The sequence below is a fragment of the Foetidibacter luteolus genome, from assembly GCF_009650435.1.
Classification (GTDB): Bacteria; Bacteroidota; Bacteroidia; order Chitinophagales; family Chitinophagaceae; genus Foetidibacter; species Foetidibacter luteolus.
This window is the reverse complement of sequence record NZ_VVIP01000016.1, coordinates 1-57671: the sequence shown is the minus strand read 5'-3', so window position 1 is coordinate 57671 and position 57671 is coordinate 1. Positions and strand designations below refer to the sequence as shown.

Genomic DNA, 57671 nt, shown 5'->3' with positions numbered 1-57671 from the left:
CCTTTTAAAGCGGCGCTGTAAGGCACATCGCCCCACCTGTCTGTCACGGTCCAAAAAATATAGGCTTTCAGGATACGGGCAACAGCGCTTTGGTTATTGTTGTTTTGCAAAGTGATATTTTGCAAATCATACAATATACCCGCGTACTCACCTGTAAAGTTTATCTGCTGCAAACTGTATAGCGACGCATCAGAATATTGTGTTTCTGAAAAATACTGACAATAATAGCCAGGCGTAGTTTGTACCTGGTAAGTGCTCAGGCTTGCTTCGGCGTTAGTAAGCAATGCTGCTATGTTAGGTTCAGCGACACCGTTAGGATTGGTGTTTGTATCACCAAAATCCTTTAATTTATTGCAACTCATTACCGAAATCGAAAACAGTAATAAGGCTGATAATATTTTGCTTTTATACATTTCTAATTATTTTATTTTTTGATTACCTCTTTTCTAAAAACTTACCCTGAGATTGAATCCCCAGCCCCTTGTTCCAGGAAACTGTCCAGATTCACCCGTTTCCGCACTGATTTCAGCAGGATCGAAGTCTTTAGTTTTTGCATATATCAACCAAGGGTTACGTGCCACCAGCGAGAATACTGCTTTGTTTACAACTTTATCAAAGCCTATCTTTTTAACGGGAATATCATAACCAAAGGATACTTCTCTAAGTTTTAAGAAAGTCAGATCGTAGATGTAAGGATCAAAAGTTTTGTTATTATACAACCCATGAAAATAATCCTGCGCTTCCACATAAACATCTTTTGGTTTGCCATCTGCATCAACACCAAAAACATGCACCCCACCGCCATCTGCTACCGCATCGCGTATTGGGTTTCCTTTGTCATTAATAGTAGCCGTCCTCTTTGTCAGGCCGGAATAAGAGCCCCACATGTCAGATAATGAAACGAATTTTCCGCCAACCTGATAATCCAGGTTTACGTTAACAATAAAATTCTTCAGAATGTAGAAGGAGTTTTGAACACCTCCGGTATATTGTGGTAATACACTTCCAAAATATACGGAAGGGTCATTAACATAAGCACCCGCATCGGTTATTTGCGGCTGGCCGTTTATCCTTTTAATACCATTACCAAATATCTGGCCCCATTGCATACCTGCCTGGTGTACCAAGTATGGCATGGTTGTTCCCCAAACCGCATCAATACTTGTAGTCCTGTCTGTTAAACCAGGGGCTATGCTAACAACCTTATTATCAAGAAGGTACCCCCAGGTTGCATTAATTTCCCATGCAAAGTTCTTTAACTGCAGGGGCTTGGCATTAAACTGAACATCTATGCCTTTCTTGTTTATCTGGCCGGTATTCAGGAGTTTCGAAGTAAAACCGGTAGCACCATTGGTAGTTACAGAATATGGAAGGTTTTTTTCTGTACCATCCCAGTAGGTAACACTAAAGCCAAAACGGTTTTTTAGGAAACGGAGTTCCAAGCCAATCTCTTTTTGTGTTTTAACTGCACCAGTTAATGCTGAATCCACCAACTGATCCGGGGTGTTCATCAGGAAGTTGCCATTCCACTGAAACTGGCCAAGGCCATATACCGGGCTGGGGTACCTGTATGCTCCAAATGTTGTTGATGTTGTTCCTAAAGCCCTGGGTATTTCACCCCATGCAGCCCTCACTTTTCCATAGCTCAACCAGGGAATAGCATTCTTTGTCAGATCGCTGAATATAAAGGATACGCCAAAAGACTTGGAAAAAACGTCATTATTGTTGGAAGGCAGCGTTGAATACCAATCGTTCCTCAAAGTAATATCAGCAAAAATTAAATTCTTGTACCCCACATTGCTGAGAAAGTAAAGAGCATTATATTTTTCAACCTGCCTGTAATTAGCAATAGATGCCGGATCTTTTGAGTTGGCCAGGGTAAAAAGGTTGGGGACATTAAGACCATTATTCGTGTTACCACCATTTGATTTTGAAGTCCAGCGGAAAAAGTCAGAGCCGGCATTCGCATTTACCTGGAAATCTTTGATGCGTTTAGAGTAGCTAACAAGAAATTCTATGTTCTCCCTGTTTGAATAGCTTTGACCGGTGGAATAATATCCCCTGGCTTCTGGTGTGTTACCGGTAGTTTGAAGGCCGCTGTTGTTCAAATCGCTGCTGTACATTTGTTCTGTCCATGCAGTGTTCTGCTGCTTTCTGTAAGTACCTCTAATCCTCAAATCGTTATTGAGCTTGTACGTTAAGGATACATCTCCGTACAATCTTTCGTAAGCTGTTGTTTGTTTAACCAAATCAAACCAGGTATAAAAATTATACCAGTAGTTACCGGCATAAAAACCGCGTGGGTTATTTGGATCGTAGCTGGTTGGGTTAGCGTGGTTCCAACTGGCATAGATACCCCCATAATCAGCAGTTCGTAACCCCCGTAATTCTTTCATAATATTCATGTCAAGATTACGGTGAAACCATTGGTTGAAGGAGCCTGTGCTTTGGTTTGAATAACCGTCGTCTTCTACCTGGCCATTAATCTTGGAACTTATATAGTTAACGTTTGCCCCAACGGTAAAGTGTTGATTAAGGTCAATAGTACTATTCAGGTTAAAAGTACTTTTACGAAGAGATGAAGTAGGTATGAGGCCATTAACACTTATGTTTCCATAAGACACCCTCAGGTTCATCATATCGGTAGCTTTTGAGAAACTTACCGTATTATTTAAAGTTAACGCTGTATTGTAAAAATCCCTCGCATTGTCTGGCTGAGGTACAAGACGTGCAGTTGTGTAAGAATGTCTTGAACCGGGATACCATGAATACCACGGAATATACTCCTGTCCAACCATTCTGGGGCCCCAGCTCGCATCGTCGCTATAATCATGATAATATTTTCCATCCAGGGCTTTCCATTCTTCAGGATGACCTGCTTGCCAGGTATATTTATACATGTCAGATACGTTACCCCCCGCATAGGAATTCTGGTAATTGGGAAGTATGTAAACATTGTCCCATTGTGCACCGGTATTAACATCTACACCAATGCCGGAAAAATTTTTTTTGCCCCTTTTTAAGGTAATAACAATAGCGCCGTTTGCACCCTGGCTACCAAATTGAGCAGACGCTGCGGGCCCCTGTAAAACCGTAACATCTTCAACATCGTCCATATTTACTCCATCTATATTGGGCAATATGGTACCGTCAACCACATAAATAATATCCTCGCTGCCACCAAAACCGCCTGCACCACGCAACCTAACACTACCCTGCCGGCCTAATGCTGCGGCAGACTGGCTTCTTACCTGCAAGCCTGAAACTTTGCCAGCCAGGGCATTATTAAGATTAGTTTGCCTGATTGTGTTTAGCTTTTCACCAGTAACGACTTGAGCATTGTAAGAAACGCTTCTGCCGGTAGCTTTGGTGTTATAAGCCCCCGTTACTACAACTTCAGCTAAATCATTACTTACTTCTAATGTAATGGCAAGATTGACTTCAGTTCCTACCGTTACTTTTTTGGGCAGATAACCAACACTGGAGATTTCAAGAACATCTCCGGCTTTCGCTTTAATTAAAAACGAACCCGTTGCGTCAGTAACAACGCCTGAACTGGTACCTGAAATTTTAACGGAAGCGAATGGAACCGGGTCCCCTTTTGAAGAAACTATCTTTCCAGGAATATCCCTGGATTGCGCTAATGAACTCAATGAAAAGAGCATTAGCATCATAAGCACGCTTACAATTTTTCTCATGTGACTATATATTTAGAATAAAAAACGCTCAAAAATAGGGATTTGAGAAATATTAGTTAAAATATTTTTCACACCGCCATTCTTTACTACTAATCATTGCTCTTTTTAAAAAAAAGAATATAAATTCTTGTCAACGAACCTATTACACGTAACTACTTTTATTTATAATAGATAACTATAACTGGACTTAACAATTGCATGTTTTCAATTCGATAAAGCAAATCCGGAAGAAAGAGCAGTAATAGGTCAAAATTTTTCTCATTTAGGTTTTGGTTTTAATAAATGTAATTCCTGAATCCTGTAACAAAACAATAGTACAGGCGTGTATGTAGAATTGGTTTTTCTAATTCTGAGACAAACAAACTTTAGTTTGTGCTGCACAAGATTAAAGAAAATTTAACCATTTTCTGCACTGAGCAAAAAATTTAATCTCAACTTCAGCACCACGACAGTATGCTTATTTTTTCCTTCCAAAAAAATAATTTCCCCCCATTTTTGTCTGTTTCATCTAATTGTTTTAACTTTTTCTTTCAAAATTTGCATGCCAATGAGAAATGTAGCGCACATCCTTTCCCGCAAAGGAAGCCGGGTTACCATTGTAACCCCAGGTACCACCGTATTAGATGCTTTAAAAATTATGGCAGACCAAAACATAGGTTCTGTAGTTGTAATGCTGGATGACAGATTTTTGGGGATTATGACAGAACGCGACTATTCCCGTAAAGTTATCCTTAAAGGCAAGTCCTCTACGGATACTACTGTTGAAGAAATCATGTCGTCAGACTTTCCGCCGGTAAGAAAAAACGACACAGTAGAATATTGCATGGAACGCCTGGCAGAACGCAACCTGCGTTACCTGCCCGTTATGGAGGCGGATAAACTTGCCGGTATTATTTCTGTTAATGACCTGGTTAAAGAAACCATCCTGGAACACGAAGAAACTATTTCACACTTACAAACTTATATTCAGTCATAGTACTTATTTAAAAAAATAGAGCTATGCCGCTGGGCATAGCTCCTTTTTCCCCGATCATAATCCGTTGCCTTTTGCAATCCCGTACCGGCATAATAACAGCCACTGCTTTTTTATTATTCTGCATATGCAGCAATAATGCTGTGTCTCAAACTTACCGCTATCATTATGTGGCCGGTTTTGAAACCGGGCCATCCCTGGTTGGATTAGGTAAACAACATGCGGGTACCCGCTTGCGCAGCACCCTGGGTTTTACGGGCGGTATTTTTGTGCAATACAACACCGGCCAGCACCTGTCTTTTAAAAGCAGCCTTTCTTTTGAAAGAAAAGGCGCCACAACAAAAGCACAGGGTATTGACGGCCAGGGCAATCCTGTCTCAGAAGTAAAGACCAGGTTCAACTTTAATTATCTAACCATTCCGTTATTGGTAAAAGCAAGTTTTGGCAAACGGGTTACCTGGTTTGCCAATGCTGGCCCATACACAGGCTTTTTAATGAACCAGGTAAACGTGGTATCAATAGATGGTTTGCCAACTACCCATACAGACAATAGCAGCCAGTACAAACCGCTGGACCTGGGTATTTCTGCCGGCGCAGGCATTTCTGTACCAGCCCGGCGTTTGTTTGATGTGTCTTTTGAAATACGCTACAACAAAGGGTTTATAAACATTTCTAAATCAGGCTCAGTTACCACTCGTGCGGTTCACTTTTTATTTGGCCTTGCTTACAAACTGTAAGTAAGTATCTGCGCTTACCTATTTTATTATTTATGGATTTTTTTTGGGGGGTGTCCCTCGTACCTCGGGCCGGGCTTTCCGCTCATACTCCGGCACAAGGCCCCTGCTGCAATGGCTTCACCGGGGTATCCGCTTCAATCCCTCACCCGAAAAACCGCTACCGGTTTGTTGATGAGTAAAAGTTTTGTGCAGTTAAAAGGATTGATACCCATTACTGCTTACGCAGTAAGCAGTCAATCTACAATGCGGGCAAGCTGAATAGCATTAATATAGCTGAAGGGATGCCGGATGGAAGTGGAAACCCCGCTGAGGGTTTTGTGCTAAGGTACTTGTGGCGGAGTTGTAACGGACAGCCGGGACCACAGCCTGGTAATGCGCAACAGCCGACAGCCCCAAAAACTAAATTTTAATAACGGTATGGCACTTACTTTATCAACACTTCTTTACTTCTACGCCGCGTATATGTAACAGCATCTGGGTCAATTCATCCAGCCGCTTTTTAGGGGTTTCTATTTTCATGCTGCAGAACAACTGCATTTCCTGTTCGATTATTTCGCAATTAAAAGCCTTTACCCAGCGCATCACTTCATTCATTTGGGTATAGTCGAACGTTACCAGCAGCTTTACGGTAACGGGTTTGGTAACTACGGGCACAAGCTGCAGGCTCATAGCGGTAGCGGTTTTATATGCGTTTATCAGGCCTGGCACCCCCAATAGTGTGCCGCCAAAATACCGCACCACCACTACCAGCACATTAGTGAGGCCCTTGCTGTCAATTTGCCCGAGAATAGGGCGGCCCGCGGTTCCGGATGGTTCGCCATCATCACTAACCCTAAAGTCGGTGCCATCCAGCCCCAGCCGGTAAGCAAAGCAATGGTGTACAGCTTTGGGATGCTCTTTTTTTAGCAGGGCCAGTTTGTCTTTAAACCCTGCGGCAGACTGTATAGGATAAGCGTACGCTAAAAAACGGCTGCCCCTGTCTTTAAATTCGGCAACGGATTGCTGGCTTAGTGTGGAATAATACTCGTTCTCACTCATTGGCGGGTGTAATAATTGATCTGGTCGCTAAAATATTGTTCTGAATTTTGCAATTGGCCGCTGTTTAAAACAGGCGCCGGCAAACCGGCGCCGGCAAATAGCCGCGTGTTGGTGATAACCCTTGCTTCGTCCCAGGCGCCTTCATCAATAAAAGACTGTAGTAACCTGGCGCCACCTTCCACAAAAATGCTTTGTATATCCATTTGATAGCAGGCATTTAATACCTGCTGTACCAGGCTTACCTCTTCGGTAACCTGGTAATAATAAGTTATACCGGGTTTTAGCTGCTGTGCTTTTTCGCCAAAATCAAGCGTATGACTGCGGCTGTTAAACACAATGGTTGGTTGCGGTGTGGTAAAGAGTTTTAGGTTCTGAGGCAGGCGTAGCCGCATATCTGTAACCAGGCGTATGGGGTTGCTACCGGGCCATAAACGTGTGTCCAGAAGTGGGTCATCCATCAAAGCGGTGTTGGTACCTACCAGTATAGCGGCTTCCCCGCTGCGCCAGCGGTGTACCAGCCGGTTAACATGATTGTTGGATATTAAAAGGCGCTGCGTTGAGTGGCCTGTAATTTTATGATCGGCAGTTTGCGCCCATTTTAAAACAATGTACGGCCTGTGCCGGGTATGGAACGTAAAGAAACGCCGGTTAAGCATCCTGCATTCGTTCTCCAGTACAGCCGTGATAACTTCTATGCCGGCCTGCAACAATTTTTCAATACCTTTTCCATTTACTTCTTTAAATGGATCCCTGCATCCTACCACCACCCGGGGTATGGCATTTTTGATGATTAAATCTGCACAGGGAGGTGTTTTACCATAGTGGGCGCAAGGCTCCAGCGATACGTAGATGGTGGATTGCGGAATTAAATGACAGTCTTCTGCGGCAACGCTGTTAATACAATTTACCTCCGCATGGGCCTGGCCATATTGCCGGTGGTACCCCTCGCCAATAATACGGCCCTGGTAAACCAGCACCGAACCTACCATAGGGTTTGGCGCTACATGGCCGGCCCCTGCCCGGGCCAGTTCCATACAACGTTGTATATATTGTTCGTGAACATTCATTGCAAACCGGGCAAAAATAATCTAATTGATACTAACATTGCAGTATGACGATACAGCAGGCATACCAGCAATTACTTTCCGCATTGTTTGACCTGTATGACGACCGGGAAGCAGCCAATATTGCCAACCTGGTAATTGAACATGTAACCGGCCAACGTAAAATAGACAGGCTGATGAATAAACTGCTACCCCTGAGCGGCCAGCAACAGCAAGATATAGAAACCCACCTGCAACAATTAGTAAGGCATGTACCCCTGCAATATGTATTGGGTGAAGCATGGTTTGCCGGGTTAAAACTTTTTGTAAACCCGCATGTTTTAATACCACGCCCAGAAACGGAAGAACTGGTGGAATGGATTGTTCAATCCGCGGGTAAAAAGGTAGCGCCAGCTATTCTTGATATTGGCACCGGCAGCGGTTGTATTGCACTGGCTTTAAAAAAGAAGCTGCCCTTAGCTAAAGTACATGGGGCGGACGTATCAGCAGGCGCATTGGAAGTGGCTGCAGAAAATGCTGCATTAAACAAATTAGAAATTTCGCTGCAGTTACTGGATGTTTTGGATGAAAACGCATGGTGCAGCCTCCCCAATTTCAACATTATTGTTAGTAACCCGCCTTATATAACGCATGCAGAAGCAAATGATATGGAAGCCCATGTTCTGGAGCATGAGCCACATACGGCTTTGTTTGTGCCTGATAACACACCGTTGTTATTCTACACCAAAATTGCTGACTTTGGGCTGGCACACTTAGCCCAAAAAGGAATGTTGTTTTTTGAAATAAACGAAGCCTTTGGCAATGAAACAGTGCACTTATTAAGAGATAAAGGCTACACTGACGTGGAACTGAGAAAAGACCTGCAGGGCAAAAACAGGATGGTAAAAGCAGTGTTAGCGGGTTGATACATACAGCATACCAACCTCATGTGTTTTGTTTTACTGCTTTATCAAGCCTTAACTATTTTACATTAGCCACCACTTTAGCACCAGCCCTTTTGGCGGCCTGCATAATGCGGAAAACCTCGCCGTAATAGGAAATCGTATCAGCATTGATAACTACGGAAGGCGTATCTACGGAAAGCCGGGCCCGCAATACTTCAGCCTTTATCAATGTGTCCAGCATATTGAGCTCCACGGCTTTTTGCCCTATGTATATACGTTGCTCCTTATCTATAGAAACAACAATATTCTGTTTGGCTTTGGTATCTTTTTTACCCGAAGGGTTGTTAACCTTAATAACATTCGGGTTGGCAAGGGTTGACACAATCAGGAAGAACAGCAGCAGTATGAACAATATATCGTTCAATGCGCCTGTATGTAATTCCGGGTGAGACCTTAACCGTTTTCTTATGTTCATGAAATGATTTAAATGTGGTGACAGAAGAGAAACACAACGCATCGTTTTTTAACGTCCCGGCTCCTGCAATATGTCTAAAAATTCTGCACTGGCCGCTTCCATTTTGTTGGCCGTTTTATCCACCTGTGTGCTTAGGAAATTGTAGCCCACATAAGCCATAAGGCCGATAATTAAACCGGTTGCGGACGTGATCATTTTTACATAGATACCGCCGGCGATAACGCTTAGCTCAAAATTGCCGGTGCTGTTAATATTATAAAACAATTGCACCATGCCTATAATGGTACCCAAAAAACCAAACATGGGTGCAATGCCGGCAATCAGCGAAAGTATAGACAGGTTACGCTCCATTTTATACATTTCCAGCTTGCCTACATTTTCCATGCTCTTCTCAATAATTTCAATGGGTTTGCCAATGCGCTGTACGCCCTTTTCAATCATGCGGGCTACGGGGTTATTGGTGTTCTTTGCCAGGCTGCGTGCAGAAGCTACATTGCCGGACATGATGTTATCCCGTATAATGCTCATAAAGTTGGCATCTATCTTAGCAGCTTTGCTTATGGCTATCAGCCGCTCAATAAATACAAAAATGCTGGCGGCAAACAAGAGGTATAAAGGGTACATTAACCACCCACCTTTGTCCAGTAAGCTCCATAAGTTAATTTTCTCTGCCGTTTGTGCGGCTTCTGTCGCGGTGTTTAGGATTTTGGAAGTATCTGCCTGCAATAATATGCCCATTCGTGGTTTTGTTTAAAGTGAGGCTAAAGTATGTTGTATTGCAAAACAACGAGCAGGGTGTGAATAAATTACCCGGAGCTGTGATTTTAGGAAAGCTTTTGCAGAAAATTGTACGATGTGCGTGTTGTACACGCTACATGTTTCATAATTCATTTGCCGGCGGAACGACATTATTGTTTCCGGCGCCTGCGGTGGCAGAAACATAATCTACCAGGGTCTGAAAAGCTGCCATAAAAAACCGGACGTAACAAGAGTTCTAATCTTGCTGCTTCGTCACGCAAGATTGCTCCACAGGCGATGCCATGAAAGTATGTCGCCGGGGCTCAAAAAAGTCTTTACACCCGCATATCATCCGGCTGCCAGTTCTTTATCAGTTTTTTAATACCATCGGGCGAAAGGTTTTGGTGCAGGGTAATTTCTATCAGTTGCAGCAACTCTTCATCGGAGGCAAAGCGCAAAGCAGCGAGCTGTTTAAAACTCAACTGCGGTTCCAGTGCTTCCAGTTTTTTATTGGTAAGCACATAATAGCGAAAGCGCATTTCCAGCCGCACAATCCTGTTTTGGTTGCCCAGCGCATAGTGCTGGCGCAGCATGAAAGACAGCCAGCCAATAAAAACAAATACCAGACCTATGGCCAGCCACTCTTTCCATTGCTGTTGCGTAAAGGCAAAACGGAAACAGGCAACAACTGCCGCCAGCAGTAACGGGTAAAATACAAAGTGGTGCAACGGATAATACTTAACATGGTTGTGGTAATCCTGCTTTTTCATGCGTATTTCTTTTAACAATATGGCTGCATATTTAGTGCCTTTGCCATGCTTGCGGTTATTGCACAAAACTATGTGGTAAAACATTCCCGTTACCTGCCACAGGGGGCAGATAATTTACACTTAGTACCGCAGGCGGGTGTAAAACCAGCCATAAGTGCCGGTGGTATGTTTTATGCCACCTGTAAGCATATTCCATTATCACTTAACTTAAAATTTTTTGTTATGCCTTATATGAAAGCAGGCAGTAGTTTTTCTGCACAGGAAGTAAACCTTTATTATGAAGACCTTGGCCAGGGGCAACCGGTAATCTTTATTCACGGCTGGCCTTTGTGCGGCGATATGTGGGAATACCAGGTTACTGAACTGGTAAAACATAATGTACGCTGCGTTACTTATGACAGACGGGGTTTTGGAAAATCATCCCGCCCGCTGGATGGCTATGATTACGATACCCTTGCGGCAGACCTTAAAAGTATTATTGACGGGTTACAGCTAAACAATGTTGTATTGGTGGGCTTTTCCATGGGTGGCGGCGAGGTGGTGCGCTACCTGCAGAGGTATGGAAGCCGCAATATTTCCAAAGTAGTGCTTATCAGCGCGGTAACACCGTACATGCTTAAAACCGAGGACAACCCCGAAGGCGTGGATGAGGAAGTATTTGCGGAAATGCTGATTAACATGCAAACTGACAGGATTGGCTTTTTAGACAGTTTTGGAAAGCAATTCTTTGGTATAAACCTGCTTAACCACCCCGTAAGCAGCCCGCTGCTGGAATACTACAGGGATATGGGTGCGCAGGCCTCGCCTATTGCCACACAGGAATGTGCCAAAGCTTTTGCGCAAACAGATTTCAGGGCCGGTATGGCCGCCGTAAATGTACCCGCATTGGTAATACATGGCGACTCAGACAAAACGGTACCTATTGACGCCAGCGGCAACCGTTCAGCCGATATGCTGCCGCACTGCCAGTACATTATTTACGAGGGTGCACCCCATGGCCTATTTTATACCCACCGTCACCAGTTAAATGGCAACCTGCTGGAGTTTATTAACGGCACACAGGTATCTGTGCAGAATGCCGTGCCGGCAGACAGTGTTATTTTGCCCAGCAACTACCCCATATAAAATAACAGAGGGGCTGCTATACGGCGGCCCCTCTATACAAATCAATCATGCTTAATTATTAAACACCATACCAAGCGGGTTAGCCAACAAAAGGGTGCCGTCATCCATGCGCACCAGCGCCACGGTAACAGGTATTTTGCCTTCCTTATCTTCAATGTAGGAATTAGCCCATTGTATAAACTGCCCGGTTACAGGCATTGGCACATCATGCATAGTGATATTGGCATCAATATAGCTGGTAAAAGTTACGGTAGACATAGTATTGGAATAGAACTGCAAAGGTATTGGCAGCCGTTATGTAAAACGCAGTTCACCCATTTTTTAATTTGTCCGGCCCGGGGCCGGTTTTTTATTTTGGTGACGGACGGAAGTATTTCATGGCATCCCAATTGTGTCACTCACTTGTACGTTCGGTTTTTTATGGGAGCTTTTAAGCGGAGTGATGCATAAGGATTTATTCATACACCACCTCATCATCTTTAAATCTTTCCCGCCATTTTTCAATAGTTAAAGGCAGGCGCTTTTTCCATGGCTCGCTATTGGTAAAATAGTACACTTTATCATCTTCAAGTACAGCCGCCCAGAAATGGTCGGCAGAATCTGTCATGATGATGTTTTCCATTATGGTGAACAGTCCCCGTACACCAGACGCATATACTTTCACCTGCAGGCTATCCAGGTCTTCTTCATCTGATGTGAGCTGTGTAGAATTCACAAACAAACTATACTTATCACCTGTTAAAAGCCTAAAAAGAGAGTCTTGCTTTACGTTATTAAACAAGCCTATGCTTAAAAGAGTTTCTTCCGCGGCGGTTTTAGCCGCAATCTTATCCTCATTAATATAGTCTCCTCCATAACTTACTGCCATCCCCGCCATACAATCACCCTTAATCTGCCGGATTACTATCAGGGAATCTCCCGATAATTTAAACTCAAGAATACAGCTATCCAATTCATCATATTCTGTATAAGTAGCTGTTTCATCTGTTACAATGGCAAAACCCTCCAACTCGCCACTATGGGCGCCGTTAAGTGCAAATAAATGAAATTCTAATGAATCATTTTGGATGCCCGTTATACGCAGGTTGCTTTCGTTTTGCCATAACTGCCGCTTCCATTCGCCAAGCCATTTCCGGCTCACAAGTACCTTATTCACTTCCTGGTGGTTTTCTACCTTGTCCGGATTTGAATGACAGGCACATATCAATAAAAGAGATATGCACAGGATAAATATAGATCGCATAAATTATAGCAGTACTTTATGAAGATAATTTAAACAGGTAAAGTAAACCCATACATCTATTGATCCCCAAATATTTCTCCTTCCATTATCAACTTTTCATTAATTTCCGCCCTTTAAGCTTATCTCAATATTTATTGCCGGCATTTGCGCCTGTTGAAACGGAAAAACAGGTTTACCCCCGCCATGTTTGGGCTTACAATATGGCTGATGTAATAACCTGCCTGTGTTAGCCGGCAACAAGTTTTTAATCCACCACAAACCACATAAGATGACAACACAGGAAATCCTGCAATACGTTAAAGAACATCCGTCAGGTAAAGTAAAACTTGTTTTTGCCGATATTGACGGCATACTCAGGGGTAAATACATTTCAACGGAAAAGTTTCTGTCTGTCGCCGAAAACGGCATGGGTTTTTGCGAAGTAATCTTTGGCTGGGATGCCGGCGACGAAGTGTACGACAACACCACTTTCACCGGCTGGCATAACGGTTACCCGGATGCACCTGCACGTATTGACCTGGGCACTTTCCGCAAAATTCCATGGGAGAATGATACACCCTGCTTCCTGGGCGAGATAATGACAAAAGACGGAGACCCCTCCCCTGTTTGCCCCCGGCAACTGTTGAAAAAAGTACTCAACGATGCAAACACGGCAGGCTACACACCTTTCTTTGCGCAGGAATTTGAATGGTTCAATTTTGCCGAAACACCGCAGAGTGCGCAGGACAAAAAGTTTGTGGGCCTTACGCCACTTACGCCAGGCATGTTTGGCTACTCTATCCTGCGCAGTTCGCTTAAGAATGACTTCTTTAACGACCTGTTTGATCTGCTGAAAAAATTCGGCGTTCCGCTGGAAGGCATACATACCGAAACCGGCCCTGGCACTTATGAAGCGGCCATTACTTACTCCGGCATACTGGAAGCTGCAGACAGGGCTATACTCTTCAAGACCGCTGTCAAGGAAATCGCTTACCGCCACAGCATCATGGCCACATTTATGGCCAAGATAAACGAAAACCTTCCGGGCTGCGGTGGCCATGTTCACCAAAGCCTCTGGGACAGCGGTGCGAAAAAAAATCTTTTTCATGATGAGCAGGACGGCGGTAAAATGAGCGGATTGATGAAAAGCTACATTGCCGGGCAACTGTACTGCCTGCCGCAGATTTTGCCCATGTTCGCCCCCACCATTAACAGCTACAAAAGACTGGTGGAAGGTGCCTGGGCGCCCACCACGCTTACATGGGGCATTGACAACCGAACGGTAGCCCTGCGTGTACTAAGTGGCAGCAGCAAAGCATGCCGGCTGGAAACCCGCGTTATGGGTGCAGATGTTAACCCTTACCTGGCCATGGCCGCCTGCCTCGGTGCTGGCCTGTATGGCATACAGCAAAATATGCAACTAACGCAGCTACCTGTAAAAGGCAATGGCTACAAAGACACCAGCAATGGCGTGTTGCCGGGCACTCTGCACGATGCCACACAAAAAATGAAAGCCTCCGCTGTTGCCAAAGAAATTTTTGGGGAAACTTTTGTTGAGCATTTTACACAAACCCGCGAATGGGAATGGCGGCAGCACCTTAAAGCTGTTACAGACTGGGAATACAAGCGCTATTTTGAAATTATATAATCACGAAAAAGCGGCACAAACCTGCATTTTCAACATACAACATCATAAACATTTATAACCGTATGACATTCGATACCATCCTGCAGTACAACTTTCCCACCACCATCCGGTTTGGCGCCGGTGCAAGCAAAGAGCTTGGCGATTACGTTATAAAACAGGGCCTTTCAAAGCCCATGATTGTAACAGACCCCAACGTTGCGCAGCTTGGTTTTTTTAAAGAAATAGTAACCGGCTTAAAAGCAAAGAACATTTCCGTTGAAGTGTTTTCTGACATACATAAAAACCCGGTAAAAAGCGATGTATACAAGGGCACTGACCTTTACGACGCTACACAGCGGGACAGCATTATCGGCATTGGCGGCGGCGCAGGGCTGGATGTGGCCCGGGCCATCTTATTACGCATTAACCACCGCGAAGACCTGTTTAAATACGATGACCTTATCGGCGGAGATGTATATGTAACCAACGATGTACCGCACTTCATCACCATACCTACCACGTCCGGTACAGGTAGCGAGGTGGGCCGCAGCGCCATTATTGCCGATGATGAAACACACCAGAAAAAAATACTTTTTTCGCCCAAGCTGCTGGCCAAAATAGTTTTTGCAGACCCGCTGCTTACCATGGAGCTTCCGCCATTTATTACCGCGGCTACCGGCATGGATGCGCTTACCCACAATATGGAGGCCTACCTCGCCAAAATGTACCACCCAATATGCGAAGGCATTGCGCTGGAAGGTATTAAGCTGATTGACGAATCACTGGAAAAAGCAGTAAACAAACCTGATGTAGAAGCCAGGAGCAAAATGCTGCTCGGCAGTATGATGGGCGCTGTTGCTTTTCAAAAAGGGCTGGGCGTAGTTCATTCGCTGGCACACCCCTTATCGCAATTGCTCGACACCCACCACGGCCTTGCCAACGCGGTTAACATTCCCTACGGCATGCAGTTTAACATTGCCGGTTTTGAAGACAAATTCAGGCGCATTGCCCGGGTGCTGGAGCTGAAGGAAGAAACCGGCGATGCCGTGGTTCAATACCTTTTCAATTTCAATACTTCCATCGGCATACCTCATAAGCTTCGCGATATCGGTGTAAAAGAAGAGCATATTGAAACCCTGGCAGACCTGGCTTTTGCCGATTTTGCGCACCCCAATAATCCCAAACCGGTAAGCAGGCAAGACTTTAAAGCCATTTACCTGCAGGCATTATAGTTAGCAAAAAGCATCACATTTTCGGGGTGGGCAACAGGTTTGCCTGCCCCGGACATTTATGTAGTAAGTAATAAAGAAAATACGGGGGTGTCCCTCGTACCTCGGGCCGGGCTTTCCGCTATTACTCCGGCACAAAAGCAGCGCTGCCCCACGCCCCCTTCAGGGGGAGCCGGAGGGGGCCCTCACCGGGGTAACCGCTTCAATCCCTCACCCGAAAGACAGTTGCCGGTTGCAGGTAGCTGGTTTCCGATCTGTAAATGTGTAAAAGGTTGATGATTTTTTTAGCCGGTGAAGTGAGGAGAAATTCAGCGCTTGATGCTATAGTATATACAGGATAAAATTATGCCATAGCCCAAAGAGCTAAATGTGAATAGCCCCGGATAAAATCCAGGGTTGGCATTTGATAATAGAACATTCAACCCCTTCGGGGTTGAACAACGCTATTGCATCACCCTTCAGGACAAGTAAGACCTTGCGCTCTTTCTACTTAATCCACTATTGAACATTGTACAATAATGGTAACCATAGCCGCAAACCTTATGCTTTCCTTACATTTACAGCTATGGCCCGGCAATACATCAACTACAACGGCAAAATATACCACTCAGGAAAACTGATCATCTCGCCAGACAACCGTTCCTTCCGTTACGGCGATGGTTTTTTTGAAACCATGAAAATGATCAACGGCCGTATCATTCTGCAACCGTTTCATTTTGAAAGATTGTTCAGTTCTTTGGAAACATTGCGGTTTGAAAAACCATCTTATTTTACTGAAGCATACCTGAAACAGCAGGTTGAAGAGCTGGTTGCCAAAAACAACCATGCCGGCCTTGCCCGCATAAGGTTAATGATCTTTCGTGGCGATGGCGGACTATATGATGCGGAAAACCATTTTCCCAATTTGCTGGTACAAACATGGCAAATGGATAATGCCAACAACCGGCTGAATGAAAACGGGCTGGTGACGGACATTTTCCCCCATGCCCGCAAAGCCTGCGACCTGTACTCTCCTGTCAAGAGCAACAACTACCTGCCCTATGCCATGGCCGCATTATGGGCTAAAGAAAATCGCCTTAACGATGCACTGCTGCTTAACAGCTTTAACCGCGTTGCTGATGCTACCATTGCCAACATATTTGTTGTAAAAGATGGCGCTGTGCTAACCCCTTCCTTACAGGAAGGCTGCGTTAGCGGCGTTATGCGCAGGTACCTGCTGCAATGCCTGCGCAAAGAAAATATACCTGTGCAGGAAACACAGTTATCAGCAGAGGATGTTTATAACGCTTCTGAAGTTTTTTTAACGAATGCCGGTTATAATTTAAGGTGGGTAAAACAGGTGGGCAGGTACGGCTATCAAAACCAATTAGCGGCTTTTTTGCACAATAAGTTTGTTGTAGCCCTGTTGAATGGATAAACCTAAACCACCTTTCCCAAGCTTTGCTTTTTAACTGTTGCCCCTTTAGTAGATTTGGTTATTCAAAAACGCATTTATGGCATCTCTCAAAAGTCTTAATCCATTCCTTAAGAGCAACAACGATACAGGTTTTGGCGCCAATGCGAGTGGTTATGGCGGCCGGTTTATTAATAAAGACGGCACTTTCAATATTCAAAAAACAGGCATCCCTCTCTCGGAACGTTTCAGCATATATCATTCCATGCTAAACATGCCAAGGTGGAAATTTGCTTTGGTAATTGTAAGTTTCTTCTTTGGCATCAACCTGGTTTATACGCTGGTATATCTGGCTATCGGTAAACATGAATTTACCGGCATGATTGCCACCGGCTGGTGGCAAGAGTTTTTGGAACTTTATTTTTTTAGCACCGAAACATTTACCACTGTAGGTTATGGCCGCGTAAACCCTGTTGGTACAGCGGCTAATTTTGTTGCGGCATTTGAGGCCATGAGCGGTTTTTTAAGTTTTGCTGTTACTACCGGTTTAATATATGGCCGCTTTTCAAGGCCAAAAGCATTCATTTCATTCAGCGATAATGCAGTAATAACAAGTTTTAAGGATAAGACTGCATTAATGTTCCGTATTGCCTCTTATAAAGATTTGCATGTTCTTACCAATGCGGAAATAAGGGTAACAACCGGCATGCTGCAAGCAGAAAATGAACATAGGAACTACAAATTTTACGAACTGGAACTGGAACGCAACCGGGTAGACAGCCTGATGATGAACTGGACAGTTGTTCATGTAATTGATGAAAACAGCCCGCTTTTCGATCTGTCTCCGGAAGATATGAAGGAGGCTGATGTTGAAGTGTATGTTCTGGTAAGGGGCTTTGATGATGTATATTCAAATACGGTTTTAAAAAGAACGTCCTATACGTACGATGAAATTTTGTTCGATAAAAAATTTGTACCCATGTACAAAGAAAGTGAGGATGGAAAAACCACGATTGTAGAGTTACATAAGTTAAATGAATTTCAATAGGCAGCTTTTTAAAGAAGGCTTATTTTCTTTACTTCAAAATAGCGCTCTTCATCTGGCCCGAATTGACGGTAGAAACTTGCGACAGAGGGTATGTCTGAACCTTCAAAATCCAAAGTACATTCCTTTCCGGCGTTTTCATAAATTAACCGGTCTATAAAAAAGTAGGTAGCCCTGGCGTTTCTTCCCGCAGCGGATGGCGCACCAAGCCAATAATACAACCTTTGTTTTTCATGGAGTATTACGGATGCAAACAGCGTTTCTGCGTTGACACTGTTTTCCACAGAATACAAGGTTGCCATGTTTCTTTCCAGGGCAGCTTTGGCAAAAGTTTCAGCCGCACTGTAATCTCTTTTGCTATGTGTTGTTTGCAGGGCGCCGTAAGCACTATCGTATAATGCGATAACTTCTGTAAGATTGTTTTTTTTAGCCAGGGCGCAATTGCGTGATACAGCTTTGTGTATGTTCTTTCGGCAGGATGCAGTGTATCTTGAACGAAATATAGCATCATAGGAAGATGCCAGGGGAAGAACATAATTCACTCTTTGCTTTAGTAACCATTTTGGAGGGAACATTAAACTGTCGAAATCTGAGTGAACAAAGTTGAAATTTTTCTTAAGCAGCCCTGCCACCTGGCCATTCTCCTCAAACCGTGCAACAGTGCGCATCAAAGAAATCCTTGGCAAAAAGGGCACCTGGTAAACATACTTTAAAACAGCTTTTTTTCGCCAGGGAACAGGCATAACGGCTTCGTAATCATTAAACACAATTCCACTCCAGTTATCGCATAATGCATCCAGCGCCCAGCTATACATAAAAATGTTTTGTTGCGCCGCGGCTTCCACACAGGTATTCCACCTGCATTTGTCAATTTTATGTTCCGGTAGCAATTCCGCGGAATACTGCATGTATGCCTTATTTATTCCGCAACTTATGAATTATACTTAAATAACAGGGTGTGTCACCTTTGCGCCAGGGATTGCAGCGGTTACCCCGGTGAAGACTTTGTGTGGCTGGCCGGCGCCGGAGTAATAGCGGAAAGCCCGGTGCCCTTGCGCAGCTTGGGCAGGCGCCATGAATATATCAGAAAGTACCTGCTACTTGCCTTTGCCCAGCAGTATAATGCGCAGTGAATAGATCATGATTTTTAAATCCAGCAGCAGGGATGCATTTTCCATGTACATTAAATCGTACTGCATGCGTTCTACCATTTCCTCAACAGTTGAGGCATAACCAAAGCGCACCATGCCCCAGGAAGTAAGCCCGGGTTTTACTTTAAACAGGTATTTGTAATAAGGGGTAAAACGGGCAAGCTGGTCAATATAATACTTACGTTCCGGGCGGGGGCCTACAAGGCTCATATCGCCTTTTAGTATATTCCAGAGCTGCGGCAATTCATCCAGCCGCCATTTGCGCATAAAACGGCCCCAGCGGGTAATGCGTTGGTCATTCTCTGACGAAAGCATGGGGCCATCCTTTTCGGCATCGGCCACCATGGACCGGAATTTGTAAATATGAAAAGGTTTACCCTTATATCCTACCCTCTTTTGGGAATAGATAATAGGGCCCGGTGAAGAAAGCCTTGTTTTAATAACCAGTACCAGTAATACCGGGCTTAGTACAATAAGCCCAAATAAAGCGAAAAATACATCCACCACCCGCTTGATATTTTCCTGCCATACGGGCATTACATTGGTTTCAATGTGTATCAGCGAGGCGCCCAGCACATCGCTGGTTTTAACTGAGCCGGTAAGTATATCGTAAGTGGTTGGTGTAATTCTTATGGCAACATCCTTATCGCTTAACACATCAACCAATTTGGTTCTTGTTTTTACATCTTCTTTTGACAGCGCCAACACCACCTGCTGCACATGGTGGGACTCTATTACCGTCCCGGCATCGTCTAACCTGCCCAGCCTTTTTACCTGCCTGGCAAAAGGTGAATGATTTTCCTGGTCTGACAGGTAACCTACCGTTCTGTAACCAAACTCGGATTTATTCTTCTCAAACTCCCGGTAAATTTTAAAGCCTTCCTTATTGTCACCTATAAATATGGTGTTGATGCTGTAAGCGCCTGTACGCAGGTGCCTGCGGCCAACATTAATGAGCAACAGCCTTAGTGAAAAAGTAAACAGGCTTTGAAACAGCCAAAAACTGAAAAATATTTTGATATAATAATTGTATTGCCGGGCAGTATCATCAATAACCAGGCAAAAGAATAAAGCTGCACATCCTATTAAAGCCTGTATAACAGTGCTGTTTAATTCGCTTAGCCTTGATTTGGAATAAATGGATTTATTATAGCCTCCCATAACGGTATACAGCGTAAGCCAGAATGCCGGGATAAGGATAAACAATTGTATATGGAAAAAATAATCAAGCAAAAGGTAACGAATGCTGGTTGTATTGTATTGGTGGAGTTCCTGCCTGCGCATAAGGCAAATAAGAAACCATGTGAGTGCGCTTGAGCAGTAGTCGGCAAACACATACCATCTGATTGTTAAAGGAGGGCTTAGTAAACGCATAACTTACACCATTATACTGGTATTACTTATCTTGTCCAATATCTGGTGAGCAACTTCCATAGCAACGAAGCCATCAATTTCGCTAACAGCAACCGGTTTTTCATGAACAATCGCATCTATAAAAGCGTGCAGTTCTTCTTTAATTGCATTAACAGGCTTTGTTTCGGGGTTGGAAACAGCAATCGTTTTTGTTCCGTAGGGCGTTTCCAGGTCAAAGGTAAAGGCATTTTCGTCTTCGGAGGTCTTCAGCTTTATTATTTCGGTTTTCTTTTCCAGAAAGTCAATGCCAATGTAGGCATCTTTTTGAAACAGCCTCATTTTACGCATCTTTTTCATACTAATACGGCTGCTGGTAAGGTTGGCTACGCATCCATTGTTAAACTCTATACGCACATTGGCAATATCCGGTGTTTCCGTCATTACCGCTACTCCGCTGGCGGAAATGCTGCGCACATCGCTTTTAACCAGGCTAAGGATAATGTCAATGTCGTGTATCATCAGGTCCAGTATCACACTTACTTCTGTGCCCCGCGGGTTAAACTGTGCAAGCCGGTGCACTTCTATAAACATGGGGTTTAGCGGCATATTTTTAATGGCCAGGTAAGCGGGGTTAAACCGTTCTACATGGCCCACCTGTACTTTTACCCTTGCCTCACGGGCCATTTTTACTATCAGTCTTCCTTCGCTTATAGTGTTGGCCAAAGGTTTTTCCACAAAAATATGCTTGCCCTTGCGGATGGCTTTTTCGCAAAGCTCAAAATGGTGATTGGTGGGCGCCACAATGTCTGCGGCATCAATTACATCCAGCAGGGCCTCAGGCGTATCAAATCTTTGTAACTGGTACTTGGTGATAATGTCTGCGGCCGCGGCATCGCTTGGGTCGTAAAAACCCACCAACTCCACCCCTTCTATTTCTTTCCAGTTGTTCAAATGAAACTTACCCAGGTGGCCCACGCCAAAAACACCCACTTTCAGCATAAATTTTATTTAATGGATAAAGATAAAGAAAGCGGGTTGTTAGTTGCTGAATGTTTGGCTGTTCAGTGCTGAATGTTATTAACTGAAGGATTATGGCGATTCGAAGAATAATTATTGGCACGAAAACCAACCGGTGAAGTGTTTGATTATTATTTGTTCTTAACTGAAAGACGAGATAATAATAAACCCATTTTTACAACAGGCGATGCCACAAGGAAAGGTTGCTGGTGCCCAAAAAATGCAAATGAGCAATTTGGGGCTACCCTAAATATTTATACTGCTTGCCTGATAAAATTCTGCAACAATTTTTTGGTGACCAACAATAGTGCTACTATGAGGCGCCTGTTGTGTCACTCACTTGTACGCCTGGTAATTCTATTCGGCAACGTGCGGCCAGGCTGCTTTTCTTTACACAATTTTATGCGGTGTGTAGTATAGGTATAAACGCATGCCGATATGGCTACTCGTCTATCCAAATTACCCTTACAATAGATGGCTGGGGCTTTACACCAAAAAAATAGAAAATGTTAAATTTAAATTTATACTTTTGATTCCCTATACGTTATGATAGCTTTTGTTAGAGGAAAATTTGCACGGAAATCCCCGGCACAGGTAATAGTTGATGTGAATGGCGTTGGATATGACTTACAGGTTAGCCTGAATACCTACTCGGCTATCAGCGGGGCAGAAGAAGGACAGTTATTTACATACCTCCATATCACCGAAAACGCTCAAACCCTCTATGGTTTTTTTGAGCAAACGGAAAAAGAACTGTTTTTACAGTTGATCAGCGTGTCTGGCGTGGGAGCATCCACGGCCAGGATGATGTTGAGCGGCATGAAACCCGATGAAATTATTAAAGCCATTGTGCAAAGCAATGCCAAACAACTGGAAGGCATTAAAGGCATTGGCAAAAAAACGGCGGAAAGGCTTATTCTTGAACTGAAAGACAAACTTGGCAAACACAGCCAGGAAACTTTTACAGGAATGCAGCCAATACGCACACAGGAACAGGATGCTTTACAGGCGCTGCTTGCGCTTGGTATTGCCAGGCCGGCAGCGGAAACAGCGCTGAAAAAGGTATTAAATGTTCCGGATCGCTCTTTATCACTGGAAGAAATTATTAAATTGGCATTGAAAAACCTATAATACTATCGCATTTGAAGATACTTCTACGTAACCAGAGCTGACGAAAATTGACCCATATACGTAATATCCTTTGCTTATTTGTTCTGATAACTTTCGGAAGTGTATCATGCGTTACCGTGTTTGCGCAGCAACAGCAGCAGGCCGATACAACTGCCAAAAAGGGATCAGACACACTGCGTTACCCGCTGAAGGACCGCCGTGGCGACCGTTTTAGCTGGAAGAACAGGAACCCTTTTTACCTGAACGATACCAGCTTTATTAAACAGGACATACAATACGACCCTGTTACCAAACAATACTACATTGTTGAAAAAATAGGCAATACCTACTACCGCAAGCCCACTTACCTTACACTTGATGAATTATTGCGCATACAGGGCCGCAACGATGAAATAGACTATTTTAATAAAAGGGCGCAAACGTTAAGCCTGCTTAACCAAAAAATTACCCGCCCTAAGATGAAGGTGTACGACAAACTGTTTGACAGGCTTTTTGGTCTTGGGCCAAACGGTTTGAAAGTGGATATTAAACCACAGGGCAATGTGGACATTATGATTGGCTACCAGGGCCAAAACATAAAAAACCCTACCCTGCCGGAGAGGGCACGCAAAAACGGCGGCTTTGATTTTGACATGAACGCCAACCTGAACGTTATTGGCAATATTGGCGACAAGCTTAAACTGCCCATCAGCTACAACACTTTGGCCAACTTTGACTTTGAAAACCAGTTAAAGCTGGATTACAAAGGCATGGATGACGAAATCATCAAATCCATTGAAGCAGGTAATATCTCCTTCCAGTCAAAGGGTACATTAATACCAAGCACACAAAGCCTTTTTGGTTTAAAAACCCAGTTACAGTTTGGCAAATTATTTATAACAACGGCACTGGCTACGCAAAGGGCACAGCGGCAGAGCCTGAACCTGCAGGGCGGTGGCGTATCTCAGCAGATTAACAAGAAGCTGGACGATTATGACGAGAACAAGCACTTTTTACTGGCCCAGTATTTCCGTAATAATTACAACAAAACCATGGCCAACCTACCCGTGGTTAACAGCCAGGTGCAGATATTGAGAATGGAGGCTTGGGTTACCAACAGAACAGGTACTGATACATCCATAAGAACGGTGGTAGGTTTAATGGACCTGGGTGAAAACCAGCCATGGAACCCGGTTAACCGGCCGCTTACATCCAACCAGTTACCGGACAATGGCTCCAACGACCTGTACAGTTTTCTTATTGGCAGCCAGGCCAACCGCAACCCATCCCTCATTAACTCAGCTTTACTGGCACACGGTCTTAGCCCGGTGCAGGATTATGAAAAAACCTTTGCCCGCAAGCTTAGCCCCAATGAATACTTTTTCAACCAGCAGGCAGGCTTTATTTCGCTAAACATACAACTGCAGCCGGATGAGGTACTGGGTGTAGCTTACCAATACACTTACAACGGTAAAGTGTACCAGGTAGGTGAGTTTTCCCAGGATATTAATGTGGACTCAACCAAAGGCGTACAAAAAGTGCTGTTCTTAAAGTTGCTGAAAGCAACATCCCAGCGCACCACGTTGCCCATCTGGGATTTGATGATGAAGAACGTCTACTCACTGGACGTTACCGGCCTTACCCAGCAGGATTTTAAACTCAACATCCTGTACCAGGAACCCAGCGGCGGCACCAAACGTTACCTGCCGGAAGCTTCGCCGGAAGCCCTGGGCCGGCCTATATTGTCTCTGCTTAACCTTGACAGGCTTAATAACCGCAACGACCCATTACCAGATGGCCAGTATGACTTTGTGGAAGGGTTTACCATTCTGTCCCAACAGGGTAAAATCATCTTCCCGGTACTGGAACCTTTTGGGCGGGATCTTGATTCCCTGGCATTCCAGGGCCAGCCGCAGGACATAAAAAACAAATACCTTTTCTACGCCCTTTACGATACCATTAAGGCCATAGCCCAAACCTATGCCAACCTTAACCGTTTTGTAGCGCAGGGCACGGCCAAGGGCAGCTCCAATACAGATATTTACCTGGGGGCCTTTAACATACCGCAGGGTTCTGTTACCGCCACCGCCGGCGGGCAGGTACTGCAGGAAAACGTGGACTATATTATAGACTATAACCTGGGTACACTTAAGGTAATTAACCAGGCCATTATCAACTCCGGGGTGCCTGTACAGGTACAGTTTGAAAATAACGCCAATTTTGGCCTGCAGCAGCGGACCTTTATGGGCCTGCGGCTGGATTACCAGGTAAACAAAAAGCTGGCCCTGGGCGGTACCATGGTAAGGCTGGCAGAACGGCCGTTCTTTACCAAGATGAACTATGGCGAAGACCCCATCCGCAACACCATGTATGGGCTTGACTTCAGCTACCGCTCCGAGGCGCCATTCCTTACAAGGTTGCTGGATAAATTACCGTTTTACTCAACCACCGCGCAAAGTACCATTACCGCTTACGGAGAATTCGCGGCACTAAAACCCGGCCACCCATCACAGATTGGTTCCGGCGAAGACGGGCTTATTTACATTGATGATTTTGAAGGTACCCGCAGCAGTATTGACCTGCGTTTTCCCTTTATTTCCTGGACACTGGCCTCTGTGCCACAGGGTAACGGCCTGTTTCCGGAAGGCACTTTAACCAACAACCTTGACTACGGCAAGCGCCGGGCCAAGCTGGCATGGTACAATATTGAGCCTATATTGCAGGACAAAACCAGCAATAACAACCCGCTGAAGGGCGACCTGGAGGCATTGAGCGACCCCAGGGTACGTGCCGTATTTACCAATGAGCTTTTCCCGCAACGCACCACTAACCTTACGGATGTACAAACCTCCACCTTTGACCTGACCTACTACCCCAAAGAGAGAGGCCCCTACAACTATGAAGCCTCCAGGGCTTCTATTGACGACCAGGGCCGGTTTATACAGCCAAGGGACAAATGGGCAGGTATTATGCGCAACATAGACCAAACCGATTTTGAAACAGGCAACGTGGAATATGTAGAGTTCTGGCTGCAAAACCCGTTTATTGACAGGCCGGCCGCTACAGGCGGTAAGCTGTACCTTAACCTGGGCAACATAAGCGAAGATGTGTTGAAAGACGGGCAACGCTTTTACGAAAACGGCCTGAATACACCCAACCAGCCTTCAGCGGTAGACAATAGCTCCGCCTGGGGCCGCACGCCGGTTAACCCCATACAAATAACCCAGGCCTTCAGCAACGACCCTGCCGACAGGCCTTTCCAGGATTTGGGCTTTGACGGTATGAACAATGACAGCGAAACGGTAAGACGGTCTGACTACCTTAACCTGCTGCAAACAAATTTCGGGGCTAATTCGCTGGTAGTAAGACAGGCACAGCAAGACCCATCCAACGACGACTACCGCTGGTACAGGGATGCCGTGTACGACCAAAATAAAACCAACATACTGGGCCGCTATAAAAACTTCAATAACCCGCAGGGCAACTCCCCGGTGGCATCTTCTGATATTTCCCAGTTTACCCCTGCCGCCACCATGTACCCGGACAATGAAGACCTTAACCGGGATAATACCCTTAATGAAACCGAAGAATATTATGAATATGAAATTGACCTGAGACCTGGTATGTCAACCGGGCTTACCAAATACATCACCGATACCAGGGTGGTAGTGCCCAGGCTGGCCAATGGCGCCAACAAGCCCGAAGAATGGTACCTGTTCCGTGTGCCCATTAAAGATTTTACCAATAAGGTGGGCAATATACCCGACTTTAAATCCATACGCTTTATAAGGCTTTACATGACAGGGTTTGAAGATTCTGTTACCCTGCGTTTTGCCCGGTTTGACCTGGTACGCAACCAGTGGAGAAGCTTTGCTTACGAACTGGATACCATAGGCGCTTACAAAACACTGCCGGCCAACTCCGCCACTACTAACAATGTGCTGGCAGTAAACCTGGAAGACAACAGCAGCCGCCAGCCTATACCCTACAAAATACCGCCCGGTATCGAGCGTGTGCAAATGCTGAGCAACAACGGCGTAAACCTGCTGCAGAACGAGCAGGCCATGAGCCTTAAAATATCCAACCTGGCTGAAGGCGACGCCAGGGCTGTATTTAAAACATTGAACCTGGATATGCGCCAATACGGCAAACTCTCCATGTTCCTGCATGCGGAAGCATTCATCGGTCAAACCCTTAACGATGGCGACATTAATGCCGTAATAAGGATAGGCCAGGACTTCTTGAACAACTATTACGAGATAAAAATCCCGTTACGCATCACCGCCCCGGGCGTTAACCCTTCTGCCGAGGAAATATGGCCCGCCGACAATAACCTGGATTTTGACCTGCAGGAACTGGTACAGCTTAAGTTGCGGCGCAATACCAATGGCGCGGATATTAACCAGATTTACCGGGAAGTGATTGGCACAAAAACATTTTCAGTGCGTGGCAACCCCAACCTGGGCGAGGTAAGCGGCTTCCTTGTAGGCGTGGAAAACGCCAAAAACGGCAACGTGTCGGCCCCCATCAATACAGAAGTGTGGGTGAACGAATTAAGGTTGTCCAAACTTTCTGAGAACGGCGGATGGGCAGCCCTGGGCAGAATGGACATACAGCTTGCAGACCTGGGCACTTTCTCTGTTTCGGCCAACACCTACACGCAGGGCTTTGGTACGCTGGAACAACGTGTAAACGAAAGGGCCAGGGAAAACATGCTGCAGTACGATGCCGCCTTAAACATTGATGCCGGCAGGCTTTTACCCAAAGGCATCGGCGCTACCATCCCCATCTATGCCAGCATTAACCGCACCATCCTTACACCGCAATACGATCCCTATGACCAGGATGTATTATTTAAGTACAAACTTAATTCCGCTGTAGATAAAAGAACACGCGATTCTATCAAAGATGTGGGCCTTGACCAGCTTACCATTAAAACATTTAACCTTACCAACCTGCGCTTCGGCCAAAACGCGGTTAAGAAAAAGCTGTGGAGCATCAGCAATTTCGACTTCAGCTACTCCTATACCAGCACCGAGCAAACCAACCCCCTGATACTGCTGAACAGCATTGTTAAACACCGCTTCGGGCTGGGCTATACCTACAATGGTGAAGCAAAGTATTTTGAGCCCTTTAAGAGGATGATAAAAAGCAAAAGCAAGTGGCTTGACCTGGTGAGGGATTTTAACCTCAACCCCGTACCCTCGCTGCTGGGCTTCAGGGCAGATGTTAACCGACAATACGGCCAGTACACCCCCCGCATTATCAATACGTTTGACAGTAAGGTGGAAAGGGTGGATACTACCTACGACAAATACTTCACATTCGACAGGTATTATAACATGCGCTGGGATTTAACCCGGTCGCTTAACCTGGACTTCAGCGCTACCAACTTTGCCAGGGTAGATGAGCCATTCGGAAAAATTGACACCAAGGAAAAGCGGGATTCCATCCGCCGCAACTTCTTCAAAGGCGGCAGAAATACCCTATACCAGCAACGGGCCATCCTTAGCTATAACCTGCCTTTAAACAAATTACCGCTTACAGACTGGATTACCGCCCGGTACAGCTACAGCACCAACTATAACTGGATAGGCGCCAGCCTGCTGGCCCTTAACCTGGGCAATACCATAGAAAATGGCCAGCAAAACAACCTTACAGCAGAATTTGATTTTACCAGGCTGTACAGCAAATCCCGCTTTTTGGATGCTGCCAACCAGCCGGCATTGCCACGGGCGCCCAAAGACAGTACTGCCCAGAACAACAACCTTCCGCAAACAGATAATGCCAACAACTGGTGGGATACCATACCCAGCCGGGACAAAGTGGTGAAGGGCCTGAAAGGGAAAGCAAAAAGAGAAGCACTGCGCAAATGGCGGCAGTTAAAACGCGATGGCCGCAAAGCCAAACGCGAAGCAGCCCGCACCCAGCCGGCCGATATGAACGGTTTTGCAAGGGCAGGCGGCAGGTTAATTACCATGGTTAAACGCGCCGCTGTTAATTACTCAGAAAATTACAGCAGCCGCATACCCGGCTATACAGACAGTACAAGGGCACTTGGGCAAAACTGGGCCAGCATGCAGCCGGGCCTGGGCTATGTATTCGGCAAACAGCCCGATACCGCCTGGCTTAACCAGAAAGCAAGGCAGGGCGTGCTTACACGGGATAGCACGTTCAACCTTATGTTCAGGCAAAACTTTGAACAAAAGATTAGCCTTACCGCACAGCTTGAGCCGGTAAGGGAACTGATTATAGACCTTAACCTGGACAAGTCTTTCTCCAAAGATTATACAGAATTGTTTAAAGACACTACAGGCACCGGCAACAACTTTGGCCACCTCTCCCCTTACGCCAGCGGCGGATTTAGCGTAAGCTACATCAGTTTCGGCACCATGTTCGAGAAGTTTAAGCCAACAGAAGTTTCCGCTACGTTCAACAAGTTCCAGGATTACCGCAATACACTTTCCCGCAGGCTGGCCAACAACAACCCCTACTGGCAGTCACTGCCCGATAACCAGAAGTTTACCGCGGATGGTTATGCAGCGGGTTATGGCCGTTATGCGCAGGATGTGCTGATACCCGCCTTCCTGGCGGCCTATACCGGTAAAGACCCTAATTCTGTCGGGCTCATCAACCAGTCAAACCCCAATATAAAAAGCAATCCCTTCCGCAGCATTATGCCCAAACCTAACTGGCGGTTAACGTATACAGGTTTGTCAAGAATACCGTTCCTGGAAAGTATTTTCAGCAACATATCCATCACGCATGGGTACAACGGCACGCTTAGTATGAACAGCTTTACCAGCGCCCTGTTCTACCAGGACAGGTTTGGTTTTGGCGCACCCAGCTTTATTGATACCGTTTCGGGCAACTATGTTCCGTTCTTCCTGCTGCCCAACATAACCATACAGGAGCAGTTTGCACCGCTGTTCGGCTTCGATGTAACTACCAACAGCCAGTTAAACCTGCGCTTTGAATACAAGAAAAGCAGAACACTTAGCTTAAGCCTGATAGACTACCAGTTGAGCGAAGTAAGGAGCACCGGCTGGACATTCGGCGGCAGCATAAGGCTGCGCAATTTCTCCATGCCGTTTAAGCTGCCCTTTGCCAAAAAGAACGCCCAGAACGACATGAACATCAGCCTTGACCTCGGCATGCAGGACGACACCCAAAGCAACAGTGTGCTGGACCAGGCCAATGCCTACAGTACCGGCGGGCAAAAAATCATTACTATACAGCCTTCAATAGACTATGTATTAAACAACAGGGTAAACCTCAAATTCTATTTCGACCAGCAGCGGGTTATCCCCTACATCTCAACCTCCGCCCCCATTACCAATACCAGGGCCGGGTTGCAGATAAGGATATCACTGGCGCCATAGCCGACTGTAACCGCAAACGGAATTTTTATGGGCCCGGCAGCAGGAACAAGCATTAAGCATCGTTGCGTCGCACTCTTGTACGGTTAGATTCGCTATTCGGCTTTTCCCACCGGGTAGCCTTGGTCTGTGCAGCCTCCGGCCCCACAAACATGGCGCCCCGCATGCAAAAGCCAAGCCGCTATGCATAACAGCAATCTTGCTATTGTTACAGTAACCACTGACATACGGCCTTGCTTAAGGTATCCCGTTGGGCATCCAGAGTTTTATTTCCGCAGTTTACCCCAGCCGATTTTTCACTGGGTTTCGGCCCGGGCAAAATCCCTACTAAGCATTTTCATTGACGTAACCCTGCTATACAAAAAACGAAATAAAAACAGTATTGAAAACGAGGGAATTGTATATTTTTAATTGTGCGGCTAATACGGCAATGCAAACGTTAGCTGGCATTTTGTTGGACACCCTCTTATTAATGAACAGTCAAATGATTAAACTATTATTTTCTTTCAGTTTTCTTTTTGTTGTGAATATCTCAAAAGGGCAAACTACTGTTCAAAAAAAATCCGTCAACCAAACTAAAGACACATTAAAAAGAAACTATGATTTTTCTCGACTCAAGCCTGTAGAGCTACCTCGACCTAATTCTGGAACTTTCACTTACGAGCAAGCGGGAAAAAGAAAAAATGAGATTTACAATTTGCAACTTACGCCAAAACATTTTAGTTGGACAAATCCTACTTCAGGCGGTGCCGTTCATATTAACAAAAGAGATGAGATTGAAGTTTATCAATTTACTATAGGAATATTGGAGAGTGTGACTGACTCTGCTATTAATTATATTGACGCACCTAAGGATACTTTTGTTGTTATTACAGACCCTAAGAATTTGCATTATTATGTTGGTGGTATTGGCGAGGGAAATCCAGCAAGTGTTTTAATAACTTCTGAAATAAGATTGGATAAATCCGAAGCAATTAAAAAAATTATGCAAGAACTGTGGTTGCCAAGTGTCCAAATTTACTACCTGACAAAAAGGAGATAAAACGCCAGCTAACATTCAGTTTTGCGTCAGCAGGGGGCGACGAATATATACTCGTCTTTTGTACTACTATCAGCGGCATATCCCGCTGAACGAACACAGATGAGCAATAGAATATTTTTCAACTTTAGTAACTTACATCGGCTGCAGTTCCGGGCTGGACGTTTTCCAAATGCCCTGTCGAACGCAAAGCTGTGGCCGTTATATGCGATTTTTATGAGCACCCCACCATCAATAGAAACATTGCGGAAAATCACTCCAATCGACAATAGTCTAATCAAATATTATCCAGACTTAGATTTTCTTGACATTTCTGACAACATCGATAAGATAAATAAAAAGAAGAGTAAAAACCTAAGCGACATTGAAACAAATTATCACAGCATAGGGTACTTTCAAAATGAAAAGCTAATACGCATTGACCAAGTCGGAGCAGGAATACCCAAAGAGACTTACATAATTTGGGAAAATGGCAAAGTAAAGGAAGCGCATGATTTTTTTCTAGGCCTTCGTTGGGGAGAGAAAATCTCAAACAAAGAACAACTTAGTTCCAGTTGGTTTTATACTTATGAAAATGACTTGACAAAAAAAATAGTTTGGCTAAATTATGAGGATAGGAAATATTACGACCACGGTAAAATGACGGTTACATATGATTATGAGTATGACAGCAAAGGATTATTGTTTATCAGGCAAACTGTGATGGGAGAAGGAAAGCTTTGGAAAGAACCACAAATTCAAATTTCTTTTGACAGGGAAAAGGAACTATTCCTTAAAACTTGTACAATATCAAAATCACCTTTGATTGCAGCAAATTCAAAAGTATCAGACAATGTAATAGATTTTAAAATCAAAAATAACACCAGAACCTGCAATTGCAAAAAATGCAAAATGCCTTTAAGTTTTATTGCAACTGTAAACCTAATTGACAAGAGATTTAATTTGACGAATATAAAAATCACTGACACTCCAGTATTACATTGTTTTAACTGTATGGAGACACAGCATTATAATCCAGACAGTTTGAATTTGCCAGTAGTTAATAAAGTGGCATTTACAGAAACTGTTTATAAATTCAAAAGAGAGACTGATGAAGAAGCACTTGAAAAAGCGTTTCTTAAAATTGGCGGACAACCGATTTGGATTCAAGAGGATGGGCATCCAAAATGTTCTCAATGCAGTAAGACTATGAAGTTCATAATTGAAATTCAAACAGACGAAAACTTAGTAAACGGCTTTGACACTTTAGCATTTGGTGACAGCGGTAAACTATATGTCTTTGCTTGCTGCGACAATGTGACGACAATACCGCAGTGGTATTAAAACCGCATATAACATTGGGTTTTATGCAAGTTGGGCTTGACCTTGTAACTTCAACTAATTGCAAATCGCAGCTTCAATTCCAGCAGACGAATATCTATCAGCTTTTGTACTTAACTTCATCAACATATTTTCAATCAGCAGCGGTTATCGGCAGACGGAATACTAATTCCCAACCTGCATAAAGCCCTGCCCGTTGATGGCAATTAAACTCCATTCTTCCTCAATATTTCAATAAAATAATTTGACAAAATGCCGCATACGATAAGCTTAGAATGTTTTTCAGAAGATTTTTCAACCTCAAAAAACATAAACTACAATAAACTTTTAGAGGTAATTCGTGGAGATGAAAATTTTAAAGTCGAAAAAGAAGACTCCACTGAAACACTCTTTATTTGGAATGAAGAAAAAGAAGAATGGTTTCCTTTACTATGGTTGACTGACGAAAAAAGTTATATCAATTCAAACCCTATTTTTGAACTTAATTTGTATTATGACTTAGTCAAAATTTCGGAACAACTTGATGCCACAATTATAACTGAGGAAGGACTAATTCTACTTATACCTAAGTATGGCTTATTACTTGACCCAGACGAAGGCATTGATGAAAATTTAGAAATTGGAGAGTTACAAGTAGAAATAGAGAAAACGGCAAATGTTTCGATAGCCATTAAAAATATTAAATCAAAACAAAAAACTGCTCCGCTAAAGGTTAGTCCTGAAAAAACTGATAAATCAAAAAAAATAAATGAATTTCTAACCTCGAAGAAAGGAAATGTATTGGCAATTATATTGACAATTATATTTTGTCTAATGCTACTGTTAAGAGCAAAAAAATAAACTGCCACCAACAACTAAGGCTTCGTCGGGTGTGAAACACCAAAGATGAAGCCGATATTGCACAGCCAGCCCCGCACCGCTGCGGGGGAACCTTCGGTAGCCGTGCGAGTAATTATGGGTATTGAACTGAAGTGAGGATGGCGTTAAGAGGTGTTAGGTTTCAGATAGGACATGTATAAAAAAGCTCCGGAAGATATTTTGGGCCGTTTTCTTCATTTTGTTTTTCTCAAGGTTTATTTTTCTTCGTTGTTTACAATCCTTTCCGGCAGGGATGCCATTCGATGCAAAAAAGTATGTCATCCCCGTTTATCATCTTCAGTCCGATCGGGACGAATAAAGCCGGGCAATAGAATATAACATCAACTATATTAACTTTACTCAGCTTCGGTTCCGGGCTGACGAATCCGGAATACCAGCACAGCAGAAAGCCCTGGCCGTTATGGGCAATTTTTCAAACTACTCAACTACCCTAATAAAACTTTCAGAAACTTGTAACTTTTAAGGCACGGTTTCGTTTAAAAATAAACTCCTTGTGATTAAAAAAATCTTCTTTTATACCACTTGTTTTTTACTTGTCATTATAGCAGGCCGTTCAACTGCTCAAAAAGCAACCATTATTCAAGATAAAAGCTTTGCAGAAATTCAAACATTCCTGCAATCTCTTATTGACACAGCGGGCATACCCGGCATAGCAATAGCAATAACAAAAGATACGGATATAGTTTACACGAAAGCCTTTGGGGTAAAGAATACAGACACTAAAAAAAAGTTAGAACCCTACAATACATTCCATATTGCCTCTATTTCAAAAACATTCACAGCAACTGCGGTAATGCAACTTTATGAAACAGGGAAAATTGATATTAACAAGCCATTAGTTACTTACTTGCCCTATTTTAAGATGAAAGACGAACGATACAAAGACATTACTATAAAGGAAATGCTGAACCATACATCGGGAATGCCAGACGTAGATGATTATGAATGGTATAAAGGGATTAAAGACGAGGGGGCTGCAGAACGTTACGCAAGAAGTTTAAGCGATAGTATGCTAATCAGTAAACCAGTAACAGAATTTCATTACAGCAATATTGCATTTGATATTATGGCTGATTTAATTGCCAAAGTATCTGGAATGTCATTTGAAAAATATGTAAAGGAAAACATACTCACACCGCTTGAAATGTATGAAAGCAGCTTTTATTACCCGGAAATTAAAAAGTCCTTTCGTACAAGCCCTCATATCGGCAATCCACCAAAAGTAATAGCCATATATCCTTATAACAGAATGCATGCGCCAAGTTCAACTCTAAATACGAATGTGCTGGAAATGTCTCACTGGGCAATTGCTAATATGTATAAAGGAAAATATAAAAGCACGCAAATTCTTACTGAGGAAACACATGCGATGATGATGACACCAACCTTTGTTAGAAATAAAGAGCAGAATATATCAATCGGACTAAGTTGGTTCATGTATCCATATAAAGGGATGACTAACTACGAACATGGAGGAAGTGATGATGGCTATAGAAGTTTGTTGACATTGATTCCCGAAAAGAAAATTGGAATAATAATCTTAAGCAATATAGAAACAATACGGATGTATGATACAAGGAATAAAATAAGAGATATATTGCTTGAAAAATACAAAGACTAATCGCAATAAATTCGTCATGCGCTTTTAGACAAAACTGCCCAAAACAACTAAGGCTTCGTCGGGTGTGAAACACCAAAGATAAAGCCGATGTTGCGCAGCCTGCCCCGCACTGCTGCGGGGGAACCTTCGGTAGCCGTGCGAGTAATTATGGGTATTGAATTGAGGTGAGGATGGCGTTAAGAGGTGTTAAGGCTACAGATAGGACATATGTAAAAAAGCTCCGAAAGATAGTTTGGGCTGTTTTCTTCATTTTGTTTTTCTCAGGGTTTATTTTTCTTCCCCGCAAAGTGTCGCCCCGAAGCCATTCTCCGCAACAGTCTCCGGTACGGGACTTTGCGGCAGGGGTAGGCAAAATGACCAATTAATACCACTCGCCTACCCGGGCTAAAAAGCCGCCCAAAGAACAAAGCGCAAACGAGTGCGACGCAAGTAATGCCTCATAGTAGTTCCTCCTGCCGGGCTCACAAAAAATCTCCTCTACATATTGCCCAGGCAATATTTTTCCTTTCTTCAAGGCATCCACCCGCTGCATTTTCATTCCCCGCACAGTGTCCACCCAAAGTACTTCTCCGCAATAGTCTCCTGCAAGGGACTTTGCGCCAGGGATGACTTGTATACGCAATAAAGCAAATGCTAATACAACATCACACATCCCCGCATATGCGCAGCGTGTTACACTTTCGGGTGAGGGACAGAAACGCATCCCCCGCTGAAAGCTCTGTGTGAAGGCTTTGTGGCGGGGTGATAGCACAACCGAGAAAAAACAACTAAATGTTGCTTTGAATAAGGTTGCGAACACAGTTCTGTCCGGCCCAGGGTACGAGGAACACCCATTAAAAAATCTGCCAGGCCTTTTTTACCTTCCCCCGCAAAGCCCCTTACAGCAAACTTTGCGGCAGGGGTACATCTAACACACAATGCCCCCCGTACTATCCAAAGAGTTATCCTGTAGCATTTTTGGAGTTAGTATAAAAACCAGCTTTGGCCTGTATTTCACCAACCAACACCTGGGGAATCGTCAAAAGCAAAAAATCACTACATATTGCCCTGCGTATTAAACCCCCTGGCTGTCAAACAACAACGAGTTTTGTATCTTCACTCAACGGCGGCAACAGGCAAACAGAATGCTCCCTGCCATCACACCACAAATACTTTAACGTTGTATTCCAAAATAATATGACCCGCGCAATTTTCTTAATTTTTACGCTCTTAAGCCCTACATTTTCCATGTCTCAAACAATGACTTTTTCCCACCAACTAAATCAATTGTTTTTTGGTTTTGATATTACAGACCAATCATCGTCGCTTTTTGACAGTCTTCTATCTGTTCCGCAACTTCACCACAGCGACAATGGTGTGAGACAACAGAATCTGAACATAACTATCGAAATGCGGTCGGATAAAGCCTGGTCATCACGACATAAATTTTCTTTTACAGAAAGCCCGCTGCCCAACCTGAAAATAGAAACAGGCACAATAGAGGTTGTACTTGGTGAAACAGACAGCACGAAGAAGATTCTTGATTTAAACTGGCAGCTTCAATTTAGCGATAAGGCGGCAGCGGCTAAGTGCTTTAAAAAGCTTAAACAAATATTCAGCAACGTAGCAACAAAGAAAAAATATGAGCATGACAAAGATGTTGGAGATGTGGCCCAGTTTTCTACCCGCAGTAAGGCAGATACCGGAATAAGAGACATAACATTGCTTTTAGACAAGTCTCTATCTACCAATAAGTATGAAATTACCCTTGTGCTTGTAAACGATTTTATCAGAGAGGAATAATAACCAACAACAAGGCTGCGCAGGGTTTAAAGCTCCGTTTTTCAAAGAATGCACTGCAGAAATTACATTGCAAACATCGTGGTAAAGGCTCCCCGCCCCACCACATCCACTCTATGCTCACTGCAGCCTGTTACATCACCGGGTGAGGGATTGAAGCGGATACCCCGCTAATGCTATCTCATCAGGGCCTTGTGCCGGAGTAGGAGCACAACTTTCGTAAAAGCAACTAAATGTTGCTTTGAAGAAAGTTGCGAACGCAGTTCTGCCCGGCCAGAGGGACGAGGGACACCCACTTAAAATCTTACGGACATTTTTTCATTTTCTTAAGGGCGCTTTGCGGCAAGGACACATCTAAATGTCTTTACAAAGGCAAGATGGTATCAAAAGGATGTACACCGGAGTTCATTACCATTGAAAGTAACAGGTGGAATTTATAATTTAGCGGCTGCTTGTAACATTGCAGCTATAATTACTACCGTTACACCAAAACCAAACAAGATAGACAATGACAAACAAAGACCTTTCTGAACTAACAGACCAGGAATTATTAGATGAAGCAAAAAAACTCAAATCGTTTTCCATTACCAATGCTTTGTTCATTGGTTTTTTGGTGGGGATTATATTTTACAGTGTCGTTAAAAATAGTTGGGGATTGGTTACACTAATCCCTTTGTACCTTATCTACAAAATGGTTAGTGACCCGAAAAATAAAAGGGCTAAAGCGCTGAATGAACTTCTAAAACAACGAAACTTGAAATAAACCTGTAAATTCTATAAATAATCATCCGATACTACTATCAAAGAGAAGAAACTGCAATGGACAATTTACTTTATATAGGGCAATGGCAAGGGTTCTTTAAATACGGACCTGAATACGGAACGATAGTGGAAGGCCAGGAAGCTGAATTTCGCCTTTTTATTGAAGAATATAAAGATGGGCAATTCAGTGGACGAATTATTGACTGGGAGGGAATTGGAACTAATGGCGAAGTTTCCGTTATGAAAGGTTTCATACATGGAAACATAGTAAGCTTCACAAAACAATATCATCAGAGTATTATTATTGACGAATGGGGAAACAGCAGTTCAGAGGAAGGTGTACCTGGGCACACAGTAATATATGAAGGACACTTTGACAAAAAGACAAATCATTTCGTGGGAAAATGGGAAATTGTTAAAGATTTGGCTCATGCGCCCGATTTGACAATTGAAGAAGTATACACTGGTACATGGCGTATGCATAGACATAAATGAGACGACAAATCATTGGTTCAGCAAGAACTGGCTGACACAACCCAGCATCAACATTTTTTTGTTAACAGCCATATTTTTTGTCTGGATTTCACCAACCCTCCCGCTGCATAACAGACCAGCGTACAATGGCAGGCTACCAAAATAAACAATGAGCTTTTGTATCTTTAATCTCGGCGGCGAAAGCAGATCGCCAATGCCTTTACTTTGGTGGCCGTTACAAGGCAGTCATCAAACAATAAAGCACAAAAACAAGCATCAATGGAAGAAACCAATAATCAACAACAGCCAAAAGGGCCAGGTGCAACACCTTTCTCCCAAACTTATTTTCACGGCACAAAGGCCGACTTAAAAATTGGCGACTTAATTGAGGCGGGTTTCAACTCTAACTATGGACAACGAAAAAACGCCAAATACATCTTCTTGTCAGCTACATTGGATGCTGCCATTTGGGGCGCAGAACTTGCCGTTGGCGAGGGAAGAGAAAGAATCTATTTAGTTGAACCACTGGGACATATTGAAGACGACCCCGATTTGACTGATAAAAAGTTTCCAGGCAATCCTTCAAAATCTTATCGTTCAACACATCCTTTTAGGGTTGTTGGAGAAGTTACCATTTGGCAAGGACATCCGGCAGAACAGGTTAAGACAATGAAAGAGCATCTTGAACTATTAAAGGAACAAGGTATAAACTCACTAAACGACTAATACTGTTACACGCATTATCTAAAATTTCAACCAGGCTTTAAATACAAACGCAAAACAATATTCACCCATAAAAAGCATTCCGCATCCACCTGTTTATGTTCTTGCTGCCCCCGGCATGGGCCATAGGGGTATTGTTTCATTATCCCGGTGTATTCGTTTTTAAGAACCATAAATAGAGAAAGCGCATGTACCCGGCAGCAGGAACATCAATTAAACATCGTTGCGTCGCACTCTTGTACTGTTGGATCCGCTACGCGGCTTTTCCCGCAGGGTAGATAATTTACCGTGTCCTCCGGAGGCGGACAAATTATTTTATTAAAGATTTAAATAACTTCCGAAACAAACCTTCAAAGAATATTAATACATCAACAACACAGGTTCGCCAGGTTGTGTATATTTAGATGCAGTGTTATCAATACAGTTCAACCTATTTAATTATGCCCCACCAAACATGCAGAATAACAATACACATGGTTTCAAGCCTTGATGGCATGATTGCGAAAAAAGACAACAGCATTTCATGGTTTGACACGCCAGGCAACTATGAAAAAGGCGTTACAGCCCAAGACCCGGAAGCTTTTCTTAAAACAATAGATTGTTACATAATGGGCGCCCGTACTTATGAACACGCCCTGCAACTGTCCGCGTCTTACGGGTGGGCCTATGGCGATACGCCTACAATAGTTGTAACCAACCAACCCTTGAGGGATGACAGGCAAAATATCCAGTTTTACGCTGGCGACCTGCACAAGCTTGTAGAAGAAAAGCTAAAACCCCGCTACCAAAGTGTTTGGCTTGTGGGCGGCGCTATGCTTGTAAAAGAGTTTATCCGCCTAAAACTGGCAGACGATATACGGCTGTCTGTATTGCCCATTATACTGGGTGACGGCCTCTTGTTTTTTGACCATATACAACAGGAACAGGCATTGCACCTGAAAGATGTAACAGCCTATAAAAACGGCATGGTAGAACTGTGGTATGAAATAAGGAAGGAATAGAAAATTAAAGCACAGTAAATTTTGTTTTATAGGATAACAAAACATACGGTTACATTATAAAACAAATTCAGAACCTCAAGGCCGGGGTTGAAAAACAACTGTCTTTCGAAAGTAAAATCCACCTTCCATTAATCCTTGCTGTGAAATACATAAAAATTCTACCTATGTTTTGTAGTTTAGTCCTACAACAATTTTCTAAAACCTATACCCATGAGCATAAAAAACCCTTTCTTTTGCATCTCCCTCATAGTAATGCTTACTTATTCATGTACCAATGGAAACGAAAGCTGCATGGAAAATCCCGGCCATGGCAAACTGCTGGTATTCATTGGGCAAAAAATTTCGGTAACGGAACAGGAAGCTGAAGAAAACAGTTTGGATGCAAAATTTTCCGCCAAGTACAACATTCTTGAAAAAGTGTGCGGGGATTACCGGGGCGACACCATCGAATTCACGGTGTATGATCACCGTGGCAGGCCTGCTTTTGAAAAACACGATGCAGTAATGCTATATGTGTGCGAACATGAGGGAAAGTACTATCACCAGAAATACCAGTACGATGTACTCTACAAAACAAAGCAAGGCAAGTGGGCAGGCCCTTACGAAGGCCAGGGTGACGATACTACCATCAAACCGGTACCTGTTGAATTTGCAAAGGAACTTTCTTACCCCATTGCCGGATTAAAGGAGCAGGCGATAAAAGGCAATTTTCCTGAACCCTACTACAAGATAGAAAATGGTAAAGCCATAGCGGTATATGGATTTTATGCGCAGGATTTATTTGACATAAAGAAAAAAGGCGTGCTGAAAGCAAGGGGCCTGTTTGGCACAGGAGAGCCATTTGAAGTACAGGATGTTGAACTTGCAAATATTGAACAAATAAAGCCCTCAAAAAAAGAAAAAAGCCAACTTATAAAGACGTGGAACAAGTTGCTGCATAGCATAGAAACCAGGGATTCTGTTACGATAAAATCAATGTCACTTGACAGTATTACCTGTTCGGTTTGTGAAGGGTTTAGCTCTCCTCATTATTATAACGACATCGAACCGGTTGACAGCTTCATTATTGCATCATTTACCTATTTCCCTTCCTCAGAAGTATGGAAAAAAATGAAAAGAGGCCAGTATAAAATTTATGCAATAAGATACCCAGATGAACAACCTGATTTTCTTAAAAACAGTAAGGACAAAAGCCTGACCATTTACGAGATCATATTTGATCAACTATATGAACAGCATGGTTACAAAAGCTTGGTAAGCCACAGATTCAACTTTGTTAAAATAGAGGGGCAGTTCAGGTTTTACGGCATGGAGTCAAACTGAAACCACCACAGTACACCCCAAAAATTTATCTTGCCCCTTATATGAAAAAGCTAACCACTCAAACATCATCATTCTTTATAAAGGCCGCAAGACTTGTTGGCTCATTGATACTACTGCTGCTGGCTACTGCCGCACAGGCACAAACACCTTCCGCTTTTCCACCAAACACCCAGCGCATTCTGTTTTTGGGCAACAGCATTACCTACGCCGGCGATTATGTTGCCGATGTAGAAGCCTGGTTTGCCATACATTACCCAAACTGGCCAGTGCAGTTTATAAATGCGGGGCTGCCCAGCGAAACCGTATCAGGCTTAAGTGAGCCGGGCCATGCAGGTGGCAGCTTTGCAAGGCCGGATTTGCACGAACGCCTTTACCGTGTATTGAACCTTACCAAACCGGATGTGGTGATTGCCTGTTACGGCATGAACGATGGCATATACCTGCCTTTTGACAGTGCCAGGTTTAAAGCTTTTGCGGCAGGCATTAACTGGCTGCACGATACGCTGGTAAAAGCAGGCGTAAAGAAAATTATTCATGTTACGCCGCCTGTTCATGATGACCCATTACTGGGCGCCGGCGGCTACAATAAAGTACTGGATGCCTATGCCCAATGGCTGTTGAGCTTAAGGGCTTTGGGATGGGAAGTGGCCGATATACATTTTGCCATGACGGAGTACTTAAACGGCAAACGCAAAACAAACCCCACCTATAAACTTGCGGAAGACGGCGTACACCCCGGTAGGCATGGCCACTGGCTGATGGCCAAAGCCATACTGCAATACCTGGGAGAACCTGTGGACACTCTTTACCAGGCTGAACAGGCATTTGACCAACATGAAACTGACAGCACCATCCGCAAGCTGGTTGCAGAGCGGCAGGCATTTATGAAAGATGCCTGGCTTACCGCCACCGGCCATAAACGCCCCGGCATGAATGCCGGCATGCCACTTAATGAAGCCCTGCAGCTTTATCATGCCATGGAAGCCGCCATCAACAAACTAAGGGTAAAATAAATCAACTAAATCATTATTGTACTATCAGGTTAATCCGTAAAATCAGTATTAAAATCGTGGTCAGCACAATCTACCCGGGGCTGAAAAGTCGCCATGAAAAACCAACCGATGAAAGTAGTGCGACGCAACCGGGATGCCATGAAAAACTACCGCTGGTCACCCAAAAAAACTCCTTACATTAACCGGGTGCTGCCACAGAACGATTAATATGTATTTTGCAGTTGCTTTGTTGCGTGTGCAACTTATCAAAAGATGAACCCGATGCTTTACATCAACCGGAAAAAGATAATTGCCGCACTTATTTTATTGCTGCCGGTTATGCTGCAGGCGCAAACGCTGCATTTACGCTTTATAAACACGGTTGGAGATACCATTATGCAGGCCGGCGCTACTTACCGCAACGCATTTGGCGAAACCTTTAACATCAGGAATTTTAAATACTATATCACCAACATTTCCCTGCGTGACACTGATGGCCAACTGCACCCGCTTACCCGTGAACATTTTTTGATTGACGAAGCTGACAGTGCCTCCAAAACCATTGTTGTAAGCCACAACAACATAAAGGCTACATCCATACGTTTTATGCTGGGGGTTGATAGTGTAAGAAATATTTCCGGCGTTCAAACCGGGGCGCTTGACCCTATGAAGGGCATGTTCTGGACATGGAACTCGGGCTACATTATGGCCAAGCTGGAAGGCAAATCAGCAGCCTCAAAATCGCTGGGTAATTATTTTACTTATCATGTGGGCGGCTTTAAAAACGGGGAGAGTGCATCGAGGTGGGTAGAACTGCCACTTGAAAAAATCGCTACTGTTGTAATCATAAAAGCCGATGCCGACAAATGGTTTAATGCCCTGCAAGCCGTAAAGATTGCAGAACACCCTATTTGTCATGAGCCAGGCAAATTGGCCATGCTGATTGCGGATAACTATGCGCAAATGTTTTCTGTATGGAAATCAACAGACCAGTAACCAGTAACCAGCTACCTGCATCCCGCTACACCCTCTCATAAACCACCGCGGCCCCCTGCCCTACCCCAACGCACATGGTAGCCAACCCATAACGGGCGTTGCTTCGGCGCATTTCGTGCAGCAGCGTGGCAGATATTCTTGAGCCGCTGCAACCCAGCGGGTGGCCAATAGCGATGGACCCGCCGTTTACATTCACCTTTGCCGCATCCAGCTCCAATTCTTTCATGCAGGCCAGCGATTGAGAAGCAAAAGCCTCGTTCAGCTCTACCACATCCATATCGTTAATGGTAAGCCCGGCCCTCTGCAACGCTTTTTTGGAAGCCGGCACCGGCCCCATGCCCATAATAGCAGGGTCAACACCGGCAACAGCCATGCTAACCACTCTTGCCAGCGGTTGCAGGTTAAATAGTTTTACCGCCTCTTCGCTGGCCAGCAGCAACGCAGCAGCGCCATCATTAATGCCCGAAGAATTGCCCGCCGTAACGGAACCCTCTTTTACAAACGCCGGCTTAAGCGCCGCCAGTTTTTCCAGCGACGTCTGGCGGGGTGGTTCATCTTGCTGAAACCAACTGATCATCCTGTCGTGTATCATTTCAACGGCCACAATTTCATCATCCCATTTACCGGCAGCCAGCGCGGCAAAATATTTTTCCTGAGATTGCAGGGCAAAAGCATCCTGCTGCTCCCGGCTAATGTTCCATTCTTTGGCCACATTCTCCGCCGTTTCTCCCATGGAGTATGGGTAGTACATATCAGCCAGCACCTTATTGGTAAACCGCCAGCCGATGGTAGAATCGTGTATCTCTTGCTTACGGTTCCAGGCGCCATCGCTCTTAGCCATCACAAAAGGCGCCCTCGTCATGCTTTCCACGCCGCCGGCAATGTACAGCATGCCTTCGCTGCACATAATAGCGCGGGCCGCATCCATAATACTTTGCAGTCCGCTGCCGCAAAGCCTGTTAACGGTATTGCCCGCCACGCTAACGGGCAGCCCCGCAATCAGCGCCGCCATACGGGCCACGTTGCGGTTATCTTCGCCGGCCTGGTTGGCATCGCCGATAATCACATCTTCAATAGCGCCCACATCAATGCCATCGTTGCGGCGCAGCAAAGCGCCTATCACATAAGCCAGCAAATCATCCGGACGTATGGAGCTAAGCCTGCCGCCATACTTGCCAATGGGCGTTCTAACGGCGTCAATTATATATGCGGTTTTCATCTGTTCCTGTTATAGCTGCGCAAGTTAACCGTTAGGCAAACAATACTCAATTTATTTTGGTATGGTGAAAGCGAATTTTTATGGGCCGGGCAGGAGGAACAACTATGAGGCTTCCGTTGTGTCACTCACTTGTACGGTTGGATTCGCTACTGAGCTTTTCCCGCAGGGTAGGGTTAGCTGCGGTATAGCATTCTTCTGCCTATAACAACTTCAACAATTTGTGTATATTTAGCTAAACCAAACCAACATATAAAACCCAACAACACCATCACTTTAATCTTTACATCTATGGGTCTATTTAATTTTTTCAAAAAATCACCAGCCGCCAAACATCCCGGCTTCGCACCTTATAAAGACAGTTCAGCCAACGCAATTTATAACCTGCTCTTCTGCGACAACCTGAACCTGTACAATACCAACCAACAACCACCTTATACTTACCCTTTTGACGTACTTTTTTCAGAAACAAGTTCCGTTGCAGACCTGCAAAAGATTACAGACAACAGCACCGCTGATCCACGGATAAAAGTACTTGCCTATAATAAGATGCTATCAGCCGGGCACAAACCGGCAAACAAAGAAATACTGGCTGTTATTGTTGAAGTTGGTCTTGATGGTGGCCTGGATGTTTTAGCCTCATTCAGTAACGGAACTGCCCGCTACATTAACCAGACGGGAAAAATTTTAGTTTGGGAAACAACTACGGACGAAAAGGCAAATGAACTAACGAGCAACCTGTTTTCAGCTTCTGCAGGTATCGTAAACCAGATTGGCCCCTGGGATAAACCAAGGTGCCCACATCCACCAAAAGGAAACGCCAGGATAACTTTTCTTGTTTCAGACGGCCTTTATTTTGGCGAAGGCGCTGTAAATGTTTTGTTTAATGATGCAATGGCAAGCCCGGCATTGATGCACGCAACACAATTAATGCAATACCTTACGGAGAAATCTTTACAGCAAATAAAACAGTAGTTGTTTAAAGCCACCTTCTCATCTATACACGGTACAGTCCGCTTCCGGCCACTTCATACGTCGCCCCCAGGGCTGCAACGTATGCCCGCGCCAGGGATTGAAGCGGTTACCCCGCTGAAGCCATCGCAGCCAGGCTTTGTGGCGGAGTATGAGCGGAAAGCCCGGTGCCTTCGGCAGGCGCCCTGATACTTCTTAACCCAGCCTTATTACAGAACAATTTGCTAAAAACAGCGGTAAACTTTGCTTTTACAGCGCTTTTTAAGCTGTTAAAAGGCTTTTGAAAATTTACGGGCGGCTGCAACAGTTATCTTTGCGGGATGATTGTAACACAACAACAACCTAATATAAGGCACCTTACCCTGCCAGACCTGGAGGAATATTTTGTTGCCGCCGGCGATAAAAAGTTCAGGGCCAAACAGGTATATGAGTGGATTTGGCAAAAACATGCGCACAGCTTTGAGGCGATGACCAACCTTAGCAAAGACCTGCGGCAGAAACTTTCCGAACAGTTTACCCTGCCCGCCCTGCAGGTAGATGCTACCCAATACAGTGCCGATGGCACCATTAAAAGCCGTTTTAAAACCCATGACGGCCACCTGGTAGAAGGCGTACTGATACCCACCGAAAACAGGCAAACGGCCTGTGTATCATCCCAAATCGGGTGCAGCCTTAGCTGCAAATTCTGCGCTACCGGCTACATGGACCGCAAACGCAACCTTAGCTACGATGAAATTTACGACGAAGTGGTGCTGATTAACCAGCAGGCGGAAAGGGTGTACAACAAGAAACTTTCCAACATCGTGTTCATGGGTATGGGGGAACCGCTGCTGAACTACAACAATGTGCTGAAAGCCATTGAACGCATTGGCGCGGAAGATGGACTGGGCATGAGCCACAAACGCATTACAGTTTCTACCGCGGGTGTTGCCAAGATGATTAAAAAACTGGGTGATGATAAAGTGCGTTTTAAACTGGCACTGTCCCTGCATGCTGCCAACGATACCAAGCGCAACGAGATTATGCCCATTAATGAAAGCAATAATATTAAAGCGCTGGTTGAAGCGCTGAACTACTTTTACAAAAACACCAAGAACGAAATAACGTTTGAATACATTCTCTTCAAAAACTTTAACGACTCCCAGAAAGATGCTGATGAACTGGTAAAAATATACCGGCAGGTTCCGGCAGACCTGGTGAACATTATTGAATACAACCCGATAGACGCGGTTAAGTTTACCAAACCGGATGAAGAAACCACGCAGCATTTTATGCAATACCTGGAAGCGCATAAAGTAAACGCCCACCTGCGCCGCAGCCGTGGTAAAGATATAGATGCAGCCTGCGGGCAACTGGCTAATAAAGAAAGTTAGTAGTAAGTGGGTAGTGGCAAGTGGGGAAGCCCATGATTGTTTTACCCCCCCACTCGCCATTCACCACACACCACTCACCATTCACAATAACTCCTGTTGTAAAACAGCAAACCAAAGATTATGGCAAAACATGCGTTCGACAAGTTTATGAACAAAGAAGCGACAGGCGCTAAAAAGAAAGAAGCCCTGCGCCAGGAAAAGAGAAAAGCAAAAGCCCAGCTAAGAGCCGAAGGCGAAGAGTTCAGGAGAAAGAAACTGGAAAAATTACGGGGCATAGAGAACAAGGAACAGGGAACAAGGAAAAGGGAAATAAGAATTGACAAGAAAGGGGACAGAAGCAACTTCTCCCCGGCAAGAAAAGAGAAGCCTGAAAGAAATTTTAACGCTGCGGATAAAAAAAGCAGTTACCCTGCAAAGCAACCTGCCAACACTTTTAAAAAAGAAGCAGACAGGCCGCCCTTTACAAAGCCTGCCGCGCCAAAACCATCAAGAGGCGCCCATCATAAAACTTCAACAGATAAGCCGCGTTATAAACAAGGCAAACCGGTAGCTAAATCTTACGACGAGATAACGCAAAAACCTGCAACCCATAAACAGGCTGCAACCGATGAAATGCCGCTTAATAAATACATTGCGCATTCAGGCGTTTGCGGCCGCCGCGAAGCCGCGGAAATGGTGAAGGAAGGCAAAGTGCAGGTGAACGGTTCCATTGTTTACGAACCCGGTTACAAGGTTACTGCCACGGATAAAGTATTGGTAAAAGGCAAACAGGTACACCTGCAGAAAAACCTGGTGTATGTGTTGCTGAACAAGCCTAAAGACTATCTTACTACATCAGACGACCCACAAGGCCGCAAGACTGTGCTGGAGTTGGTTAAAGAAGCAACGCAGGAACGCATCTACCCCATTGGCAGGCTTGACCGCAATACAACCGGTGTGTTATTGCTTACCAACGATGGCGAACTTGCCCAAAAGCTTACCCACCCTTCTTACGAAATAAAAAAGCTGTACGAAGTAACGCTGGATAAACCGCTGGTAAAAAAAGACGCTGAAAGCATATTAACCGGCATAACGCTGGAAGACGGCCAGATAAAAGCGGATGAATTAGGTTATGCAGATACCAAAGACAAAAGCGTTATCGGCATACAAATACACAGTGGCCGCAACCGCATTGTGCGCCGTATTTTCGAGCACCTGGGCTACAAGGTAAAAAACCTGGACAGGGTTATGTTTGCCAACCTTACCAAGAAAAATGTAGAGCGTGGCAAGTGGCGTTTCTTAAACGAAAAAGAAGTACGGCTGCTCAAATACATGAACCAGAGTTTTGTAAAAAAATCAGCTCAATAATCAACAAGCTATAAATGCCGGGGTTATATTTTTTATGGGCCCGGCAATTGAACAGATATATAGCTGCCGTTGCGTCGCACTCTTTTACGGTTGGATCCGCTATTCAGCTTTTCCCACCGTATAGCATGCCGGCTACAGGCTTTGAGCCGTGAGCTATGAGACGGGCTCGCAACTCATAGCTATCAGCTCATAACTCGTGGCTCAAAGCTATCAGCTCGCAGCTATTTTTAACCCAGCACAGGATATGAAACCAGACATCATTTTCGAGAACGATTTTTTTATAGCCATCAACAAACCTTCCGGCTTATTAAGCGTGCCAGACAGGATGCAGAGTGAGGTATCGTTAAAAGACATGCTGCTGCAGCGTTATGGCAACATATACACAGTTCACCGTCTTGATAAAGATACCAGCGGTGTAATTGTATTCGCCAAAGATGAAAACACCCATAAACAACTCAGCCAGTTGTTTGAAGGCCGGGATGTAAAAAAATACTACCTGGGCCTGGTACTTGGCAGCCCGGCAGAAGAAAAAGGAAGTGTTGACGCCCCCATCATGGAGCATCCGGGTAAAACCGGCAAAATGGTTACCAATCAAAAGGGTAAGCCATCCCTTACAGATTATGAAGTACTGGAAAGCTTCCGCATGTATAGCTGGCTGCGGTTCAGGATACATACCGGCCGCACCCACCAGATAAGGGTACACATGCAATATATTGGCCACAGCATTGTTTGCGATGAGTTGTATGGCAATGGGGAACACGTATTGATATCTGCCCTTAAACGTAATTACAAGCTCTCCAAAAAAGAAGAAAGCGAACGGCCCATACTCAGCCGCCTGGCCCTGCACAGCCATTTACTGCAATTTGAACTTAACGGCGAAGCCTACAGTTTTGAAGCAGAAATACCAAAAGACTTAAGAGCCTTGCTGCAACAGTTGAGGAAGTTGAAGGGGTAAATGTTTTTTTACGCTGTATACAGCTTTGTAAGTTGGCAAAATATGTGGCATTTGCTTTTGTAGGCAGTAACAGAAAAATTATTCATGTAATGTCATCAATTCTTATGCGATAGGTGAGTATATCCTTTCCTGTGTTGCAGGACAATTGCAATTCCGTACTTTCTTTCTCAACAATAGACCAAATAACAGCGGGAATATTTTTCTGCAACACTTTTACATCAAGTGTTGCAGTCTCTATGCAAACAAGATTAGTATTTGGATAAATTGTTGAATTCCACTCTTGCAGAAAAATATACGCATGATATTGATAAAACCAGTCACCAAAGACTTGATCCTTAATCAGCTTAATTGGAGGCTCTGTTTTCAGATTAACGTAAACTGGCCCAAAACGAATTTCTCCTTTGTACTTTTTAAACACTTTCAATCCATTTTTCTCCGTTAAAACCACCCATTCATTTATCTGCCCTTCTTGCTTAACATGCACTTGCTTATGTGCTGATGAAAATATTTTCTGAAACGCTGAAAAAATTCCTGTAACAAGCAACATTAAAAGACCGCCCATTAACAATAAAGGATATAGTAAGAACGTCGCGATTGTTTGTAGAACATTCCTGCTTTTAGATGTACTCTGCTTTTTTATATAGCTAATAATTTTTACATTAGATTCTTTTCGCATGAACTTCGGAAAGTAACCTAAGATTAAATCAAGTTAGTGAATTTATTGAATGCCCAAATTGAATAGTAAACAGATGAATTCTTAAGCTAATCTAATACCCGCTTAAAAGTCGCCATAATAACCGGACGTACAAGTGTTCCAATTTGCTGCTTTGTCACGCAAATTGCTCAACGACCGATACCATGAAAAACCTCAGCCCGTCACCAAAACATGCCACATCCGTAAATAACACCGCTGATAATTTTAGCAGAACGCCTTTGCCGCTTTTCTTTGTTATTTTACAACCTTATGCGACAACTTGCTGCAATATTATTCGCCGACATGACGGGTTACACCGCCCTGATGCAGGAGAATGAACAACTGGCCCGCCTGAAACGTAAACGGCTGAAAGAGGTGCTGGAAACATCTGTAAAAGAATTCAACGGCAAAATTCTGCAATACTATGGCGATGGCTCGCTGAGTATATTCAACAGCGCTATTGATGCGGTGCATTGTTCTGTAAGCATACAACAGCAATTGAAGCAGGAACCGCCTGTTGACCTGCGTATGGGCATTCATACCGGTGATATTATTATGGAAGAAGAAGCCATTTATGGCGACGGCGTTAACCTGGCTTCCCGTATAGAATCGCTGGCGGTACCAGGCGGCATTTTTGTGTCTGAAAAAGTGTTTGATGAAATAAAGAACCAGCAAACCATACAAACAAGGGAACTGGGTTATTTTGAATTGAAGAATGTAAAACAGCCTGTACGCATTTATGCCATCAGCAACACCGGCATCGCTGTTCCGGCCCGCGGTGAATTAAAAGGCAAAACCAGCCAGCCCGGCAACCGGCTGGCCGTACTGCCTTTTGTAAATATGAGCGCTGACCCCGAGAATGAGTTTTTCAGCGACGGCATTACGGAAGAATTACTGAATGCGCTTACGAGGATTGACGGGTTACAGGTAACATCACGCACCTCGAGTTTTGCTTTTAAAGGCAGGAATGAAGACATACGCGACATAGCCATACAATTGAATGTAGACAAAGTTTTGGAAGGCAGTGTACGCAAAGCAGGTAACCGCGTTCGCATTACCGCTCAGTTGATAAATGCAGCGGATGGCTACCATATATGGAGCGAAAACTACGACCGTAACCTTACCGATATTTTTGAAGTGCAGGATGAAATAAGTGGCATTATTGCTAACAGGCTGCGTGAAAATTTAACCGCGGCGCCGCAGCCTGCAAACAAGGCAAAGACGACAGTAAAAAACATGGATGCCTACACCTTTTATTTAAAAGGGCTTCATTTTTGGAACAGGCTTACACCCGCAGACACCCGTAAAGCCATTGAATGTTTTGAACAGGCCATTGCCATTGAACCTGGCTATGCTGCCGCATGGGCACTAAAGGCCGGCGCTTATGCTTACCTGGGTTCAATGGGCCAGATGTCGCCGCATGAAGCATTTGCCATTGTGCATGAATGCGCAGATAAAGCTTTGGAGCTGGACAGCAACGTGGCGGAAGGCCATACCGCTAAAGCCGGGGCCTATCTTTTTTATGAGTGGAAATGGGATGAAGCTTATAAAGAATTACAAAAAGCCCTGCAGCTTAAACCGGGCCACTCCCCTACTTACCAGTTGCTGGCCTTTTATCATATTGTAAAAGGAGAAAAAGAAAAAGCGGTTGAAATAATGGAGCAGGCTGTTGAGAAAGACCCGCTGTCAACCGTAGCCAACCAATCTTTAGGCAACATGTATATTTTTAATGAACGCTATGATGATGCCATACAACAGGCTGATAAATTATTGGAAATAAACCCGCAAATGCGGGCAGCTATTGAACTGAAAGCCTGGTCCACAGGAATGAAGGGCAACTGGCCAGCAGCATTGCAACTGTTTGAAGAAGTACACCGGCTTACCAATCATCCGCTGAAAGGTTTACTGGGTGTTGGCTACAGCAATGCCCGGCTGGGCAACAGAGACAAGGCGCTTGAATGTATACACAAAATGGAACAACGCACTATTGAAGAACCAGGCACCGTTGTAGATGGAGAGCTGGCGGGCGTATGGTTTGCTTTGGGTGATATTGACAAAACTTTTTATCACATAAACCAGTGCATAGAAAAACGTGTGGCGCCGGCGGCATTCTTTTTAGAGTACCCGTCTTACAAAGGGCTCAAGAAAGACGAACGTTACTTTGAACTGATGCGAAAATCAGGATTGTGACGGGCTTAATCGGCAACCAGGTTTCCCGGCGTTATAGAAAAAACATCTTTAAAAGCTTTTGTAAACTTGCTCAGGCTTTGATAGCCTAACATATAGCCCACCTCAGACACATTCATTTTTTGTTGCTGCAGCAGTTCTTTGGCCTTGTACATTCGTATGTTTTTGTAATACTGGTAATAGGTTTGCCCAAACATTTGCCTGAACAGGTTTTTAAATTTGGTTGGAGACATAGCGGCATTTCGTGCCGCCTGTTCAATAGTTGGGCAGGGCTCCTGGTAATGTTCCATTAGTTGCTGGCGCACTTCGTTCAGCCTGTCCACATCGGCATGATGAATATTTTTAAGGTTGTTTTTGCTTTGCCTTTTCTCAACCTGCTGCAGCATGTGATAACAAAGTTCCAGTGTTTTTGCATGCAGCAGCAGGTTATTGGCCCGTTCAGCATGCAGTTGAAGGTCCATTTCTTTCAGAAGGCTCATAAAATAAGCATCCATGCATTCAAAATGATAAATGGGATGGTCTTTATCAACCACAGTTTTTAAAATATCCAGTTGTGCCCCTGGTTGACGGGTAATAAAATTCTGGAGACGATCGGAAGTGATTACAATAAAGATAAGATGATAGGCCACCCCCGGCAGAAAGTTATAGGATGCTGAAAGCTGCGGAGAGCTGAAATACAAACCATTCTCTGTATTGTATCCAAGCTTTACTGTTTTTTCCTGCGTGGTGGTTTCCAGGCATTGCTCACTTAAATTAGACAGTAATATATAATAACCGGGGTGTGCAGTGCTGTTACGCAAAAACTTAACCGGCTTATTAAAAGTAACCTCAATTTTTCTTGCCCTTAATCCTGGTTCAATATCTACTTTATAAAAATTGCCCTTTCCAATTTCGTTATCAAATGCCAGTTCGCATGCATTGTATTCAGCGCACAATTGCGGGGCTATTTGGGGAAACCAGGAGTCATCATTTTGATACGCTATAATAAAAGCAGGTTCGGCCGGCATATACGATTAGTCTTCTTGGGCTTAAATTATATTGTTCTGTACAGATAAACAAGAACTGGCCCCGGCAAATATTGTAAAGCAAGTTTTTGGTACCCATCGGCAGTAACCGTTATGAGGCGTCCCTTGCGTCGCACTCTTGTACAATAGGTTTTTCATGGCGGCTTTTCAGGCCCGGGTAGAACGACCTATACTATTTCTTCAAGATATCTTCTTCTTTTTTTGTGGTTAGAACCAGACCAAAGCTCCCTCCAAGGTTACAACCAAGCATCCAACAGAGATAATTACCATCGGGCAATGAAGTTATGTCCACTATAGGCTTCCCTTCCAGATATAATTTTTGAACATGCCTTAAAGGCTGAGGTTCCTCTTCATTAACACCTCGCACCCATTTTGCAAAAGCACTGTCAGGAACATAGATGTAAACGTCTGTTTGACTGCCGCCCGTAGGAAAAATCATCTCTATACTATCTTGGATGCTTTTTCGTATAATAGTAACAGGCTTGCAAAGCGAATCATTTTTTTCGCAGGCTTGCATAAAAGCCTGATCAATTATAAAACTAATCTTGCCCTTACTGTTGATAGCTTGGGTATAAATGGGGGTAGTAATTAATGACAGGGTTACGAATATTGGTATAATAAATTTCATAATACAATGTAATAGAATTACCAGAAACCCTTTCTTAAAGAAAAGTTATCGCCTCATTTTATTCTTCCAGCCTTATCATACACTTTACATCCTTGTCGTTCAGGTACCATTCTACACAATATCCCTGTGGATCAAGGCCGGGCTGTTCAAGCAGTACATTAAAAGCTTTCCCTATGGCAGGCAGATCTTTCATATAGTCATGTACCATAAGTACCGCATAATGGCCTTTTTTCAGTACAAGTGTGTCAAGCTTAAGATGGGTTGCTTCATCATCGCTTAGTTGTTCAGCGGCTGCCCTGTAAACAATGTTACCATCTTCCGGCCGCGATACGCCAAAGTATTTACGCTTCGTTGAAAACGGAATTAAAGCATGCAACTGCTGATGTGCTGCCAAAATACCCGCGGGAAAAGAAGTAGCGGTAACATACAGTACGGTAACATCATCGTTCCAGGTTTCTGTTTGCATAGATTGTATTTTAAGAACAACAAATTTGGTAATAAGTTTCTTTAAGCAAGGGGCTGTTTACGACATGTTAAGGGGGCATTTATGCATTCCCGTCAAAACCAGCTCATTACATTGTTTGTAAGGCTTCATACCATGCTTTGCGCAATTCATTCCTCATCTAACAAGGGGCAATTATACCGCAAACTAATATTGCGTCTCAATCAGCCTAAACCTGCAAAAAACGCCTTTGGCCGCAGCTTAGCCTGGTATTGTTTAACCGGAAGAATTACATTTATGAAAAGAGTATTGATTATCGCAGGCGCCATTACAACCCTTATCGCCGCATCTTGTTCTAAAGACAAAACCAACCCTGGCCCCGGAGACGGAGCCGCCAAAACACTTAAAAAAGTAACCAAGACAGAAGGTGAAACAAACACGGTGTACAGCCTTACCTACGAGGGCAACAGGCTTACAGCCATGAAAAGCGCCGACAACAAAGAAGCCACACTGTTTACTTACGACGCGGCAGGTAACCTTACTAAAATTGAGGAAAAGGATGCCGGCACAAAAACAATTTACACCTTCACGTACAACAACAACGTTCCTGCTACGGGCACCTTAAAGCATTGGATGCTTACCGCCGGCGAACCCGACGATCTTACACAGGATGACGAATTAGCCTATACCGTAGAGAATGATGCGGTTACAAAAATTCATGTTAAGTCTAAGGTTGACCCCGCCGAAGCTGATTTTGTACTTTCCTATAACAATGGCAACCTCGCCAGCATTGAGTCTGGTGGTGATGAACCTGTAAAAGCCAGTTTTACTTACGGCAACAAAAAACCTTTGTTTCCCAGGCTTACCAAATATGTGTTGGACCATGCGGGTTTTTCCCTGCTGTTTGCGGCAAAAAACGATATGCTTTCAGCAGCGTATGATTTTCCCGGAACCGAATTTGACTACACCGTTACCAACCAGTACACGTATGATGCTAACGGCAATGTGCTTACCTCAACAGACGGCACAACGAAGTTTACAATGGAGTATCAGTAACAATCTTAACTAATGAATAAAACAACAAAGCCACGGTTATCGTGGCTTTGCCGTTTTGTGCCGGGCACAAAACAAATGCCATCCGGGCTTAAAAGCCGCCCATAGAACGGAACGTACAAGTGTTCTCCCGAAACTTCGGGACTGCTTCGTCACGCAAGATTGCTCAACAGGCGATACCATGAAAGGCCAAAGCTTGTACACAACGAAAAACAAAGCAACGCGAAGCGGCTTTTAAATAAGTACATTTATACATGACCAGAAATGAAAACTTAATAAGGCATTTTTATACCTGCTTTCAGAACAAAGATTATAAAGGTATGCAGGGTTGCTATGCAGATGATGCCGTTTTTAATGACCCAGTGTTCAGAAACCTTAACGCGGCAGAAGTGAAAGCCATGTGGCAAATGCTGGTAACCCGCGGCAGGGATTTGCAGCTTACCTATTCCAACGTAAATGCTTCGGGTGATACAGGCCGGGCAGAGTGGACGGCAGTTTACACTTTTTCCGCTACCGGCAAAAAAGTAGTTAATAAAATAAAAGCATCTTTTACATTCCGCGACGGGAAAATACTAAGCCATACAGACAGCTTTAGCTTTTACCGCTGGGCCAGCCAGGCCCTTGGTATGCCCGGCCTGCTGTTAGGCTGGTTGCCTTTCTTAAAAAAGAAAATAAGAAAATCTGCCGCCAGTACGCTGGCCGCTTTTATGGCCGCAGAAAAGAAGTAAAAATTTTAATACCACTCCGAAAAAAAATTTACAAGACCAGCGGGCATAACATATAATTGTATTTCAAACATTTATTTATCGTTTAATTAATATTAGAGTTTTCATCATGTATTAAAAAACCATCAAGAACAGCTTAAAAGCGCAGATTGGCCATATCAGCGGCACAGATTTTGCCATTATGCAGCCAAAATCCAATATTATGATCCCCAATCTACACACACCGCCTACACGGGCATTTTTAGTTAAGCCACCGCCCCTGCTTTCACATATCCGGCTTAGAGAATAACCGGGTTTACTGCTAACAATCAATTTCTTTAAAAGAAGGGCTTTCAGCTCAAAGGAAATCTCTTGCCTGAACTTCGCCAAAAGCGTTGCGGGGCATGCCATGCGCTGAACGGCCGGTTTACATCCATTATCCAATCATCCATCTAATTATTACTGAAAATGAAAAACTTTTTTTTCATCAGGGCCATTCTTTTGCCCATACCCAGGACCTTTTTGATATGTACCTTACTTTTTTCCATCGTTAACATTTCTTCTGCCCAAACCCATACGCCTATTACCAAAAGCATTGACCCTTTGATACAAGGCTATTGGGAATACCTGCCCGAAGGATACAACGGCAACTCCAACAACTATCCATTACTGGTATTCTTTCATGGTGTGGGAGAAGTTGGCAACGGCTCTCAGACAGCGCTGCCAAAAGTTTTAAAGAATGGGATTCCCAAACTGATTAACAACGGCATATTTCCCAAAAAATTCAAGGTAAATGGCAAAGAATACTCCTTTATAGTTATATCTCCACAAATAAAAACTACCGACCGCAACCCCCAGATGGTAAAAGCTTTGCTGGAATACTGTAAGAAGCAATACCGTGTTGATGAAAGCAGGATATATATTACCGGACTTAGCCAGGGGGGCGGCACCGTATGGCAGCTTAGCAGCAAAGGAATGTACGTAATAGGCAAAGGGTTTGAATATATAGCCAACAGCCTTGCCGCCATCGCCCCTATATGCGGCAACTACCCGTCTTCTACAGAATCATCTGCCGTACTTGCTAAAGCAGGCCTACCTGTGTGGATAATGCACAATGATGGCGATAATATAGTTGCCCCCCAAACAAGTAAAGACTGGTACAATAACCTGCTGGCAAATGGCATTGACCCTTCTACCCTGCTCACTTTAAACCATGCCAGTGGCCACGATGCCTGGACAAAAGGCTACGACCCCAACTGGAGGCCCAATGGCATGAACATGTACGAATGGATGTTGCAGTACAGTAGGAAAAGCGCTACAGAAGTAACAAAAGACGGCCCTGTTACACAGCCTGAAAACCAGGCACCCGCCGCGGTTATCAATACTGCCAAAACAGTAACCATGCCTGTCGATTCACTTTTATTGGATGGCAGCACTTCCAAGGACAGCGATGGCAGCATAAAGGCTTACGCATGGAAACTTGTTTCAGGCCCGGCGGGCTACACACTTAGCGACAGTAAACAATCGAAACTTTATGTAACTAAAGTAACTGCCGGCACTTATAATTTTCAGTTGACTGTAACAGACGACAAACAAGCAACCGGAAATGCAAACGTTAACATAGTAGTGAACCCTGCCCCCAATGTTGTACCTGTAGCCTCTGCAAAAGCACCAGCTTCCATCACCCTGCCTGTTGACTCTTTAACGCTGGACGGCTCTGCTTCTTATGATAAAGACGGCTCCATCAAACAGTACAAATGGGAATTAACTACTGCGCCAGCAGGCTATATCTTTACAGCCGCCAATGCCGCTACTGTAAAACTTTCCAGCCTGGTTGTTGGCAGCTACACAGCCACTCTCACCATTACAGATAATGACGGTGCTACAGCTTCAGCAAAAACTTCCTTTGTTGTTAACAAAGCTCCGAATGTGGCACCTGTTGCTTCAGTAAAAGCACCAGCATCTATCACCCTGCCTGTCGACTCTTTAACGCTGGACGGCTCTGCTTCTTACGATAAAGACGGTTCCATCAAACAATACAAGTGGGAATTAACTACTGCGCCAGCAGGTTACAGCTTTACAGCCGCCAATGCCGCTACTGTAAAACTTTCCAGCCTGGTTGTTGGCAGCTACACAGC

General features: G+C 44.2%; 47 protein-coding genes (1 of these 47 running past the window's edge). 30 read left to right on the top strand and 17 right to left on the bottom strand.

Translation table 11 applies throughout. From position 1 onward, the window contains the following. A protein-coding gene (locus F0364_RS04920; protein ID WP_153796648.1) for a SusD/RagB family nutrient-binding outer membrane lipoprotein crosses the window boundary here: on the bottom strand, nt 1-413 show its beginning. 1012 nt of this gene lie to the left of the window's left edge; the window shows 413 of its 1425 coding nt (coding positions 1-413); it begins with the start codon at nt 411-413; its stop codon lies beyond the left edge, outside the window. A 33-nt stretch (nt 414-446) separates the two neighbouring features. Then, the gene (locus tag F0364_RS04915; protein WP_153796647.1) at nt 447-3698 is read right to left on the bottom strand and encodes a SusC/RagA family TonB-linked outer membrane protein; all 3252 of its coding nucleotides are present in this window, start codon (nt 3696-3698) and stop codon (nt 447-449) included. 547 nt (nt 3699-4245) lie between these two features. Between F0364_RS04915 and F0364_RS04910 the strand changes: the two genes are divergently transcribed. Next, the gene (locus tag F0364_RS04910; RefSeq protein ID WP_153796646.1) at nt 4246-4674 is read left to right on the top strand and encodes a CBS domain-containing protein; all 429 of its coding nucleotides are present in this window, start codon (nt 4246-4248) and stop codon (nt 4672-4674) included. 140 nt (nt 4675-4814) lie between these two features. Then, nucleotides 4815-5408 (top strand): porin family protein, encoded by a 594-nt coding sequence (locus F0364_RS04905; protein ID WP_207632518.1) that lies wholly within the window; start codon nt 4815-4817, stop codon nt 5406-5408. Between the two features lie 432 nt (nt 5409-5840). Here F0364_RS04905 and F0364_RS04900 read toward each other — a convergent pair whose 3' ends face one another. Then, nucleotides 5841-6446, bottom strand: a complete 606-nt coding sequence (locus tag F0364_RS04900) for an IMPACT family protein (protein WP_153796644.1) — start codon at nt 6444-6446, stop codon at nt 5841-5843. Then, nucleotides 6443-7513: a bifunctional diaminohydroxyphosphoribosylaminopyrimidine deaminase/5-amino-6-(5-phosphoribosylamino)uracil reductase RibD gene (gene ribD, locus F0364_RS04895; protein ID WP_153796643.1), complete on the bottom strand. Its 1071-nt coding sequence runs from the start codon at nt 7511-7513 to the stop codon at nt 6443-6445. The genes F0364_RS04900 and ribD overlap by 4 nt, the downstream gene beginning before the upstream one ends. 44 nt (nt 7514-7557) lie before the next feature. On the opposite strand from ribD, the gene prmC reads away from it, so the two are divergent. Further along, nucleotides 7558-8415 carry a peptide chain release factor N(5)-glutamine methyltransferase gene (gene prmC / locus F0364_RS04890; RefSeq protein ID WP_153796642.1) on the top strand — a complete coding sequence of 286 codons (858 nt, stop codon included), beginning with the start codon at nt 7558-7560 and terminating at the stop codon, nt 8413-8415. Nucleotides 8416-8470: 55 nt separating this feature from the next. Here prmC and F0364_RS04885 read toward each other — a convergent pair whose 3' ends face one another. The 3 genes from F0364_RS04885 to F0364_RS04875 all read right to left on the bottom strand — a co-directional run bounded on the left by F0364_RS04885 (nt 8471) and on the right by F0364_RS04875 (nt 10377). Next, entirely contained in the window at nt 8471-8869 is a 399-nt protein-coding gene (locus F0364_RS04885) for an ExbD/TolR family protein (protein ID WP_153796641.1), read from the bottom strand. A gap of 48 nt (nt 8870-8917) precedes the next feature. Beyond that, complete coding sequence (locus F0364_RS04880; protein WP_153796640.1) at nt 8918-9607, bottom strand: MotA/TolQ/ExbB proton channel family protein; 690 nt, start codon at nt 9605-9607, stop codon at nt 8918-8920. 335 nt (nt 9608-9942) lie between these two features. Further along, nucleotides 9943-10377: a DUF6526 family protein gene (locus F0364_RS04875; RefSeq protein WP_153796639.1), complete on the bottom strand. Its 435-nt coding sequence runs from the start codon at nt 10375-10377 to the stop codon at nt 9943-9945. Nucleotides 10378-10599: 222 nt separating this feature from the next. On the opposite strand from F0364_RS04875, the gene F0364_RS04870 reads away from it, so the two are divergent. Beyond that, nucleotides 10600-11502: an alpha/beta fold hydrolase gene (locus F0364_RS04870; RefSeq protein ID WP_153796638.1), complete on the top strand. Its 903-nt coding sequence runs from the start codon at nt 10600-10602 to the stop codon at nt 11500-11502. Between the two features lie 51 nt (nt 11503-11553). Here the strand turns inward: F0364_RS04870 and F0364_RS04865 are convergent, their stop codons facing one another. Together F0364_RS04865 and F0364_RS04860 are read right to left on the bottom strand one after the other, a co-directional pair. After that, nucleotides 11554-11760, bottom strand: a complete 207-nt coding sequence (locus F0364_RS04865) for a hypothetical protein (protein WP_153796637.1) — start codon at nt 11758-11760, stop codon at nt 11554-11556. Nucleotides 11761-11956: 196 nt separating this feature from the next. Continuing rightward, a complete protein-coding gene (locus F0364_RS04860; RefSeq protein ID WP_153796636.1) occupies nt 11957-12658 on the bottom strand; it encodes a hypothetical protein in 702 nt (233 codons plus the stop codon). A gap of 355 nt (nt 12659-13013) precedes the next feature. Here F0364_RS04860 and F0364_RS04855 point away from each other — a divergent pair, with 355 nt between their 5' ends. The 4 genes from F0364_RS04855 (at nt 13014) to F0364_RS04840 (ending at nt 18021) form a co-directional block, all read left to right on the top strand. After that, on the top strand, nt 13014-14372 hold the full coding sequence (locus F0364_RS04855) for a glutamine synthetase family protein (protein ID WP_153796635.1): 1359 nt from the start codon (nt 13014-13016) through the stop codon (nt 14370-14372). A 62-nt stretch (nt 14373-14434) separates the two neighbouring features. Next, complete coding sequence (locus tag F0364_RS04850; RefSeq protein ID WP_153796634.1) at nt 14435-15583, top strand: iron-containing alcohol dehydrogenase; 1149 nt, start codon at nt 14435-14437, stop codon at nt 15581-15583. Nucleotides 15584-16145: 562 nt separating this feature from the next. Further along, nucleotides 16146-16997 (top strand): aminotransferase class IV, encoded by an 852-nt coding sequence (locus F0364_RS04845; RefSeq protein WP_153796633.1) that lies wholly within the window; start codon nt 16146-16148, stop codon nt 16995-16997. A gap of 76 nt (nt 16998-17073) precedes the next feature. After that, on the top strand, nt 17074-18021 hold the full coding sequence (locus F0364_RS04840; protein ID WP_153796632.1) for an ion channel: 948 nt from the start codon (nt 17074-17076) through the stop codon (nt 18019-18021). An 8-nt stretch (nt 18022-18029) separates the two neighbouring features. On the opposite strand, the gene F0364_RS04835 is transcribed toward F0364_RS04840, so the two are convergent. The 3 genes from F0364_RS04835 to F0364_RS04825 all read right to left on the bottom strand — a co-directional run bounded on the left by F0364_RS04835 (nt 18030) and on the right by F0364_RS04825 (nt 21521). Beyond that, entirely contained in the window at nt 18030-18926 is an 897-nt protein-coding gene (locus F0364_RS04835; RefSeq protein ID WP_153796631.1) for a hypothetical protein, read from the bottom strand. A 189-nt stretch (nt 18927-19115) separates the two neighbouring features. Beyond that, nucleotides 19116-20453: a sugar transferase gene (locus tag F0364_RS04830; protein ID WP_207632517.1), complete on the bottom strand. Its 1338-nt coding sequence runs from the start codon at nt 20451-20453 to the stop codon at nt 19116-19118. 93 nt (nt 20454-20546) lie between these two features. Continuing rightward, complete coding sequence (locus tag F0364_RS04825) at nt 20547-21521, bottom strand: Gfo/Idh/MocA family protein (protein ID WP_153796629.1); 975 nt, start codon at nt 21519-21521, stop codon at nt 20547-20549. A gap of 564 nt (nt 21522-22085) precedes the next feature. Between F0364_RS04825 and ruvA the strand changes: the two genes are divergently transcribed. From ruvA to F0364_RS04755, 14 genes are all read left to right on the top strand, one after another. Continuing rightward, complete coding sequence (gene ruvA / locus F0364_RS04820) at nt 22086-22670, top strand: Holliday junction branch migration protein RuvA (protein ID WP_153796628.1); 585 nt, start codon at nt 22086-22088, stop codon at nt 22668-22670. Between the two features lie 116 nt (nt 22671-22786). Beyond that, nucleotides 22787-30031, top strand: a complete 7245-nt coding sequence (gene sov / locus F0364_RS04815; RefSeq protein ID WP_235921015.1) for a T9SS outer membrane translocon Sov/SprA — start codon at nt 22787-22789, stop codon at nt 30029-30031. A gap of 379 nt (nt 30032-30410) precedes the next feature. Continuing rightward, on the top strand, nt 30411-31070 hold the full coding sequence (locus tag F0364_RS04810) for a hypothetical protein (protein WP_153796627.1): 660 nt from the start codon (nt 30411-30413) through the stop codon (nt 31068-31070). A 213-nt stretch (nt 31071-31283) separates the two neighbouring features. After that, nucleotides 31284-32390 carry a hypothetical protein gene (locus F0364_RS04805; protein WP_153796626.1) on the top strand — a complete coding sequence of 369 codons (1107 nt, stop codon included), beginning with the start codon at nt 31284-31286 and terminating at the stop codon, nt 32388-32390. Nucleotides 32391-32639: 249 nt separating this feature from the next. After that, the gene (locus tag F0364_RS04800; protein WP_153796625.1) at nt 32640-33227 is read left to right on the top strand and encodes a hypothetical protein; all 588 of its coding nucleotides are present in this window, start codon (nt 32640-32642) and stop codon (nt 33225-33227) included. 532 nt (nt 33228-33759) lie between these two features. After that, complete coding sequence (locus F0364_RS04795; RefSeq protein ID WP_153796624.1) at nt 33760-34887, top strand: serine hydrolase domain-containing protein; 1128 nt, start codon at nt 33760-33762, stop codon at nt 34885-34887. A gap of 1239 nt (nt 34888-36126) precedes the next feature. Next, nucleotides 36127-36669 (top strand): hypothetical protein, encoded by a 543-nt coding sequence (locus F0364_RS04790; protein WP_153796623.1) that lies wholly within the window; start codon nt 36127-36129, stop codon nt 36667-36669. A gap of 505 nt (nt 36670-37174) precedes the next feature. After that, nucleotides 37175-37429: an FUSC family protein gene (locus F0364_RS04785; protein ID WP_153796622.1), complete on the top strand. Its 255-nt coding sequence runs from the start codon at nt 37175-37177 to the stop codon at nt 37427-37429. 56 nt (nt 37430-37485) lie between these two features. Beyond that, nucleotides 37486-37923, top strand: a complete 438-nt coding sequence (locus tag F0364_RS04780; RefSeq protein ID WP_153796621.1) for a hypothetical protein — start codon at nt 37486-37488, stop codon at nt 37921-37923. A gap of 258 nt (nt 37924-38181) precedes the next feature. Then, complete coding sequence (gene arr, locus F0364_RS04775) at nt 38182-38628, top strand: NAD(+)--rifampin ADP-ribosyltransferase (protein ID WP_153796620.1); 447 nt, start codon at nt 38182-38184, stop codon at nt 38626-38628. 470 nt (nt 38629-39098) lie between these two features. Then, the gene (locus F0364_RS04770; RefSeq protein WP_153796619.1) at nt 39099-39626 is read left to right on the top strand and encodes a dihydrofolate reductase family protein; all 528 of its coding nucleotides are present in this window, start codon (nt 39099-39101) and stop codon (nt 39624-39626) included. Nucleotides 39627-39836: 210 nt separating this feature from the next. Further along, complete coding sequence (locus F0364_RS04765; RefSeq protein ID WP_153796618.1) at nt 39837-40949, top strand: hypothetical protein; 1113 nt, start codon at nt 39837-39839, stop codon at nt 40947-40949. A gap of 41 nt (nt 40950-40990) precedes the next feature. After that, nucleotides 40991-41962: an SGNH/GDSL hydrolase family protein gene (locus tag F0364_RS04760; RefSeq protein ID WP_153796617.1), complete on the top strand. Its 972-nt coding sequence runs from the start codon at nt 40991-40993 to the stop codon at nt 41960-41962. 252 nt (nt 41963-42214) lie between these two features. Next, nucleotides 42215-42937, top strand: a complete 723-nt coding sequence (locus tag F0364_RS04755; RefSeq protein ID WP_153796616.1) for an MbnP family protein — start codon at nt 42215-42217, stop codon at nt 42935-42937. 25 nt (nt 42938-42962) lie between these two features. On the opposite strand, the gene F0364_RS04750 is transcribed toward F0364_RS04755, so the two are convergent. Beyond that, on the bottom strand, nt 42963-44156 hold the full coding sequence (locus F0364_RS04750; RefSeq protein WP_153796615.1) for a thiolase family protein: 1194 nt from the start codon (nt 44154-44156) through the stop codon (nt 42963-42965). Nucleotides 44157-44444: 288 nt separating this feature from the next. On the opposite strand from F0364_RS04750, the gene F0364_RS04745 reads away from it, so the two are divergent. The 4 genes from F0364_RS04745 to F0364_RS04730 all read left to right on the top strand — a co-directional run bounded on the left by F0364_RS04745 (nt 44445) and on the right by F0364_RS04730 (nt 48800). Then, the gene (locus F0364_RS04745; protein ID WP_153796614.1) at nt 44445-45128 is read left to right on the top strand and encodes a hypothetical protein; all 684 of its coding nucleotides are present in this window, start codon (nt 44445-44447) and stop codon (nt 45126-45128) included. 317 nt (nt 45129-45445) lie between these two features. Further along, on the top strand, nt 45446-46498 hold the full coding sequence (rlmN, locus tag F0364_RS04740) for a dual-specificity RNA methyltransferase RlmN (protein WP_153796613.1): 1053 nt from the start codon (nt 45446-45448) through the stop codon (nt 46496-46498). Nucleotides 46499-46618: 120 nt separating this feature from the next. Next, nucleotides 46619-47845: a pseudouridine synthase gene (locus tag F0364_RS04735; RefSeq protein ID WP_235921014.1), complete on the top strand. Its 1227-nt coding sequence runs from the start codon at nt 46619-46621 to the stop codon at nt 47843-47845. Nucleotides 47846-48041: 196 nt separating this feature from the next. Then, entirely contained in the window at nt 48042-48800 is a 759-nt protein-coding gene (locus F0364_RS04730) for an RluA family pseudouridine synthase (RefSeq protein WP_262885369.1), read from the top strand. Between the two features lie 82 nt (nt 48801-48882). On the opposite strand, the gene F0364_RS04725 is transcribed toward F0364_RS04730, so the two are convergent. Further along, entirely contained in the window at nt 48883-49476 is a 594-nt protein-coding gene (locus F0364_RS04725; protein WP_153796611.1) for a hypothetical protein, read from the bottom strand. A gap of 288 nt (nt 49477-49764) precedes the next feature. On the opposite strand from F0364_RS04725, the gene F0364_RS04720 reads away from it, so the two are divergent. Next, the gene (locus F0364_RS04720; RefSeq protein ID WP_153796610.1) at nt 49765-51684 is read left to right on the top strand and encodes an adenylate/guanylate cyclase domain-containing protein; all 1920 of its coding nucleotides are present in this window, start codon (nt 49765-49767) and stop codon (nt 51682-51684) included. 5 nt (nt 51685-51689) lie between these two features. Here F0364_RS04720 and F0364_RS04715 read toward each other — a convergent pair whose 3' ends face one another. The 3 genes from F0364_RS04715 to F0364_RS04705 form a co-directional block, all read right to left on the bottom strand. Continuing rightward, on the bottom strand, nt 51690-52688 hold the full coding sequence (locus F0364_RS04715; protein ID WP_153796609.1) for a helix-turn-helix domain-containing protein: 999 nt from the start codon (nt 52686-52688) through the stop codon (nt 51690-51692). 190 nt (nt 52689-52878) lie between these two features. Next, nucleotides 52879-53334, bottom strand: coding sequence for a hypothetical protein (locus tag F0364_RS04710; RefSeq protein ID WP_153796608.1), 456 nt, complete (start codon nt 53332-53334; stop codon nt 52879-52881). Between the two features lie 58 nt (nt 53335-53392). Next, on the bottom strand, nt 53393-53800 hold the full coding sequence (locus tag F0364_RS04705; RefSeq protein ID WP_153796607.1) for a transcriptional regulator: 408 nt from the start codon (nt 53798-53800) through the stop codon (nt 53393-53395). 273 nt (nt 53801-54073) lie between these two features. Between F0364_RS04705 and F0364_RS04700 the strand changes: the two genes are divergently transcribed. The 3 genes from F0364_RS04700 to F0364_RS04690 all read left to right on the top strand — a co-directional run. Then, nucleotides 54074-54832: a hypothetical protein gene (locus F0364_RS04700; RefSeq protein ID WP_153796606.1), complete on the top strand. Its 759-nt coding sequence runs from the start codon at nt 54074-54076 to the stop codon at nt 54830-54832. A gap of 251 nt (nt 54833-55083) precedes the next feature. Next, complete coding sequence (locus F0364_RS04695) at nt 55084-55557, top strand: nuclear transport factor 2 family protein (protein ID WP_153796605.1); 474 nt, start codon at nt 55084-55086, stop codon at nt 55555-55557. 444 nt (nt 55558-56001) lie between these two features. Then, nucleotides 56002-57671, top strand: a 1670-nt coding sequence (locus tag F0364_RS04690; protein WP_153796604.1) for a carboxylesterase family protein, incomplete at its 3' end; no start/stop codon positions are given.

Coding starts and splice junctions, on each gene's coding strand:
- F0364_RS04915 (WP_153796647.1), bottom strand. CDS start 3,698: ATGAGAAAAATTGTAAGCGTGCTTATGATGCTAATGCTCTTTTCATTG.
- F0364_RS04910 (WP_153796646.1), top strand. CDS start 4,246: ATGAGAAATGTAGCGCACATCCTTTCCCGCAAAGGAAGCCGGGTTACC.
- F0364_RS04900 (WP_153796644.1), bottom strand. CDS start 6,446: ATGAGTGAGAACGAGTATTATTCCACACTAAGCCAGCAATCCGTTGCC.
- ribD (WP_153796643.1), bottom strand. CDS start 7,513: ATGAATGTTCACGAACAATATATACAACGTTGTATGGAACTGGCCCGG.
- prmC (WP_153796642.1), top strand. CDS start 7,558: ATGACGATACAGCAGGCATACCAGCAATTACTTTCCGCATTGTTTGAC.
- F0364_RS04885 (WP_153796641.1), bottom strand. CDS start 8,869: ATGAACATAAGAAAACGGTTAAGGTCTCACCCGGAATTACATACAGGC.
- F0364_RS04880 (WP_153796640.1), bottom strand. CDS start 9,607: ATGGGCATATTATTGCAGGCAGATACTTCCAAAATCCTAAACACCGCG.
- F0364_RS04875 (WP_153796639.1), bottom strand. CDS start 10,377: ATGAAAAAGCAGGATTACCACAACCATGTTAAGTATTATCCGTTGCAC.
- F0364_RS04870 (WP_153796638.1), top strand. CDS start 10,600: ATGCCTTATATGAAAGCAGGCAGTAGTTTTTCTGCACAGGAAGTAAAC.
- F0364_RS04865 (WP_153796637.1), bottom strand. CDS start 11,760: ATGTCTACCGTAACTTTTACCAGCTATATTGATGCCAATATCACTATG.
- F0364_RS04855 (WP_153796635.1), top strand. CDS start 13,014: ATGACAACACAGGAAATCCTGCAATACGTTAAAGAACATCCGTCAGGT.
- F0364_RS04850 (WP_153796634.1), top strand. CDS start 14,435: ATGACATTCGATACCATCCTGCAGTACAACTTTCCCACCACCATCCGG.
- F0364_RS04845 (WP_153796633.1), top strand. CDS start 16,146: ATGGCCCGGCAATACATCAACTACAACGGCAAAATATACCACTCAGGA.
- F0364_RS04840 (WP_153796632.1), top strand. CDS start 17,074: ATGGCATCTCTCAAAAGTCTTAATCCATTCCTTAAGAGCAACAACGAT.
- F0364_RS04835 (WP_153796631.1), bottom strand. CDS start 18,926: ATGCAGTATTCCGCGGAATTGCTACCGGAACATAAAATTGACAAATGC.
- F0364_RS04830 (WP_207632517.1), bottom strand. CDS start 20,453: ATGCGCAGGCAGGAACTCCACCAATACAATACAACCAGCATTCGTTAC.
- F0364_RS04825 (WP_153796629.1), bottom strand. CDS start 21,521: ATGCTGAAAGTGGGTGTTTTTGGCGTGGGCCACCTGGGTAAGTTTCAT.
- ruvA (WP_153796628.1), top strand. CDS start 22,086: ATGATAGCTTTTGTTAGAGGAAAATTTGCACGGAAATCCCCGGCACAG.
- F0364_RS04805 (WP_153796626.1), top strand. CDS start 31,284: ATGAGCACCCCACCATCAATAGAAACATTGCGGAAAATCACTCCAATC.
- F0364_RS04800 (WP_153796625.1), top strand. CDS start 32,640: ATGCCGCATACGATAAGCTTAGAATGTTTTTCAGAAGATTTTTCAACC.
- F0364_RS04790 (WP_153796623.1), top strand. CDS start 36,127: ATGACTTTTTCCCACCAACTAAATCAATTGTTTTTTGGTTTTGATATT.
- F0364_RS04785 (WP_153796622.1), top strand. CDS start 37,175: ATGACAAACAAAGACCTTTCTGAACTAACAGACCAGGAATTATTAGAT.
- F0364_RS04780 (WP_153796621.1), top strand. CDS start 37,486: ATGGACAATTTACTTTATATAGGGCAATGGCAAGGGTTCTTTAAATAC.
- arr (WP_153796620.1), top strand. CDS start 38,182: ATGGAAGAAACCAATAATCAACAACAGCCAAAAGGGCCAGGTGCAACA.
- F0364_RS04770 (WP_153796619.1), top strand. CDS start 39,099: ATGGTTTCAAGCCTTGATGGCATGATTGCGAAAAAAGACAACAGCATT.
- F0364_RS04765 (WP_153796618.1), top strand. CDS start 39,837: ATGAGCATAAAAAACCCTTTCTTTTGCATCTCCCTCATAGTAATGCTT.
- F0364_RS04760 (WP_153796617.1), top strand. CDS start 40,991: ATGAAAAAGCTAACCACTCAAACATCATCATTCTTTATAAAGGCCGCA.
- F0364_RS04755 (WP_153796616.1), top strand. CDS start 42,215: ATGAACCCGATGCTTTACATCAACCGGAAAAAGATAATTGCCGCACTT.
- F0364_RS04750 (WP_153796615.1), bottom strand. CDS start 44,156: ATGAAAACCGCATATATAATTGACGCCGTTAGAACGCCCATTGGCAAG.
- F0364_RS04745 (WP_153796614.1), top strand. CDS start 44,445: ATGGGTCTATTTAATTTTTTCAAAAAATCACCAGCCGCCAAACATCCC.
- rlmN (WP_153796613.1), top strand. CDS start 45,446: ATGATTGTAACACAACAACAACCTAATATAAGGCACCTTACCCTGCCA.
- F0364_RS04735 (WP_235921014.1), top strand. CDS start 46,619: ATGGCAAAACATGCGTTCGACAAGTTTATGAACAAAGAAGCGACAGGC.
- F0364_RS04725 (WP_153796611.1), bottom strand. CDS start 49,476: ATGCGAAAAGAATCTAATGTAAAAATTATTAGCTATATAAAAAAGCAG.
- F0364_RS04720 (WP_153796610.1), top strand. CDS start 49,765: ATGCGACAACTTGCTGCAATATTATTCGCCGACATGACGGGTTACACC.
- F0364_RS04715 (WP_153796609.1), bottom strand. CDS start 52,688: ATGCCGGCCGAACCTGCTTTTATTATAGCGTATCAAAATGATGACTCC.
- F0364_RS04710 (WP_153796608.1), bottom strand. CDS start 53,334: ATGAAATTTATTATACCAATATTCGTAACCCTGTCATTAATTACTACC.
- F0364_RS04705 (WP_153796607.1), bottom strand. CDS start 53,800: ATGCAAACAGAAACCTGGAACGATGATGTTACCGTACTGTATGTTACC.
- F0364_RS04700 (WP_153796606.1), top strand. CDS start 54,074: ATGAAAAGAGTATTGATTATCGCAGGCGCCATTACAACCCTTATCGCC.
- F0364_RS04695 (WP_153796605.1), top strand. CDS start 55,084: ATGACCAGAAATGAAAACTTAATAAGGCATTTTTATACCTGCTTTCAG.